The organism is Sphingopyxis sp. FD7 (assembly GCF_003609835.1).
Classification (GTDB): domain Bacteria; phylum Pseudomonadota; class Alphaproteobacteria; order Sphingomonadales; family Sphingomonadaceae; genus Sphingopyxis.
Map to the genome: position 1 here is coordinate 1529773 of NZ_AP017898.1, position 57671 is coordinate 1587443.

47 protein-coding genes (2 of these 47 only partly in view) are annotated in these 57671 nt (G+C 63.0%); 19 read left to right on the forward strand and 28 right to left on the reverse strand.

Features of this window, described 5'->3' with window-relative positions:
• The 6 genes from SPYCA_RS07180 to SPYCA_RS07205 all read right to left on the reverse strand — a co-directional run.
• Window positions 1-2569 carry the 5' portion of a translocation/assembly module TamB domain-containing protein gene (locus SPYCA_RS07180; protein WP_120219576.1) on the reverse strand. 1655 nt of this gene lie to the left of the window's left edge, so the window shows 2569 of its 4224 coding nt (coding positions 1-2569); it begins with the start codon at window positions 2567-2569; its stop codon lies off the left edge, out of view.
• Window positions 2569-4845 carry an autotransporter assembly complex protein TamA gene (locus SPYCA_RS07185; RefSeq protein ID WP_331852520.1) on the reverse strand — a complete coding sequence of 759 codons (2277 nt, stop codon included), beginning with the start codon at window positions 4843-4845 and terminating at the stop codon, window positions 2569-2571. The genes SPYCA_RS07180 and SPYCA_RS07185 overlap by 1 nt, the downstream gene beginning before the upstream one ends.
• A gap of 192 nt (window positions 4846-5037) precedes the next feature.
• Complete coding sequence (locus SPYCA_RS07190; RefSeq protein WP_120219578.1) at window positions 5038-6207, reverse strand: nucleotide sugar dehydrogenase; 1170 nt, start codon at window positions 6205-6207, stop codon at window positions 5038-5040.
• Between the two features lie 86 nt (window positions 6208-6293).
• The gene (locus SPYCA_RS07195) at window positions 6294-7757 is read right to left on the reverse strand and encodes a protein adenylyltransferase SelO (protein WP_120219579.1); all 1464 of its coding nucleotides are present in this window, start codon (window positions 7755-7757) and stop codon (window positions 6294-6296) included.
• Window positions 7758-8016: 259 nt separating this feature from the next.
• Entirely contained in the window at window positions 8017-9633 is a 1617-nt protein-coding gene (locus SPYCA_RS07200; RefSeq protein ID WP_146625096.1) for a hypothetical protein, read from the reverse strand.
• 224 nt (window positions 9634-9857) lie between these two features.
• The gene (locus tag SPYCA_RS07205) at window positions 9858-10808 is read right to left on the reverse strand and encodes a UDP-glucuronic acid decarboxylase family protein (protein ID WP_120219581.1); all 951 of its coding nucleotides are present in this window, start codon (window positions 10806-10808) and stop codon (window positions 9858-9860) included.
• A gap of 214 nt (window positions 10809-11022) precedes the next feature.
• Between SPYCA_RS07205 and SPYCA_RS07210 the strand changes: the two genes are divergently transcribed.
• From SPYCA_RS07210 to SPYCA_RS07220, 4 genes are read left to right on the forward strand one after another with little or no spacing between them, the layout of a single operon-like run.
• A complete protein-coding gene (locus tag SPYCA_RS07210; RefSeq protein WP_172594996.1) occupies window positions 11023-12432 on the forward strand; it encodes a surface carbohydrate biosynthesis protein in 1410 nt (469 codons plus the stop codon).
• Window positions 12426-13823: a DUF6418 domain-containing protein gene (locus tag SPYCA_RS19235; protein ID WP_172594997.1), complete on the forward strand. Its 1398-nt coding sequence runs from the start codon at window positions 12426-12428 to the stop codon at window positions 13821-13823. The genes SPYCA_RS07210 and SPYCA_RS19235 overlap by 7 nt, the downstream gene beginning before the upstream one ends.
• Window positions 13824-13834: 11 nt before the next feature.
• Window positions 13835-15202: a capsular polysaccharide export protein, LipB/KpsS family gene (locus tag SPYCA_RS07215; RefSeq protein ID WP_172594998.1), complete on the forward strand. Its 1368-nt coding sequence runs from the start codon at window positions 13835-13837 to the stop codon at window positions 15200-15202.
• A gap of 45 nt (window positions 15203-15247) precedes the next feature.
• A complete protein-coding gene (locus SPYCA_RS07220) occupies window positions 15248-16006 on the forward strand; it encodes a glycosyltransferase family 2 protein (RefSeq protein WP_120219583.1) in 759 nt (252 codons plus the stop codon).
• Between the two features lie 14 nt (window positions 16007-16020).
• Here SPYCA_RS07220 and SPYCA_RS07225 read toward each other — a convergent pair whose 3' ends face one another.
• The 19 genes from SPYCA_RS07225 to SPYCA_RS07315 form a co-directional block, all read right to left on the reverse strand.
• Complete coding sequence (locus SPYCA_RS07225; protein ID WP_120219584.1) at window positions 16021-16908, reverse strand: hypothetical protein; 888 nt, start codon at window positions 16906-16908, stop codon at window positions 16021-16023.
• Between the two features lie 46 nt (window positions 16909-16954).
• Window positions 16955-18463, reverse strand: coding sequence for a lipopolysaccharide biosynthesis protein (locus SPYCA_RS07230; protein WP_120219585.1), 1509 nt, complete (start codon window positions 18461-18463; stop codon window positions 16955-16957).
• A gap of 13 nt (window positions 18464-18476) precedes the next feature.
• Complete coding sequence (locus tag SPYCA_RS07235) at window positions 18477-19931, reverse strand: aminotransferase class I/II-fold pyridoxal phosphate-dependent enzyme (RefSeq protein WP_269462441.1); 1455 nt, start codon at window positions 19929-19931, stop codon at window positions 18477-18479.
• A 44-nt stretch (window positions 19932-19975) separates the two neighbouring features.
• Window positions 19976-20629: an acetyltransferase gene (locus SPYCA_RS07240; protein WP_120219586.1), complete on the reverse strand. Its 654-nt coding sequence runs from the start codon at window positions 20627-20629 to the stop codon at window positions 19976-19978.
• A gap of 10 nt (window positions 20630-20639) precedes the next feature.
• A complete protein-coding gene (neuC, locus tag SPYCA_RS07245) occupies window positions 20640-21800 on the reverse strand; it encodes a UDP-N-acetylglucosamine 2-epimerase (protein ID WP_331852521.1) in 1161 nt (386 codons plus the stop codon).
• Window positions 21779-22831: an N-acetylneuraminate synthase gene (gene neuB / locus SPYCA_RS07250; RefSeq protein ID WP_120219588.1), complete on the reverse strand. Its 1053-nt coding sequence runs from the start codon at window positions 22829-22831 to the stop codon at window positions 21779-21781. Before neuB ends, neuC begins: the two co-directional genes overlap by 22 nt.
• Window positions 22825-23619: an SDR family oxidoreductase gene (locus SPYCA_RS07255; RefSeq protein WP_172594999.1), complete on the reverse strand. Its 795-nt coding sequence runs from the start codon at window positions 23617-23619 to the stop codon at window positions 22825-22827. Before SPYCA_RS07255 ends, neuB begins: the two co-directional genes overlap by 7 nt.
• The gene (locus SPYCA_RS07260) at window positions 23619-24311 is read right to left on the reverse strand and encodes an acylneuraminate cytidylyltransferase family protein (RefSeq protein ID WP_120219590.1); all 693 of its coding nucleotides are present in this window, start codon (window positions 24309-24311) and stop codon (window positions 23619-23621) included. Before SPYCA_RS07260 ends, SPYCA_RS07255 begins: the two co-directional genes overlap by 1 nt.
• Window positions 24308-25309 (reverse strand): Gfo/Idh/MocA family protein, encoded by a 1002-nt coding sequence (locus SPYCA_RS07265; protein ID WP_120219591.1) that lies wholly within the window; start codon window positions 25307-25309, stop codon window positions 24308-24310. The genes SPYCA_RS07260 and SPYCA_RS07265 overlap by 4 nt, the downstream gene beginning before the upstream one ends.
• Window positions 25300-27549 (reverse strand): N-acetylneuraminate synthase family protein, encoded by a 2250-nt coding sequence (locus tag SPYCA_RS07270; RefSeq protein WP_120219592.1) that lies wholly within the window; start codon window positions 27547-27549, stop codon window positions 25300-25302. Before SPYCA_RS07270 ends, SPYCA_RS07265 begins: the two co-directional genes overlap by 10 nt.
• Window positions 27546-28232 carry an acylneuraminate cytidylyltransferase family protein gene (locus SPYCA_RS07275; protein WP_120219593.1) on the reverse strand — a complete coding sequence of 229 codons (687 nt, stop codon included), beginning with the start codon at window positions 28230-28232 and terminating at the stop codon, window positions 27546-27548. The genes SPYCA_RS07270 and SPYCA_RS07275 overlap by 4 nt, the downstream gene beginning before the upstream one ends.
• Window positions 28232-29485 (reverse strand): hypothetical protein, encoded by a 1254-nt coding sequence (locus tag SPYCA_RS07280; protein WP_146625098.1) that lies wholly within the window; start codon window positions 29483-29485, stop codon window positions 28232-28234. Before SPYCA_RS07280 ends, SPYCA_RS07275 begins: the two co-directional genes overlap by 1 nt.
• 43 nt (window positions 29486-29528) lie before the next feature.
• Window positions 29529-31745, reverse strand: coding sequence for a GumC family protein (locus SPYCA_RS07285; protein WP_120219595.1), 2217 nt, complete (start codon window positions 31743-31745; stop codon window positions 29529-29531).
• A gap of 186 nt (window positions 31746-31931) precedes the next feature.
• Entirely contained in the window at window positions 31932-33278 is a 1347-nt protein-coding gene (locus SPYCA_RS07290; RefSeq protein ID WP_172595000.1) for an O-antigen ligase family protein, read from the reverse strand.
• Between the two features lie 46 nt (window positions 33279-33324).
• Entirely contained in the window at window positions 33325-35124 is a 1800-nt protein-coding gene (locus SPYCA_RS07295; RefSeq protein WP_232003573.1) for a polysaccharide biosynthesis protein, read from the reverse strand.
• A 210-nt stretch (window positions 35125-35334) separates the two neighbouring features.
• Entirely contained in the window at window positions 35335-35886 is a 552-nt protein-coding gene (locus SPYCA_RS07300) for a sugar transferase (protein WP_232003575.1), read from the reverse strand.
• An 8-nt stretch (window positions 35887-35894) separates the two neighbouring features.
• Window positions 35895-36827, reverse strand: a complete 933-nt coding sequence (locus tag SPYCA_RS07305) for an NAD-dependent epimerase/dehydratase family protein (protein WP_120219598.1) — start codon at window positions 36825-36827, stop codon at window positions 35895-35897.
• Window positions 36828-36880: 53 nt separating this feature from the next.
• A complete protein-coding gene (locus tag SPYCA_RS07310) occupies window positions 36881-37654 on the reverse strand; it encodes a polysaccharide biosynthesis/export family protein (RefSeq protein WP_172595002.1) in 774 nt (257 codons plus the stop codon).
• Between the two features lie 185 nt (window positions 37655-37839).
• Window positions 37840-38547: a metallophosphoesterase gene (locus SPYCA_RS07315; protein WP_232003576.1), complete on the reverse strand. Its 708-nt coding sequence runs from the start codon at window positions 38545-38547 to the stop codon at window positions 37840-37842.
• 337 nt (window positions 38548-38884) lie between these two features.
• On the opposite strand from SPYCA_RS07315, the gene wecB reads away from it, so the two are divergent.
• From wecB to SPYCA_RS07380, 13 genes are all read left to right on the forward strand, one after another.
• Complete coding sequence (gene wecB / locus SPYCA_RS07320; RefSeq protein ID WP_232003651.1) at window positions 38885-39955, forward strand: non-hydrolyzing UDP-N-acetylglucosamine 2-epimerase; 1071 nt, start codon at window positions 38885-38887, stop codon at window positions 39953-39955.
• On the forward strand, window positions 39945-41240 hold the full coding sequence (wecC, locus tag SPYCA_RS07325) for a UDP-N-acetyl-D-mannosamine dehydrogenase (RefSeq protein ID WP_120219602.1): 1296 nt from the start codon (window positions 39945-39947) through the stop codon (window positions 41238-41240). Before wecB ends, wecC begins: the two co-directional genes overlap by 11 nt.
• 45 nt (window positions 41241-41285) lie before the next feature.
• Window positions 41286-42092: a class I mannose-6-phosphate isomerase gene (locus SPYCA_RS07330; protein WP_120219603.1), complete on the forward strand. Its 807-nt coding sequence runs from the start codon at window positions 41286-41288 to the stop codon at window positions 42090-42092.
• A gap of 22 nt (window positions 42093-42114) precedes the next feature.
• Window positions 42115-43188 carry a mannose-1-phosphate guanylyltransferase/mannose-6-phosphate isomerase gene (locus SPYCA_RS07335; protein ID WP_120219604.1) on the forward strand — a complete coding sequence of 358 codons (1074 nt, stop codon included), beginning with the start codon at window positions 42115-42117 and terminating at the stop codon, window positions 43186-43188.
• 53 nt (window positions 43189-43241) lie between these two features.
• Window positions 43242-43808, forward strand: a complete 567-nt coding sequence (hslV, locus tag SPYCA_RS07340; protein WP_120219605.1) for an ATP-dependent protease subunit HslV — start codon at window positions 43242-43244, stop codon at window positions 43806-43808.
• A gap of 18 nt (window positions 43809-43826) precedes the next feature.
• Window positions 43827-44915, forward strand: a complete 1089-nt coding sequence (locus tag SPYCA_RS07345) for an FAD-dependent oxidoreductase (RefSeq protein WP_232003578.1) — start codon at window positions 43827-43829, stop codon at window positions 44913-44915.
• Window positions 44916-44979: 64 nt separating this feature from the next.
• Window positions 44980-46281 (forward strand): ATP-dependent protease ATPase subunit HslU, encoded by a 1302-nt coding sequence (gene hslU, locus SPYCA_RS07350; RefSeq protein ID WP_120219607.1) that lies wholly within the window; start codon window positions 44980-44982, stop codon window positions 46279-46281.
• 271 nt (window positions 46282-46552) lie between these two features.
• Window positions 46553-47410 carry a helix-turn-helix domain-containing protein gene (locus SPYCA_RS07355; protein ID WP_120219608.1) on the forward strand — a complete coding sequence of 286 codons (858 nt, stop codon included), beginning with the start codon at window positions 46553-46555 and terminating at the stop codon, window positions 47408-47410.
• Between the two features lie 115 nt (window positions 47411-47525).
• Complete coding sequence (locus SPYCA_RS07360) at window positions 47526-48467, forward strand: tetratricopeptide repeat protein (RefSeq protein ID WP_120219609.1); 942 nt, start codon at window positions 47526-47528, stop codon at window positions 48465-48467.
• Complete coding sequence (gene tilS, locus SPYCA_RS07365) at window positions 48421-49437, forward strand: tRNA lysidine(34) synthetase TilS (protein ID WP_120219610.1); 1017 nt, start codon at window positions 48421-48423, stop codon at window positions 49435-49437. Before SPYCA_RS07360 ends, tilS begins: the two co-directional genes overlap by 47 nt.
• 82 nt (window positions 49438-49519) lie before the next feature.
• Entirely contained in the window at window positions 49520-51463 is a 1944-nt protein-coding gene (gene ftsH / locus SPYCA_RS07370; protein WP_120219611.1) for an ATP-dependent zinc metalloprotease FtsH, read from the forward strand.
• A 122-nt stretch (window positions 51464-51585) separates the two neighbouring features.
• Complete coding sequence (locus tag SPYCA_RS07375; protein ID WP_232003579.1) at window positions 51586-51894, forward strand: hypothetical protein; 309 nt, start codon at window positions 51586-51588, stop codon at window positions 51892-51894.
• Window positions 51895-52027: 133 nt separating this feature from the next.
• Window positions 52028-52633 (forward strand): DUF3800 domain-containing protein, encoded by a 606-nt coding sequence (locus SPYCA_RS07380; RefSeq protein WP_120219613.1) that lies wholly within the window; start codon window positions 52028-52030, stop codon window positions 52631-52633.
• A 51-nt stretch (window positions 52634-52684) separates the two neighbouring features.
• Here SPYCA_RS07380 and rpoZ read toward each other — a convergent pair whose 3' ends face one another.
• Complete coding sequence (gene rpoZ / locus SPYCA_RS07385; protein ID WP_120219614.1) at window positions 52685-53029, reverse strand: DNA-directed RNA polymerase subunit omega; 345 nt, start codon at window positions 53027-53029, stop codon at window positions 52685-52687.
• Between the two features lie 177 nt (window positions 53030-53206).
• On the opposite strand from rpoZ, the gene SPYCA_RS07390 reads away from it, so the two are divergent.
• Entirely contained in the window at window positions 53207-54355 is a 1149-nt protein-coding gene (locus SPYCA_RS07390; protein WP_232003581.1) for a phospholipase D-like domain-containing protein, read from the forward strand.
• Between the two features lie 186 nt (window positions 54356-54541).
• Here SPYCA_RS07390 and SPYCA_RS07395 read toward each other — a convergent pair whose 3' ends face one another.
• Complete coding sequence (locus SPYCA_RS07395) at window positions 54542-55180, reverse strand: class I SAM-dependent methyltransferase (protein ID WP_120219616.1); 639 nt, start codon at window positions 55178-55180, stop codon at window positions 54542-54544.
• Between the two features lie 145 nt (window positions 55181-55325).
• On the opposite strand from SPYCA_RS07395, the gene SPYCA_RS07400 reads away from it, so the two are divergent.
• Window positions 55326-56645, forward strand: coding sequence for an MFS transporter (locus SPYCA_RS07400; protein ID WP_120219617.1), 1320 nt, complete (start codon window positions 55326-55328; stop codon window positions 56643-56645).
• A gap of 57 nt (window positions 56646-56702) precedes the next feature.
• Here SPYCA_RS07400 and SPYCA_RS07405 read toward each other — a convergent pair whose 3' ends face one another.
• On the reverse strand, window positions 56703-57671 hold the end of the coding sequence (locus tag SPYCA_RS07405) for a CDC48 family AAA ATPase (protein ID WP_120219618.1). Its footprint extends 1353 nt past the window's final position; only the last 969 of its 2322 coding nucleotides appear in the window; the start codon falls outside the window, past its right edge; it ends in the stop codon at window positions 56703-56705.

The following is a 57671-nucleotide window of genomic DNA, read 5'->3' on the forward strand; positions in this document are numbered from 1 at the left end:
TCCCCTCGCCGAAGCGCCCGGCGACGCGCGCGCTGCTGCGGCGGCCGAGGTCGATGCTGGTCGGCAGCAATTCATAGCCGTCGGGGCCGGGAACGATCCGCGCGGGCGATGTGGTGCGGAAATTGATGCCCGTCGCACGCCCCTGCACCGACGCACGCCACAGGTCGGGCTTGAGATCGGCGTTGGCCGCGATGCGGAAGGGAACGCCGCTGACGCCTTCGATGAGCGCCTGCGCCTTGCCGCTGCCGGCGCGATAATCGATCTTCACGCGCGCGACGGCGATGTCATAATCGCGGATCTGCGTGTCGGCGACCTGGATGTCGGCGACGATGTGCGGCGTCTCGTACAGCGTCACATCGGCATCGACCACCGCTGACCCGACCGCGAGCCGCGCCGGGCCGGGAAGCACCACATTGTTCGCGCGCACATTGATCGCGGCGGCCTGATGCGCGCCTGCGGCGGTGAGCCGCACGAGGCCCCCCAGCCCTTGCCCCGATGCGTCGAGCTGGCCCGTGAACGGACCCGCATCGCTCTGGACAAGGCGTCCGCTGAAACCGATGCCCGACAGGTCGCCGCGCTCGACGTCGATCGTCAGCGGCCCCGCGGCCGTGAGCAGCACGACATCGGCGGCGAGCGGGCCATAATCGGTATCGCCCGTCGCGGCGAGGCGATAGCCCTTGGGGGCGCCGGTGACACGCGCGACGAGATTGGCGAGACCGATACCCAGCCCCGGCCGATCGGCGGTCACCACCGCGCGCGGATCGCTGATCGTGCCAGCCAGTTCGACACCCAGCGGGCCATAGTCCGTCGAGGTCGCCCGCGCGGCGAGGCGTATCTGGCCGCCCGGCGCATAGCTCCCCTGCCCGCCGGTGACGCGCAGGCGCGGCGCCGTCAGCCGCAAGCCCGAAAAGCGCACGACGCCGTCGGTGCCGTATCGCACATCGCTGATCACCGTGGCGTTGCCACCAAGAACGTCGCGTACCCCGGAGTTGAACAACCGCGTCGAACGCGCGCGAACGCGGCCCGCGATCTCAAAGCCGCCGCGCGGCGCGGTCTTGAGGTCGGCGTCGGTGTCGATGTCGAAGATGCCGACGCTTTCGATCCGGTAATCATTCACCCGCCCGTCGATTGCGCCGGTGTAGAAGCCGCGACCCAGATCGGCGACGACGATCGCCCTGGCATCGATCCGCGGCGAGCGGAGGCGCAGATTATCGCTCAGAATCCGCCCATCGGCATAAGCGAGGTCGCCGTCGAGCCGCACGTCGGCGAGCGTCCCGCCCGCAACGGTATCGAGCCCGCGAATGCGCGCCGCCCGGCCCGCGACGGGAATCAGGATCTGCTCGGCATCGACACGCGCCTTGCCCGCGAGACTGAGCCGGTCGATGATGATGTCGTTGACCGCAAGGTTGGCGGCATTCGCCTGATAATCGACCTTTGGACGTGCAAACGCACCGTCGAATGTCGCCGTCGCGCGCAAGCCACTGGCGCGCAGCGCGGGCGCGATCGCGCCGGGGCGACGGATGTTGACCGCGAGCGCGAGCTCTTCAAAGCGATTGGCGCCGAGATCGACGCCGCCGCTGATGCCAAGATCGGCCGCGCTGGACGTCAGCCGCCCGTCGAGCACCGCCTTGCGCCCGGCGAGGCGCGCCTTTACGTCGATGGCGGTTTCAGGCGCCAGCAGCTCGGCCATCGGGCCGCTGAGCAGCCGTGACGGCTGCGCATTGCCCTTGGCTGCAAAATTGCCGTCGCGCGCCCTCAGCGCGATGCGGGCGAGCGGCGCGGCGCCGAGGTTCGCCGTCAGATTGCCGTTCCACGCTTTCCAGTCACCGCGCCCGTCGAGCTTTGCCGTCAGCGTCTCTTCGAACCCGCCCATCGTCGCGAGCACGCCGCCCGCGGGGGCGCTCATATCGAGCGTCATCGCCAGCCGGTTCGTCTCCGGCACCGCGTCGAGGAGCAGCTTCAGCGTATCGCCCTTGCCGCCCCCGCCGATGGTTTCGGCATTGGCGCTGATCTGTGCGCGGCGGTCGGCGATCGCGACGCGGCCGTTCAGCGTCGCCACCTGACGCTCACCCGCCACCGCGGGCTCGAAGATGAAGCGATCGACGCGGAGGCGGCCGACGTCGATGTCGAGGTCGGGAAGCAGCGGCTCGCCGGTGTCGGGCACCGGCCTGAACGTCGGCAGCTTCTCCATCACCAGCGTTTCGGCGGTTGCTGAGCGGATGTCGATGTGGCTCGCCAGATAGCGCAGTGGCCGCCAGTCGATCCGCAACTCGGGCGAGCGCAGGAACACGCCCTTGGGATCGGACAGGGTGAAGTCGCGGACGATCATCCGGCTGTAGAGCGAGCCGTCGAGTCGGCCGATGCCGATCTTCATCCCGTTTTCGAACTCATATTTTTCAATCTGGGTGACGACGAAACGCCGCCCGGCGTCGCTGTTCAATCCGATGAGGAACAGCGCGAAAAGAAGGATGAGGCCCAGCAGCGCATATCCCGCGCCGCGCAGGATCGCGCGCGGCCAGTTCCGCGCCGCGACCGGCGCCGTTTCGGTCGCGGGCAGATCGTCGGCCATCAGAAGGCCTGCCCGATCGAAACATAGACGCTGACCCGCGCCTCACCCGGCTTGCGCGCGATCGGCGTCGCGATGTCAAAGCGCATCGGCCCGAAATTGGTATAATAGCGCGCGCCGATGCCCGCACCGAAGCGCAGATCCTGAAAGGTCGGCGCCGAGCTGCGATAGACCTGCCCCGCATCGACGAAGCCGACGACGCCGAAATTGCCGAAGCGATAGCGCGCCTCGACCGCGACCTCGTTGAGGCTCCGGCCACCGATCGGATCGTTGTTGGGGTCTTTGGGGCCGAGTTCCTGATAACCAAAGCCGCGCACCGACCCGCCGCCGCCGGCATAGAAGCGCCGCGACGGCGCCAGCCGTTCGCGCGCCGCCCCCAGAATCGATCCAAGGCGAAGCCGACCGGCGAGGACGATATTGTCCGTCACCGGATAATAGCCGCTGATGTCGGTACGAAGCCGCGCATAGGGCGAGAAGCGCCCCGCCAGCGACCCTTCGGGCTGGATCAGCGATGTGATACGAAATCCTCTGGTCGGGTCGAGCAGGCTGTCGGTGCGATCCATCCCGACCTGTCCGCTCAGTCCCAGGATGGTATAAAAGTCAAAGGATCGCTCGCCAGCGGCGAAATCATAATCATCCTCGCGCGTCGCGATGAGTTCGACGCCATAGGCATAGGTAAACTTCTTTTGCCAGATCGGCGTCGAATCATAGCTGATGCGCGCGCCGACGCGGCCCGTCAGCGCCTCGAACGCGTCATAGTTGCTACGCGTCGCTTCGGCGACGAGCTCGAAGGTCCGGTCGCGGCGCCCGGCGTTCGAGCGGCGAAGCGTCGCGCCGACCCCCTGTTCCTGGGTTCCGAGCACGCCGCGAAAGGTCAATGCGCCTTCGGGCGGGAACATATTGCGGTGCGTCCAGCTGCCCTCGAGCCGCAATCCCTCGCCCGTGCCATAACCTGCGCTGGCAGCAATGGTGCGCGGCGGGCCCGCCTGCTGCGTCACCAGCATCGTGACATATTCGGTGTCATCACCGGCGCTTTCGCCCGTCGCTTGCGGCTCGGCGGCGACGGTCGAGAACAGCCCGGTGGCGACGAGCGCCTGTCTCAGATCATCGACCTTGCGGCTGTCGTAAAGGTCGCCGCGCTTGAACCGCGCGAGCACCGCGACATGATCGGCGTCGAAGGCCAGGTCGCCCCTCGTCTCGATTCCGCCGAAACGCGAGCGTTTGCCGATGTCGATGGGCAGCGTATAGACGCCGTCGCCGGTCGCCGGATCGAGCAGGATGTCGCGCTGTCCTACCTCGGCGAAAGGGTAGCCCTCTTCGGGCAGTTTGAGCGCGATTGCCGCCTCGGCGCCCTGAATCCGCTGTGCGACGATGGGCTCGCCGACGCTGAGCAGGAAATTGTCGGCGATCAGGCCGGGCGGAACCGTCGGCGCGGCGTCGATGACGATGTCCGACAGCGTGTATCGCTGTCCGGGCGTCACGTCGATGATCGCGGTGATCGGACGACGGCCCTGCCCCTCCTCGCGCGGCCCGCGCTCGATGCGCGTGTCGACGATCGCGTCATAATAGCCTTCCGACGCAAGGATGCGCTGCATCAGCTCGCCGTCGGCGGACAGGCGCGCGCGGATCATCGCTGCATTGTCGGCCTTGCCGTCGCCATCGTAGAGCGCCGAGAGATCGCCGAACAGGTCGGCAAGGTCGACGCCGCTGCTGTCGTCGGCAGCCTCCAGTCCGTTGACCTGAACCTGGTATGCCAGTTCGCGATTATCCCCCTCCTCTTCGGCCTCGGCAAACTCGACGGGTTCGACGTCGAAATTGTCCAGCGAGGGGAGCGGTGCGGCCAGTTCGCGGTCGCTGATCGGCGCATCGCCGATCGCCTCGACGGCATCGCTGTCGGCCAGCGCGGGGACGGGAATGTCATCAACCGCGGGCGGCGCAGCGCCTTCGGCGGTCTCGGCATCCGCTTCGCCTTCCGCCGCGCGCTTTGCTGCTTCGACCGTCTGCCGCCGTTCGAACTCGGCAATCGATTCGAGCGGGCGGTCGAGTTCGGGATCGTCCTCGGCGCTGATCGGCGGGATCGCCTTTTCAAACTCGTCGTCGCCGATGATCGGTTCGACGTCCGGAAGCGCCGCTCCGGGCGGCGGCGGCGATGGCGATGCGATGCGATCTTCGGAAGACCGTTCGGCGGCCACCGCTTCCGAAGCGACGGCTTCGCCCTGCTGCCCGGCGGCCGGCTGTGCGACCGTCCATGCCGAAGACGCCGCCGCACCGATCAACAACCCTCGGACCACCCGTCGGCGGCACGCATGATCGCAGATTATGTCAGATTTTCGCATCTGCTGGCCACCGATGAAGACTTGTGGCCCCAGAGACTTGACCGCGCAACCCGATTCTCCCCTTCGCCATAAGGCCAACGCCCTGGTCCCAGGTCGGTTCCCGGCGCCGCGCCGGGCCGCGTCGCGCGTGCCGGATCAGCTGTCGGCGCCGAACAGGTCGCGGCTGTACACCTTGTCCACAACATCGGCGAGTTCGTCAGTGATGCGGTTCGCGATGATGACGTCGGCTTCGGCCTTGAAGGCATCGAGGTCGCGGATCACGCGCGAGTTGAACAGCCGGTCCTCCTCGATCAGCGGCTCATAGACGATCACCTCGATCCCCTTGGCCTTCACGCGCTTCATCACGCCAAGGATGCTGCTGGCGCGGAAATTGTCCGAGCCCGCCTTCATCGCAAGGCGGTGGATCCCGACGACGCGCGGGTTCCGTTTGATGACCTCCGACGCCACAAAATCCTTGCGCGTCGTGTTCGACGAAACGATCGCCTGGATCAGATTCTGCGGCACGTCCTTGTAATTGGCGAGCATCTGCTTTGTGTCCTTCGGCAGGCAATAGCCGCCATAGCCAAAGGACGGATTGTTGTAGAAACTGCCGATCCTGGGGTCGAGGCACACGCCCTCGATCACCTGCCGCGGATCGACGCCGTGCGCGGCCGCATAGGTGTCGAGCTCGTTGAAGAAGGCGACGCGCATCGCAAGATAGGTGTTCGCGAACAGCTTGATCGCCTCGGCCTCGGTATTGCCCGTCTGGAGGATCGCCGTATCGGGCTTCAGCGACCCCTCGAGCAGCAGCCGCGCGAAATCGGCGGCGCGGGGATGCGTATTGCCGACGATGATCCGCGACGGGTAAAGATTGTCATGCAGCGCGCGCCCTTCGCGCAGGAACTCGGGCGAAAAGACGATGTCGTTGCTGCCGTGCTCGGCGCGCATCCGTTCGGTGAAGCCCACCGGGACGGTCGATTTGACGACGATCAGCGCGCCGGGCGCCAGCTTCAGCGCATCGGCGACGACGCTTTCGACGCTGCTCGTGTTGAAATAATTGGTGTCGGGGTCATAGTCGGTCGGGGTCGCGACGATCACGAAGTCCGCACCGGCATAGGCCGCCTGCCTGTCGATCGTCGCGACGAGATTCAGCGGCCTGTTCGCCAGATAATCCTCGATTTCGGGATCGACGATCGGCGATCGGCGCGCGTTGATGAGCTCGACCTTGCGCGCGTCGATGTCGAGCGCGGCGACCGCATTATGCTGCGCCAGCAGCACCGCGTTCGAAATGCCGACATAGCCCGTGCCGACGACGGCGATCTTCACGGGCGACTCCTGTTCTGCTGTCAATGGCTTATCCTTTGGCCGATGCGGCGCCGTCCGTAGCAACGGCCCCGCGATCGCTCAATGCCTCATGTGCCGCAGAAGGTCGTATAGGGCGCCGCGTCGGCGGGCGCGGGTTCGGCGAAGCGTTCCAGCCCCGACCTTGGCGCGAACGGATGGCGCACGACCTCGAGCAGTTCGAGCCAGGGGGCAAGGTCGCCCCCCTCGGCCGCCTCGAGCGTCGCCTCGACAAGATGGTTGCGCGGGATATAGAGCGGGTTCACGCCATCCATCGCGTCGGCAAGCTCGAGCGGATTGGCGGCGCCTCGTTCGATGCGCCGCCACCAGGCGGCGATCCACGGCGCCATCGCATCGGGCGCTGGCAGCAGCGCCTGCATCGTCGCCCCGTCGCCGCGGAGCAGCATCGCGAGTGCACGAAAGAAGGAGGTGAAGTCGACGCTGAGCTTTTCCAGCTCGTCGAACAGGCCGTCGATGAGTTCGGCATCGTCGCCCGCGCCCTCGGCAAGACCCAGCTTCTGCCGCACATGCGCGTGCCACCGGCTCCGAAACTTTGCCGGAATCGCATCGACGAGCGCCTTCGCCGCATCGACGTCGGACGGCGAAACGCGGTGGATCGCGGGCAACAGCGCTTCGGCAAAACGCGCCATGTTCCAGTGCATGATCTGCGGCTGGCGGCCATAGGCGTAGCGGCCGTTCGCGTCGATCGAACTGAACACCGTATTCGCGGCAAAACGGTCCATGAAGGCGCAGGGGCCATAATCGATCGTCTCGCCGCTGATCGCGACATTGTCGGTGTTCATCACGCCGTGGATGAAGCCCACGCCCAGCCAGCGCGCGATGAGGTCGCATTGCAAGTCGATCACCCGGTCGAGCAGCGCGAGGTGCGGATTGGGCGCATCGGCCAGATCGGGGAAGTGCCGCCTGATGCTATAGTCCGATAGCTGGATCACATGATCGGCGCCGAAATGCGCGGCAAAGAACTGGAAGGTGCCGACGCGGATATGGCTGCTCGCGACGCGCGTGAGCACCGCGCCCGGATGCGCCCGTTCGCGCTGCACGCGCTCGCCCGTTGCCACCGCGGCGAGCGCCCGCGTCGTCGGCACCCCCATCGCCGCCATCGCCTCGGACACAAGGAACTCGCGCAGCACCGGACCGATCGCCGCCTTGCCATCGCCGTTGCGCGAGAATGCCGTCGGCCCCGATCCCTTGAGCTGGATGTCGAAGCGCGCGCCATCGGGCGCGACGATCTCGCCGAGCAGCAATGCGCGCCCGTCGCCCAGCTGCGGCGAAAAATGGCCGAACTGATGCCCAGCATAGGCGAGCGCGATGGGGGCGGCGCCCTTGGGAATATCCTGCCCCGAAAACAGCCGCGCAAGCTCGTCTGCATCGGCTCCATCTCGATCGAAACCAAGCCTTTCGGCCAGCCGATCGTTGAACGCGAGAAGCCGGGGCGCCGATGGCCTTAGGGCTTCGGCGGGCGCATAGAAGCCTTGCATGGCGGCATGAAAACTATTCTCGAACGCAAAATCCATTGCCACCGCTCCAGAATCACAGATTGAACGGCGACCATCTGTTTGCAAGCCCCTGCGGCGCAGATGGGCATGCGGATCCGCGTATCCACTTCTTGCTTTCCTGGAGTGCCCAGCCGGTTGCCGCACCAAGCTTGCCCTTATCCAAACAACGCGCCGTCCAATCTGTCGGCCACCGGGCATCAAAACCGGCTGGGCGGCGCTTCATGTGAATCCCTGCATTGCCCAGCCCGGATATCGCCCGGCTTCCGTCGACGAAGAACTATAATCTGGTCAAATCGCGACGCTGGACAAACTCGATTTTTCCGTTCTTGCCACGCGAATAAATTAGAGGTTGCTCAATGACGGCCGCCTTGGCTCCTGCGCCGATCCGAAAGGCGAATTCTTGCGTCGAATCCTTTGCAACGCCTTTCAATCCGAACTCGCCGCGAACGATACGGCAGCGCCTTGATGTTCCCAGGTGGATCCCCGCCGCATCCCTGAAGGCAGTATCTCGACCATTGCCGTATACACGAGCGCCTTCGATGACGATATCTTCCGGCGGAAAAATGGGGTGATGCACCAGAATACCCTCGTGCGCGCAATCGTAACAGGCGACATTTTCGATTCGAACACCAAACGCCCGTTCATCCACCAGAATGCCTTCGCGGAATCGCGAGAGATCGGCGTTACGAATGAAGCCGCCCCGTATCTGCAGAGCGCGGCCACCCGCACTATTCGCTCCGATTCCCGGGCCGGATCCTGATACCCCATCGAAGACGACGTCGCATTCCACCAGCGGATCGACCATATTATCATAGCCGTCAGCCATGGCCCGGCCGATATTGTCCGCATATCCACGAAGTTCAAAGACCTGACCGGTCGCGCTGCTTCCAATGCGGCAATTTTCAAACCTGATGCGCTTGCCCAGCAGATGGCGATCCCGGGGCAACACAAACTCCGCGCCGAGATCGCCAACCTCATGCACATATGCCTGATAAGTTACGCTTTCGGCATAACAATCCGCGACCGTGACCGAATGGGCGCCCGATATCCGAACACAAAAGCTGCCCCGATCGGTACCGATTGATGGCGCCGTCAATGCGCCGACCCGAATATTCTTGATGACTCCATGGCGCGAAGGGATGACATATGCCGTCCCCTCCAGATAGGCTCTCTTGTTCATCGTCTGGGTGTGCGCGCTGTCAAGCGCCGAAATCGGTCCGATATGTCCCCAATCGACATGAACGGCGCCATACATCCGGTCTGACGACGGGACCTCGATATTCTCGATCCGATAGTGGCTGCAACCAATGATCTGGATCGCCGGCGCACCAAGGTGCCCTCCGTCTCCATCCGGCACCCACTTATCGCTCTGGATCCGAAGGTCGTATACTTCAAAATCATGGGGATCATTATCGGGATTGGGACGGGCAATCTCATTGGGATCTCCCAGGCGGCATCCTGCCGACACGCCGCAATGCGCGGCTCCCTGAAGCCCGGGCTGGCCGGTCGAAACGACCTTCACCCTCCCGCCGAACAGCGCCGAACGACTTCGCATCCTGAACGCGCTATGGTTGCCGCTGTCGAAGCACCCGATGACCGACGATCCGCGCAGGTCGAGCCGAACATCTTCCTTCACGATCAGATCCGACGAGATCTTGTAAACTCTTCCCGGATCAAGACGAACCGTTCCACCGCCGATCGAGGCCGCGAAATCAATGGCGGCCTGAATTGCTGATCCGTCGTCAGACCCGCGACCGAGCCGTTCGTCCCAATCACCTGCCGCGCCAAAACGACCGGCGACGATGACTGGCGGCTCCGAACCGAACGCATGGACGAAAAGCGTCGATCCCGCACTCAGCACATTCGATAAAAAATGCCTTCTCAGGATCGTCACGCATCCGTCCCGCGTTGCCTGCATCCAAAAAAATCCGGCCAGCACGCAACCGGTCGAATATGCTATCGGGCGTCGGCGATTGCGAACGGCAACGCGCGGTCCGCACGAGCCGATTGAGCTTCGCACGGACACCACATCGGACGCCTCCCCGTTCTCAAACAGGCCATGTTCACGCCACGACGGTCACGGAAGCGCAACGCCCGATCGGTCTGCAACACCCAAGCTTAGATATCCAGTTTTTTGCGGAAATAGGCAATCGTGCGGTCAAGACCTTCATCGAGATCGACGGCAGGCTCCCAGCCCAACTGCGCCTTCGCTCGGCCAATGTCGGGTTGACGCTGCAATGGGTCATCCTGAGGCAGGGGCTGACGAACGAGCTTCGAGCTGCCGCCAACCTTGGACAATATCTTCTCCGCAAGTTCGAGAATGGTGAACTCTGCCGGATTCCCGATGTTTATCGGCCCGTGCACCTCCGGCCCCGCATCCATGAAGGCAACGAATGCCGAGATCAGATCGTCGACGTAACAGAAGGAACGGGTCTGCGAGCCGTCTCCGTAGATGGTGATTTCTTCGCCGTGCAGCGCCTGAACGATGAAATTGGACACAACGCGACCGTCGGACGCGTGCATCCGGGGACCATAAGTGTTGAATATGCGCGCGACCTTGATGTCCAGTTGATGTTGGCGATGATAATCGAAGAACAGTGTTTCGGCGCAACGCTTGCCTTCGTCGTAGCAACTGCGAATACCGATCGGGTTGACATTGCCCCAATAGCTCTCCTGCTGCGGGTGCATCGTCGGGTCACCATAGACCTCGCTCGTCGACGCCTGGAAGATCGGCACCTTCAGCCGCTTGGCCAGGCCCAGCATATTGATCGCACCGTGAACGCTCGTTTTCGTCGTCTGGACGGGATCATGCTGGTAGTGGATCGGCGAGGCGGGACATGCCAGATTGAAGATTGCGTCGACCTCCACGAACAGCGGGAAGCAAACATCGTGGCGCATGAACTCGAACAACGGATTGCCAGCCAGATGGTCAAGATTGCTCTTGTCACCCGTGAACAGATTATCGACGCAAAGCACCTCGTCACCGCGGGCCAGCAGGCGGTCGATGAGGTGTGAGCCCAGAAAGCCGGCTCCACCGGTGACCAATACGCGCCTACGTCCAAATTTCATTTTCTGCACAACAAGCTCCCAGCGAGATTGGCGGCTCTCTATGCCATGCCCCCAAACCTGTCCAGCGCAAGGGTTGCAACTTGCTGCAATGGCGCGGCGATTTGTGCGGACCACATGGACAGGTCGTCGAAACTACATTAGGGGTCACCGCCCGTCCGGCGGCGTTCCGGCGAACGAGCCTTTAACGAAACACCGATATCCTGCTGGAGCGACTGTGAGTTACGCCGACAAACGCCGCAGAATCGGCCTTATCGTCGACCATCCGACGCGCGACCTGCCTGGCATGGTATTGCTGGGCTTTCATTTGGCGCAACACGACATAGAGACAGTGCTGATTCCCATGTATCAGCAGGGCATCGACGTGCCGATCCTCGATCTCGATGCGCTGGTGATGAACTTCGCGCGCCCGGTGAACCTGCCGCTTGCGAGGCAGTATCACGCGCTGGGAACCCGGCTCTTCGTGCTGGATACGGAGGGCGGTGTGCTGTCAAGCGAAGGCAGGGCATCGCCCGAAGCAATCGCCGACTACACCGCAACGAGCGGTTTTTCGGACCTGTTGTCAGGCTATTTCTTCTGGGGTGAACGGCTTCGCGATGCCTTTGACAGGGCTGCCGTCCTGCCAACGGACCGGCTTTTCCTGACCGGCTGTCCCCGCTTCGATTTCTACACTGGCGTTCTGCGCGAATGTAGCCCGCCGAAGCGACGCGGTCACATATTGATCAACACCAACTTCCCCATGGCCAATCCGCGCTTCGTCGACGGGCGTGGCGACGATCGCGCGGCGCTCCGCGAACTCGGCTTCTCCACGAACTATATCGACGAACTGCTCTCGGAAAACCGTCGGATAATGAAGGCGATCATCACCCTTGTCGACGATCTTGCTCGCGACCTGCCGGAAACACAAATTGTCCTGCGCCCACATCCTTTCGAGAGGTTAGAGACCTATCGCTCGCATTTTTCCGGCCACGGCAATATCGTGGTCGATGGCGACGGCCCGGTTCTCGAGGCATTGAACGGCGCCCGAGCACTTGTCCACCTCAATTGCGGTACAGCTATCGAAGCACTGATGTCTCACGTTGCACCGCTGGCGCCTGACTGGATCAACAGCGATTTTATGCGTCGACACGTCGAACTTCCTACGCGCGCCAGTCATCTGGTGGGCTCCTACGCGGAAATGCTGGACATTCTTCGATCCGATGCGCCAGCCCGCGACGTCGATCTCGACGGGCTGTACCGCCGCGTTGCCCATCCTTATTTTCACCATAACGACGGCAGGGCCGCGGAGCGCGTCGCCGCAATCCTCGCCCAGAAGGTCGACGGATCGGGCGAAAGCCATCGAAGCCTGAGGATGGCGTTGAATGGTTCGCATCCGCGCCCTAGCCTCTGGCAAAAGGTCCAGGCACTTGCCGGTAATCTGGCGGGCACAGCGATCGTGCGCGATGTGCGCGCACGATCGCGGCCATCACGCAGAGCCAAGATATTCCGCGCGCAGAACGTCCAGCCGCTGATCGAGCGATTGAGCGCCCTGCTCGGCCATTCCGGACCGCGTGTTGCAAGCGCCTCCCATCCCATCACTGGGCTTCCGCTCGCCAGCATCGTCATGACTCCGAGGGCAAAGTGCTGACAACAATCGCCTTTGTTTTCGCTGCGCTGTTCCTCTTCCTGCTCTGGAAGAAGCAGCGACACGTTTTTTTCGCCGCATTCTTCATTCTTTTTGGGCTGATCTATCGCATCATCGACGTCACCTATCTCGACCTCTTTGGCCCAGTGTATGCGATCGAACTCGAACGCTATGTCGGCGGCAATGGGGCGGCGCCCGCATTCATACTTTCCTGCTTCGCGTTCCTGTTACCGCTGGCCTTGCTGCTTCGCCGGGACCGGCTGGTCCGCGACATCGCAGGGCGGCAGACAGAGACGACCTATCACATCATCATTCGCAAGGCGGCGTTTGTCGGCCTTAGCGCGCTGATTCTCTTCCTTTATGTCGATATGCTGCGGATCGGAACTATCCCGCTTTTTTCGGGTATGGACCGTCTCGAATATAGTCGGGTTGCGGGCTATCTCCACGGTCCGGCTTATGAAATGAACTTCCTGATCAGCGCGACGATCGGTGTATTTGCCTTTCTGCCACGCCTTTTCGGCAAACAATATTCCCTGAGCTGTATCGGCTTGATGATCGCCCTGCTCTGCTATTGGGCGCTGACGGGGAATCGCTTTTCGCCTTTTTTCGTCACGCTCAGTTTTTTCTTCATTCCCTATGCCGCCATAGTGGCCCTGGAAAGTGCAGGCACCATCCGCCGCGAAACGACAAAAAGCGTATGGAGCGTCCTTATATCGTCGCGCGTCCTGTTGTTGTTGGGAGGCGTCGCGGCCAGTGTCGCGATCGTCGGCCTGCTGTTCAACAGCTATTATGACGTTCGCAATTATGCCGATCCCTTCTTCCACATAAAGCAGCGCATACTTGTTCAGCCGATCCAGATATGGGCGTCGACCTGGGACACCATCCGTTTCGGCCTTACCGAACGGGTGAACTGGCTGGCGATTGATCAAGTGCTGATTAATCCGGCGCGGCCGGAAGGCAACACGACCATTTATTACCTTATGGAACGAGAACTTGGCTTTTTTCGCGCAGAAGAATTGATCGATGCGGGGCAGCAGTATGCAGGTGGCTACCCTGAGATATTTTTCTTGTTATTTGGCGTTCTTTCGGCAATTCCACTGATGCTCATTTTTGGCATAACAACGGTTCTTGCCCTGTATTGCGCGGTCAGATCATTCGGCCAGGGACGCCCTTTGACCTGCATTATGGCGCTCTATGTCTTTTATGGGTTCAGCTTATGCTACATCGGCGGCATGTTGAACTTCATCATCGCGCCGACCTTTCTGGTCAAATTCACGCTGCTGTGGGTCATCTGGGCGATGGAAAAATATTTCATCGCGCGCGAGCCGCTGTCGGTCCGCGGTTGGCCGTTGACAGGACGAACGCCCCGTCCACGACGGCCTTCTCTTTTCTAGTTGGCGATCACATGGAAACTGTTCCGATTATCACCACTCTTGCTGAGTATCAGACCCGATTCTGGCTGCTCGTCGGCGACGATCTGCGTGAGCGTGGTTTCGCGCCGCATTTCATTTCGTTCGACGACCGGTCGTGTGACATGTTGAACAACAGTGGCTTTGCAGTCACTGCGGCGAATGACGTCGCCGAGCCGCCGGTGGACCGATTGGACGCGACGCTGGACAGCGTGCAAGTCACCAACCTTGCCTATTGGACCTCGCACGAACGTTTCGCGTTCGGGCGGGCGGATGACGAGGCGATGAAAGTAAAACTCGCGCGTAGCATCATCGCGGCGCAGTCGGCCATCGCCGACGCGCAAGGACGTGGTCAGCCGGTCATGGTGCAGGAGGTCGGCGGCTTTCTTTCGGTGGTTGGATCGTGGTTTGCCGCGCGCAGCGCCGGGATTCGCCACTTTTTTATCGAGCCGAGCTTTTTTCGGGGTCGGTTGCTGTTCCGTGAGGGCGATTTCGCTGCTCCCGTAATTCCCGCTGATGCGTGCGCGCCTCATGGAGCCGATTTTTCGGAATATCTTCGGAGAACGCTGGAAGATGGGCAGATCGTCATTCCGAAGAAGGATGCTCACCATTATAGCGCGGCGTGGAAAAAGGTGGTCAACCTCAGAAACGCGAGGCGTTTCGCCGAAAAGGCGTATGACAAATATATTCTCGGAAAGCGGCAGGAGTTCGGCTTCATCGGGCAGCATGCCGCGACGCATGTGAAAGCCCTGGTGAACTCCCGCAAGCTTGCGGGCCACTACACGTCGCTCGACGTTATGGGCGATTTTCTCTATTTCCCCTTGCACGTGCCCGGTGACATCGCACTGACACTTCGGTCGCCCGAATATCTCGATCAACTGGCGCTGGTGGACTATATTTGCCGCAACCTTCCCGACGGGATGCGTCTGGCCATCAAGGAACACCCTGCAATGGTCGGCATGATGCAGCCGGACCGGCTCAAGGCCATGCTTCGGCGCTACCCGCGCCTGGCACTGATTGATCCCGGAACCAATAATTATGCGGTTATGAGGCGCGCCAGAGGGATTGTGACGATCAACAGCAAGACGGGTGCGGAAGCCGGCTTGATCGGTTTGCCCGTTATCGTGCTCGGCGACGCATTTTACCGCGAAGCGCCCTTCGCACATGCGCTGGACAACCTCGTCGAACTGCCCGGCGCGCTGCAGAAACTGGTCAATGGCGAGGATCGCCGTTCCAGCGATGCCGCCCGCCTCGACTGGTTCGCAGGCGCCTGGGAACTCAGCAAGCCTGGCGAACTCTATGTCACCGGCGCAGATGAGGTGCGCACATTTACCGACACGCTGGCGTCATATCTTCGTTGCTGAACAGGCGCGATTGCAAAGACTATTTCTGGGTGAAGCAAGGCATCAATGTCCGATAATCTCGTTTCGATCATCACACCGGCTTACAGGGCCGCACAGATTATTCCGGAGACGATTCGCTCGGTTCAGTCGCAGACCCATAGCGAGTGGGAAATGCTGATCGCCGAGGATTGCGGCCCCGATGAAACGCGCGAAGTCGTGCGCGAGTTTGCTCGCGCGGACTCCCGGGTCAAACTGCTCGAAATGCCTGCAAACGGAGGGCCCGCCGCCGCCCGCAATCTAGCCCTTTCGGCCGCCAAGGGCCGATGGCTTGCCTTTCTCGACAGCGACGACCTCTGGCTCCCCGAAAAACTGGAGCGACAACTGGCCTTTCATCGCGGCCGTGAAGATGCCGTTATCAGCTTTACTGGTTTCCGTCGCATCAGCGCGGACGGCTCCGAGACGGGTCGCTACATCGGCGTACCGCCCGTCATGGGTTATAAAGCGTTGCTGGGAAACACGGCGATCGCCACCTCGACGGTGATCGTGGACCGTCGCCAATCGGGCGAGTTCACGATGAAGAAGACCTATTATGACGATTTCGCGTGCTGGCTGGCATTGCTGCGTGAGGGGAAGTTTGCGATCGGGCTCGACCAGGATCTGATGCGCTATCGTGTCATGGCGCAGTCCGTAAGCCGGAACAAGGGCAATAGCGCCAAGCAGGTTTGGCTCGCCTATCGGAACATCGAGAAGCTGTCACTGTTCGCCGCAGCATGGTATTTTGCGCAATATTCGGCGCGCGCCTTTCTCAAGTATCGGACGTTCTGATCGGACGATCGGCGTCATGGAGTAAGGAATGCCCGTTCGATCTCGTCCGCCGCATTATCAACCCTGAAGAAGGTGCGGGTTGGCTCCGGAAAGACGCGAGGCGGAGCGAAATATGTTGCGGTATACATCAGCCGCTCATGCCCCGCAGCGACTCGGCTACCCATGTGTAGGCAGCGCGACGTTTCGACCATGAAGCACGTGAGACGCGGGCCGAGAATCTCCCGCCTCGCGTCGATGATGTTGACCGCCCTCGGCATTTGGTCGTCGCGGCGGTGACTCTTGAATGAAAAGCCGATCCTGTCTGAACAGGGACCAGGAAGGAATGAGAAGGGCCCATCTTCGACAGTGTTCACGTCGGTCAGATAAACGAACAATTTTATCACCTTCACGTCGTCATGGTCTCGGTGCCAGAGCTGTGAATAGGTCGGCTCCCCCACCATCGGCGCCGAATGGGTGACGGTGACATAATCAAGACGGGGAACCACGCCGAACAATCGTGTCACAAGACGTATTATTTCGTCCTGCAACGCAAACTGCGCGTAGAAATGGCCGGACGGCAACTGACCATTTTCCATCGCACGCTCGACAAGATGCGACCACAAGCCGCTCTTGGTGTCAGCAAAAATCCTCTCTGACGCCTTTTCCGCAGCAATGAGGTCATCGGTGACATCCCGCAAACGGGACCTCTGCACCTCGGGAATATAGTCACCCAACATCACAAAGCCGTCACGCTCAAAATCAATCGCTATCCGTTCGGTACGCTCGTCGACAGGTAATTGTCGGGCGAGGCGCATCCGACGGGGAAGATCGCCTTGTCCGGCCAGTTGCATGACCGCTTTGACGCCGTGCTTGAGCGGCGACCTATTGACATGCCAGAGCAATCTTTTCGACAGTGACGCCATAGTCCGCTCCTTCCTTCGCAATAAATTGCACATCCACCTTATGTATTCACGCAGTCCTGACCCGCAGCAGTGACCAAAGGCGCTTAAAAACCCGGACACGCTGGTCGGGCTTGATCATCAGGGCAATCAGCGCCGCCGTCCACACCGTGCTGGCGCCGCCCAGGATCAGGACCAGATCGATCAAGCCAGGCTCGGGAACAGATGCACGACATAGAAGAGCCACGCCAAGCGAGCTGACAAAGATGATCGATAGCCATCTGAACAGGCCGGAACCAATCGCCAGCTCGCGGCGGATCAGATTGATCTGGAAAGGATAAATGACGAACATGCTGGCCACCTGTCCGATCACGAAGCTCCATGGCGAAACGAACGGCAGCAGCGCCAGCGACACACCTATTTGCAGAATGATTTGTATCGTTGCCAAACGATTCAGTCGTTTAACCGCAGCATGGTTCGCAAGCAGCATCGAACCGCCAAAGCTTGTCGAAACACTCAGCAGGGGCACGAACAGCATCAGGCTCAGCCAGTACCAGTAGGGCTCGATCGCGCGTCCAAGCCAATGGTGGATGATCGGCTCGGCAAAAGCCATGGCCATGATCGTCACCGGCGCAAACAGCACAAATGCGGTCAACGTCCCCACGAGTCCGAGTTTTGATACGGCTCCAGCCTCGTCACCGGCCTGTAGGCGCGCCGCAAGCGGCACGACCGTGCTGCTGGTAAGGGCGAAGATCGACTTGGCGAACCGCGGAATCCGGACGATTGCATCGAAAAGGCCGACTGCCGCCGGTCCGACAAGCAGACCGAGCAGAGGCGAGGCCATTTGCGTCTGCACGACTCCGAGAATCTTGTTCGAGAGCATCGTCCTGGACCAGGCGAAGATGTCCTGACGCACCGATCGGTCATATTGTGCAAGCCGAAGGCTGTTTGCGCGGCAGAGGCCAAAGGCAAAAAAGGTCGCCATCGCGGCGCGTAACGTGACACTCGACAAGAAGGCCAGGCAAATGGCGTTCGCACCATAACCGCCATCCACAAGCATCAGCGTCGCACCCCCAAACGTCAGTGCGGACGCAACTTCGCAACTGCGCAACTGTCCAAAATTTTCAAAACCCTTGATGATGCCTTCTGCGATGAGCGAAAGGAACAGAAAGGGAAGCAGTGCGGCGGTAATCCTCAATACACTCGCAAAACCGTTCTGCTGAGCGGAGGGGATCGACAGCCAGCCCGAAATATGTCCGGCGGCCAGGGCGATCGCGCAGGCAGCCACAATGGAAGTCGCGAGCGAAATGATGCAGAGCACGGCGATGCCCTGACCCGCCGTCGGCCAACTCCCCTTTGCGCGGGCGGTTGCAACCAGGCGGGTGGCATTCTCGCCAACGCCAAGATCGAGGAATCCGAAGGCCGCGCTTGGAAGAAATATCCGCGCCAGAATAATCTGCCCATAGCCCGCTACACCATAGGCGGCGATCAGGACTGGCGCGAGCAGTAGCCCGACCAGGCTCACGATGAAGTAGGCGATGCCAGTCAGGGCAACGTTACGGGCCAGAGCAGCAAACATTGTCCGATGAGCGTCAAGCGACCCGAGGGGCCAGACTTGCCCGCGCGACCGCCGCACGAAGCGCCTCGGCGACCCTGTCGACCTGTGTCGCCGTCATATTGGAGCCGGAGGGCAGGCACAAACCACGCGCAAAAATATCGGCTGCAACATCGCGATTGCCCCCGGCTGTCACATAACGACAACCAGCGAAGATCGGTTGCATGTGCATGGGCTTCCAAACATGTCGCGCCTCGATGTCGAGCCTAGCAAGCTCTGCGATCAGGTCGCCTGGATTCAATCCGTCAGCCAGCGTTGCCGTGGTCAACCATCGATTGGATCGACTTCCTTCAAACTCGGGCATCCAGACAAGACTCTCAACATCCGCCAAGGCCTCGCGGTAGCGATCGAAAACGGCGCGGCGCGCGGCAACACGTTCTTCCAGTCGCACAATCTGACCCCGGCCGATTCCTGCCAGGACATTGCTCATCCGGTAATTGAAGCCCAGTTCGACATGCTCGTACCAGGGAACATTCTCGCGTGCCTGCGTCGCCAGCTTGCGCGCGTGCTCCGTGATCGCCGGATCATCGGCGACCAACATTCCGCCGCCCGATGTCGTGATGATCTTGTTGCCGTTGAAACTGAAAATGCCGATACGGCCGAAGCTGCCGCACGACCGTCCCCGAAGGCTCGATCCGAGTGACTCAGCGGCATCCTCGATCACCGGCACAGCGTATCGATCGCAAATTGGCAGGAGGCGGTCATAATCAGCCGGCTGACCATACAGGTCGACGATGATGACGGCCTTGGGCATATGGCCTTCGCGCCGACATTGATCGAGCGCTTTCTCCAGCGCAACCGGACACATGTTCCAGCTGCCATCTTCGGCGTCGACAAAAATGGGTTCGGCTGCTTGATAGAGGATAGGGTTGGCGCTTGCTGCAAAGGTCAGCGACGAGCAAATTACCCGGTCTCCGGGCCCAACTCCGAGCAGAATGAGCGCCAAATGGATCGCCGCGGTTCCCGACGACAAAGCCGCCGCGCTCGCAACGCCAGTGACAGCTGCAACCTCGCGCTCGAACGCATCGACATTGGGTCCCAACGGCGCAATCCAGTTGGATTCAAAGGCTTCACGAACAAAGTCCATTTCATCGCCGCTCATATGCGGGGCAGACAGAAAAATCCGCGCGGCGAGGTCACGGCGCAGATACAGTCCGGCAACCTGTCCGGCCTCGTCCAGCAGCGGAAGTTGGTCGATTGAATGCCGGTCCATCAGCGCAAGCGCGGCTTCGCCGCCGAGGCCGTCGGGGGCGGTGATTGATGGAGAGTCGCGCACATCGTCAATCGGTGAATCGAGCGTCCGGCCAGCAATCAGCAGTCGCCGGACGTCGCCGTCGGTCACGGTCTGGAGGAACCGTCCGGACGCATCGACATGAAACAGAACGCCAAAACCCGTTTCATTCAGACGACCCAGCGCGTCGCGCAGGGTCATGCCGCTTTGCAGAAGCAGATTGGCGACTTCTCGGCGAGGAACACTCACAACAGGAACTCGTCAAGCCGTCGGCGTTCGGTCGCGGGGTTGCCGAGCCACAGACTGTTAGCAGGGACATCCTTGGTCAGCGTGCTCCCCATCCCGATCATGCACCCCTGCCCCAGCGTCAACCCCTGCCTTATGCTGGTCCCCGTTCCGATCTCGACCCCGGCACCTGCCGTGACGCCGCCCGAGCAGGCAACGAGCGGCGCGAGGGTACTGAAATCGCCCAGGTCTGTATCGTGCCCGACAGTGGTGTTCAGGTTGACGATCACATGCCGCCCGATGCGTATCTGCGTCGTGATCGACACATTCGCGCAGATGAGACTGCCGTCGCCGATCGACACATAGTCGGACAATGCTGCACTGCGGTGCACCACGGTACCGAACCGGGGATTTCCGGTCTCCATCATGCGGCGCACGACGGCCTGTCTTGAACGCGGAGCGCCGATGGCCACAAGGAAATGATGATCGGCGAAGCGGTGCCAGTCATCGACTCGGCCAAGCACCGGAACGTCGCAGACCGACCGCCCCTGCAAGGCATCATCATCGTCCAGAAAACCCGTCACATCCCATCCCTCGCGCGATTCGCGCGCGGCCCAGAGCGCCTCGCGCCCAAGGCCTCCTGTTGCGACTATGATGATTTTCGATTCAGCCATTGATGGCCCCCTAATATGAATTGATCTTCATCCGCAGAGCGGGATCGGAAAAGTCGGTCTTTTCCAGTATTTCGCAAATCCTGACGTCGGCATGCGGTTCGCCATAAACATTGCGCAACCCTTGCGGATCAAAAGTGATCGCCTTCCTTATCGCTCGACCGATCGCATCGCTTTCGGGTGGGGCGTCGAAGACATTCGCGCTGCGTAACCTGCCAGCCTGCCTTTCGCCAACGTTGACGACGGGCGTTCCGAATGTCGCTGCCTCAACGATACCGCTGGACGAATTGCCGATCAGGAAGCGGCATTCGGCAAGCAGTGCCAGATAATCCGCCCTCGGCACATGATCGATCATCGTGAGCCGCCCCGCATCCTGCATCGACTCAATCTCGTTGCGAATTGCCGTAGTGCCATGATCGGCGTTCGGCATCAGCGCCACGCATCTGAACGGATGTTCCGCCAGCGCGTCAAAAATGGCTCGCCATTGCACTCCCGCTTCGGCGGCTTGCTGAACGACAGGGTGAAAAAGGAGCAGAACAAACGGCTCGTCGTCCTTGACGCCATAACGATTCCGAACCGTCACGGCAGTCGCACGATCCGGCGCCACCAGACCGACAAGCCCTGGGGCGCCGACATCGAATATCCGGTCGGGATCCTCGCCCATGCGAATCAGACGCTGGCGCGAATCGTCGTTCGACACACAATGGATATGCGCCAGTTTGGAAATGGAGTGACGGATGGATTCGTCGACCGAGCCCGATCTGTCACCCCCCGCAACATGAACGATCGGCACATCTGCAAAGAGCGCAGCCGTCGCCGCGCCGAGCATCTCGCCACGGTCGCCCAGCAACAAAAGCGCTTCGCAACAATTTTCCGCCAGATAATCGGCAACGCCGCAGGTGATGAGGCCGGTCGACAGGCCCATGCCGTGACCGCTGTCATCGTCGATCGGGACCGGAATCGTCCGTTCGACTGCGAGACCGGAAGCTCTGACCTCCCGCTCGGTGCGACCGAACCGGTCCGACAGATGCATTCCCGTGACGATCAGTCGCAGCTCCAGGCGCGGCGATTGGTCGATCGCCCGGAGTGTGGGCAGCATCAGGCCAAAATCGGCCCGCGTCCCGGTCAGATAGACGATGCGTTTCGATCCGGTCACCCGACGTCGTCCTGACACAGCTTGCTGCCCCGCGGGATGTCGCGCGTCGCCGTGCGCTCGAAAAGCCAGTCCGCTCGTTCAGGGCCGATACCGTCACCGGGACGCAGGAAGGCGATGGTCGCAGCGGTCAGCCTGTCCCCCTTTTTGATATCGATCAGTGCGAAAGCACTGCGGCGAACCAGGGTGCGCGTCGGAATCTCGATCGGCACGGGGCGCTTAACGCCGTCGCCGAGCGCAAGTTCGACATTACGAATGGCGTCGATCATCGCGCGCAACTGCGGGGGTTCCAGCGACGCCGCATGATCGGGGCCGTGATCTCGGCTGTTTTCCGTAAAATGCTTTTCAATCACCGTTGCGCCGCGCGCGACCGCTGCAACCGCAATCTCTGTTCCCAGGCTATGATCCGAATAGCCGACCGGCAGGTCGAGTTCCGCGGCCAGTGTGTCCATTGCGCGCAGGTTCACACTCGCCGCCGGAGCCGGATATTCGGATGTGCAGTGCAGAACAACCAGGTCTCCCGGCGAAGCTGACACACCCGCCGCGCCTTGCGCCGCGCGAATCCAGTCCACGGCCCGGACGACCTCGGCGAGCTCGGCCATGCCCGTCGACAGGATGATCGGACAGCCGACGCTTGCGACCTTGTCGATCAGCGGCTTGTTCACAATCTCGCCGGAGGCGATCTTGATCCTCTGCATCCCTAGGCCGAGCAGCATGTCGACCGCCCAAGGCGCGAAGGGCGTCGACATGAACTCGATCCCCCGCTCGGCGCAATGACGCGCGATCCGTTCATGCGCGGCATCGTCCAGTTCGAGTGCCCGGATCATCTCATATTGCGTGCCCGCACCGGTTTGACGCTGTTGATACGCCGCCTTCTGCGCATCGGGGGTGACGACTTCATCGGTTCGAAATGTCTGGAACTTGACCGCATCGGCTCCTGCGTCGGCGGCGATGTCGACCAGGCGCAACGCCTTGTCGAGCGATCCGTCGTGGTTTACGCCAGCCTCCCCGATAACGAATGTCCGCCCGCCGGAACCTTCGCCGCTCACCATGCCGTCAATCCTCCATCAACCACGATATTCTGGCCATTGATATAAGAGGCACCGTCGCTGGCGAGAAACAGCATGGCGTCCGCGATCTCTTCGGCTTTCGCCATGCGCCCCATCGGCACACGCGCCGAATAGCGACCCACGAACGTCTCATTCTGACCGCTGAACACGCCACCGGGTGTCACGGCATTCACCCGCACGCCCTTTGAACCCCAATAAGTGGCGAGATATTTGGTGAGGCCCCAAAGACCCGCCTTCGCCGCGCTATAGACCGCAGGTGAATTGATCGCACGCCCCTCATACTCCGCGCCTTCGTAAATGCGCTGGTCGGGCGCAACGATGCCGTAAATCGAAAGCGTATTGACGATTGTTCCCCGGCCTCGCGCCGCCATGAGCGAGCCGAAATGCTGACAGCATAGCATTGCCGTCGTCAGGTTTGTCGCCATCACTTCATTCCACTCGTCCAGCGGGAAATGCTCGAAGGGCGCAAAGATGTTCTTCGATTTGCCGGCGACATTGTTGAACAACGCGTCGACCGGGCCATGTCTAGCCTCGACACTCGCAGCCAGCTCGGCCACCTGGATGGGGTCGGTCAAATCGCAGGGCATGGCGAATGCGGCGGCCTTGTCCTCCTGCAGCGCGTCTCGCGCGGCCCCCAAGGCCCGCTCGCAGCGGTCGACCATCACCAGGCGCGCGCCACCGCGGACGAACCGTTCCGCCGCGACACGCCCGATGATGCCGCCCGCGCCAGTCAGCACGACGAGTTTTCCCGACAACGGACGATCCTTCATCACTGGCCCGCCCTTTCCCGCATCAAAAGTTCGACGAGTTTGAAGTCCAGCTCGGAATCGATGTCGATAGACCTTTCGCGCGGCATGACATGAAGCCTTGGCTCGCTGTCCCAAAGGACGGTGCCGAGCGCATGACGTTTCCACACATAGATCGACGCATTCATCGCATAAACCGGCGGCGCCGCCTGACGTGCGACCACATGGCCCGATTCCGACCGCTTCGAAAGCCGGGCAATCCCGGCTTCGTCAACCTCAACCATATTGAAATAAGGGTTTTTTTCAGCCTCGAAAGCCGTAATCACCGCTTCGGCGCCCGCATCGACGAGATCGAGACAAGCGTCAATATCGCAGGACAGCCGCAGGGGCGACGTCGGGTCCAGATCGACAATCTGGTTCACGCCATACCCACCCGCCTCGACATGTTCGACAAGATGCCGGATGACCGGAATCTTTCCGGCCGTATCGGTCGCCAACTCAGCCGGACGCAGATAAGGAACGGTGGCCCCCGCCGCCCGAGCAATATCGGCAATCGCTTCGCTGTCGGTCGACACAAAAACATGATCGATGCGCGAATGCGCCAACGCCATTTCGATCGTATGGACAATCAACGGCTTGCCTAGCAGCGGGCGGATATTCTTTCCCGGCACGCCGCGCGACCCTCCGCGCGCACAAATCGTACAGATGGTGCTCAATTCCCGTCCCCGCCCTGATCGACAAATGCGTGCGCTGCGATAGCGAGCCGGGTGGCCTTCAAACCCTCGTGCAGCGGCAACCGCGTCATGCCCCGCCCATGCGCCGCATCGAGCAGTTCCGCAAGCTCAAGCCGATAGGCCGCATCAGCCGACACGGTGCCGACAACCCTCTGCTCTTCGCCGCTGGGACCGTGCAAGGCGAGCGTGGCAGTACGGAAATCGAGAATCGCCGTCGCTTCCTCGCCAATGACGCGGATCTCGCGCCGCGGCGTGCGCGACACATAGTCAAGCGCGACCTCGATCGGCAATCCGTCGGCCGCGCGCAGATGGAGCAGCGCGACGTCCTCGCTTGTGATGTGAAGCGAGCTTCGCTGGTCCCGCACGGCGTGCAACAACGTGCAATCTCCGAAGAACATCACCGCCAGGTCGATTTCGTGGACAAGATCAAAAATCACACCGCCCCCACGCTTCCGCGAGGCCGAATAGGATGTGCGATAATCGCTGCCGGGGCGCCAGTCGGGTAGATATTGGCCGCATTCGAAGCGGGCACGGATCAGCCTTCCGAGCTGACCTTCATCGAGCCAGCTTTTGAGGCGGGCCACCAGGTCGGTGAACCGCAGAACACAGCCCACCTGCGTTGGAGGCAGATCAACGCGTCGCAATCCTTCCAGATAGGCGCAATCCTCCGCGCGGATCACGACCGGCTTTTCGACGAACGTCGGAATCCCCGCGGCAAGGAGTCCCGGCAGCGTATCGAAATGGCGGTCCGACGGCGACGCGACGATCGCCATGGTAGGGCGCCATTCGATTGCCCGGTCCAGCGCCCCGAACACATGAGCGTGCATCATCGACGAGAAATCGTCGACCCTGGCCTCGTGACGAAGAAACGCCAGCCTCCCACCCGGGACCAGGCCTTTCAGGTTTGCGACATGCCGCCGACCGATCGATCCTGTCCCGATGACAAGAAATCGCGGGGAATCGGCGTCCTTCAAAACCATTGTTCGAGGCGGTCCAGCGCCTGCCAGAACCCCGCGCCGTCATCCTTGTGCCCTTGCCAAATCTCTGGAATAAAGCCGGCATCGGGCGCCGTTTCGCGCAGGACGTCGGCGACCATGGCGAAATCGACGGTGCCGTCGCCGATCTGAAGGCCTTCGCCGTCGATACCCGCAGCGTCGACGATATGAATGTGGCGCGTGTACGGTCCGACTTGCCGCAGCAGTTCCTGAAAACTGGTCTTGAGATGGGTTGCCGCCAGAGCCGAGTGCGATACGTCAAGGCAGACCCGATACCCATGTTTCGAGCAGAAGCCGACAATGTCCTCGGCCGACAGGAACAGGTTGTGATACCGTTGCCCGCCAAAATGCCAGGGATAGGGCGGCATCGTCTGGGGTATGATCTCCACCCCGTTGCTGTCCAGCCGCGACAGCGCATCGGCGATACGGTCATACATCGCCGGTCGCTTCTCCGCGGCGATCGGACCGTCTGCGGAGAAGCCGCCTGCGTTGATAATGATCGGCGGACGGCCGGATTTTGTGAAATGAGATTTCAGCGCCCGCGTGATGTCGATCACGCGCTGCAACTCATCCATCGAACGCTGGCGATAGACTTGATCCTCCGAGCAGAGATCCATGATATGGTCGCCGGCAAACAGTTCGGGGCTATGCACGACGAGCGCGACAGCGAATTGCTGGCCATCTAGAATCTTGCCGGGGTCAAGCTCCATATCCTTGTAGCTCAGATGAAACTCGACAAGGTCGAGATTGGTGGCGTCAACCAGCTTGCGCAGGTCGTGGTATCGCACGGGAACACCGAAAGGACGATCGAACCGATATTCGCGCGCCTTGGCCACCGCATCCACCAGGTCGCTCTGAAAGAAAAAATCGCCCTCGATCATGTCGCGCTTCGCCGTTCGCCCGACCAGTTCGCTGCGGAAATATGGTTGCAACCCCTGCCCAGGACTACGGATCTGGACATCCTCGTCGGCAATGAGCTGACCGGCCCTGATCGGCCGCGAGGCAACCAGGCTTTTGGCCAGAACTTCGCGGTTCATCATCTCGCCCTGCGTGATTCCGCGCGCGCCGCCATAGCCCATGGCTTCCTCGACCTCCCGGATGGCGCGCACCATCGCCGCGAATTCGTCGGGCAGCAGGCTGACCCGATGATCATTCCCTTCCATTCCCCGATCGACGGTGAAATGCTTCTCGATGACCTTTGCCCCCATCGCCACGGCTGCGACGGGAACGGAATAGCCGCGCTCGTGCCCCGAATAGCCGACAACCCCGCCCGAAAGTTTCTGCAGTCGTTGAATATAGGCCAGGTTGATATCCTTGAACGGCGCCGGATAGGTCGAGTTGCAGTGCAGCAGCACATAGGGTGCGGTGTGACGCTTCAACACGGCAATCGCACTTTCGATCTCGCCCTGCGTCGACATGCCGGTCGAACAGATCAGCGTCTTCCCGGTCCGGGCCATGGCGCTCAACAATGGGTGGTTGGTCAAATCAGCCGACGCCAGTTTATAGGCCGGCATGCCATAAGCCTCCAGCCGGGCCAGGCTCGCTTCGTCCCAGGGGGTGCAGAGCGGCTGGATGCCCAGTTCCCGGCAATAGTCGAACACTTGCAACAATTCATCGACAGGCAGTTGAAAGCGCGACAGCAGGTCCAGCGTATATTGGGCGCCCAGGTCCGCGCTTGCGTCATCGGAATCGCCCTCGTTGCGGTAAAGGCTCGACATGTCACGCATCTGAAACTTTGCGCAGTCGGCCCCCGCCTCGACCGCAAGCTCGACCAGACGCTTCGCCAGTTCGATGCTGCCGTTGTGATTATTGCCGATTTCGGCGATGATATAGGACGGACTGTCCGGGCCGATTGACCGGTCGCCGATCCGGACAACAGGCCGCCCCTTGAACGCGACGGCGCGCAGATGGTGCTGTCCATCGACGATGGGAACGAAGGTCACCCTTTCGGAAAATAGGTCGTTCACCTCATCATCGCTGGCTCCGTCGCGCGCCGCGACAAACTGTTTGTTCGCCACCATCGCCGCGCTGACGCTGAAATCGAACCGGCCGCCATCGACGAGCCAGCGGCGCACGTCGCCGTCCGTCAACACCGCTTCGAGCTTTCCCGACGCCGAAACGCACAGGACGAATCCGCGCTGGTTGACGCTGATCTTGCGAAGAGCCGATACAATATCTTCTTCGGCAAAGATGATCAGCGGCGCAATATTCCGTTCGATAATCACTTGGAGAGTTCCTGTTTCATCAGCGCTTCGACGATCTCGAAGTCGATTTCGGAGTCGATTTCCCAGCCTTCGCATTCACGCATGCGGTAGAGGGCGATACGCCCCGCCAAGCGGTTGCGTTTTTCCAGGAGAATGTCCCTTTTTGTCAAATATAAGGAGCCAGTTTCGCGATAATGACGATCTGATTCGACAATATCCTGACGTCGTGGGCGATTTGTGTAGTCATAGGATGCACGGACCGGATCTGCCTGCCAAAAAAAGGCGTGGCTTTCGACGACGCCAAGCAGACTGTCGGCATTATCCGCCGCGAAGGCACGGAGCGCCCCGTCGATCGTTCCCGGCAAACGAAGTGGCGACGTCGGCTGCAGCAACAGGATCGTTTCGTACCGCCTCCTCCTGATCGCCTCCATCCGCTCAACCGCATGCAGCATGACGGGTTCGGTCGGGGCCGTGTCGGTCGCCAGTTCGGCCGGACGCAGAAATGGCACGTCGGCGCCAAAGGACCGCGCAACATCGGCTATGTCCTCGGCGTCGGTCGACACAAGGACGTCGGACACACCCTTCGCCGCCAGCGCCTGCTCGATGCTCCAGGCAATCAGCGGCTTTCCGGCCAGCAACCGCAGATTCTTTCCCGGGACGCCCTTTGAACCGCCGCGGGCCGGAATGATCGCCAGGACCGACATCAGTTTCCGGGAGCGGCGGCCGACGCCGGTTCGCGCGACAATGAGAAGGAGTCGAGCAACGCCGTGGCCGAGTCAAGCTCGGCCCCGACACCAAGAATGAGCCACTGGTAACTGCACCCCGTCGTCGGCACGCGGTAATCGAAACGCATCCTGCCCTGCCGCAATGGCAGGCTGAGCGACGCGCCCTGGCTTTCCTGATTGCCCTGGAGACACAGCATATTGAACGTCAATCGCCCTTCGGTCGATTCGACTTCACGGACACGCAGGGCAAAGCGGTAGCTGCCGGGAGGCGACCGCATCAGAATCCGCGCGACCTCTCCCTGGCGCCCCGGGCTCGCAAAAATATCCACTTCGCGTTCGGCGAGTTCACGGCCACCGGCGTCATAATTTTCGGTCAACTGCCAATCAATCGGCCTGAAGGTACCCCGGCCGATGTGCGCAACGGTCTGACGGGCGGGAGAATAGACGTCATAGACCTCGAACGCGGCGGGATATTCGCGCGCGCCTACGAGAATGTCGATCAACTGCTGCCCATAGCCTGGCGCGCGCGCCGTCGAACGCGCCGGGATCGCCGAAACGATGTCGGCAACACGCGGTGCAAAGGCTGGATTGTCGATACCGTAGCGAACCAGACGCTCGATCCACAGCGGATTCCTCGCCACACGACGCTTGATCTGCGCACGTGCATCGGGATCGCTCGACGCTTGCAGAATGATCGGCAGGACAAGATCGTCGGCCTTCACGGAAACGGTGAGCGCACGATCAAGATCGGCAAGTCCGGCGTCGGGTCTATTGTCGAGAAACTTCATCTCGGCCGACTGCACGCCGGCGAGCACGTCGCGGCGCGACACCTGCAAGGCAAGGTCGAGCAGGCGTCTCCGCTTCATCCGGTCCTTTTCAAGAAAAGCCAGTTGGCGGAGCGCCGCGCTGTTGAGTGCCGATTGCGACAGCCCGTCGAGCGCAAGTTTTCGTATCGGCGCCGCTTTTTCCGCAGGCAGGGATGGCCCGACGCGACTCAGCAGAGCGGTCATCCGCGTAGCCAGTTCGGCATCGCGCCCTCCGGCCTCGCGAAACTTTTCCTGGGCCACCGCCGCTATCAGCTTGTCGGCGACATCGGTTGGAGCCGTACTGTGCCAGGGCACGATGGCCATTGTGACGAAAGGCCGCTGGCCCGAAAAAATGAGCGCGAACGAGAAAGCCGCTGCATAAAGGGCGAGCAGCCCCCCCGCCGCCAGCACGACCAGTCGACCCACGCCAAGCGATCTCCATGAAACAGCGCGCAGTCCGGCCATCGGGTCAGCCCCTGGCCGGTTCGGCGTCGACGCCCCGGCTCGCATACTCATAGGAATAGGCATAACCATAGCCATATTCCGAATCGCGCTTGTCGAGCTTGGTCAAGATGACACCGATCAGCGGTGCGCCCGCCGAGCGCAGTCGCGATAGCGCCGAATTGATGCCGCGGAGCGGAACGCGGCCGGCTTCGATCACCACCACCACCGCTTCCACCGTCCGGCTGAGCAGCGGCGCATCGGCCAGTCCGATGATCGGCGCCGAATCGACGATCACATGATCATAATGTTTCTCGAGGGTGCGCACGAAGTCAGCCATCCGATCGCCGCTCAGCAACTCCGCCGCACTCGGCACCGATGGCCCTGCGGGAATGAAGTCGAAATTCGGCATCACTTCCCTGATGAGCGGACGATAATCATCCTCGCCCGCAAGATAGTTGCTGACACCCCGATCGCGCTTCACCCCGATATGCTTGTGCAGCGATGGTTTGCGCATGTCCACGTCGATCAGGATTACCTTCTTGCCGATCCGCGCGAGCACGGTGGCGAGCGACAACGACGATATGCTCTTGCCCTCCGCCGGCTGCGAACTGACGACCATCAGCGACCGCGGGATACCGTGCGAGGTCGAGAAGGCGAGGCTCGACTTGATCGCAAAATAGGCTTCCAACACGTTCGATTTCGGATCGCGGATCGCTTCGGTGATCACCACATCCTCTTCGATCTTGGGCACGCTGCCCAGCAACGGCAGTCCCAACTGGTCGGGGATACGCGACGGGTCGCTGACGCCTTCCTGCGACTGTTCCAGGATGAAAACCAGCACAAGCGCCGCAATCGATCCCAGCACAAGCGCGATGAACAGGTTGACGAGCAATTTTGGCGACGACGGCAGACGCGGCGGTTCGGCGCGGTCGATGACGGCGATATTGTTCGCCGACACGCCCGCCACCCCGATTTCCTTATAGCGTTGCAGCAATGCGTCATAAAGCTGCCGGTTGGTGTCGGCCTCGCGCTGATAGATGTTGTATTGGATGGCGTCGCGGCGCTGATCGAGCACCTGGCTCGACAGTGTGGCCACGCGCGCTTTCAGATTGTCCTCGCGTTCCACCGCTGCGCGATAATCCTCGCGGGCCTCACGCGCGATGCGCTGTTCCTCGCGCGCGATCGACTGGTCCAACTCATCGATGCGTCGCTGCAGCGCCAAGGCTACGGGATAGCCTGGATCGAACTGTTGCATCAGTTGCGCATATTCGGCGGCATCCTTCGCACGCTGTTCGCGCAGTCGCGAAAGCGTGTCGTTGGTCCGCACCGCGCCGACTGCCCGGGTTCGCGATTCCATAAGGACACGATCGGCCGTCGCCTTCACCAATTCGCTGTTCAGCGAACTCAGGCTGTCGGCCGCGAGCGTCCGTTCGCGAATCTGCGCCGTTCCGCTTCCGCCGCCATTTTCGTTGCTCCCGATCGTGACGATGTTGCGGCTCGACGCAAAATCGACCAGCGCACGTTCCGAATCTTCGACGCGCTGCCGCAGTTCGGCAAGGCGGCGCTCAAGGAAACTGCGCGCCTCGGCCGTCGAATCGAACTTTCGGGCGATACTTTGCGCGATGAACTCATTGGCCCAGGCGTTGGCGATCTGCGCGGAGATTTCCGGATCATAGGACGAATAGCTGACGTCGACGAGCGCCGACCCCCTGGTCGGGCTGATCACAACATTCTCAAGGAGCGTATCGACGGTAATGCGCAATCGCTCGCTCGATCCGCGCGACGGCCGAGCCGCCCCGGCCTCGGCGCCCGGAAAATCGGACATGTCAATGCCATGCGCAGCCCAGAAATTCTCGTTCGTCTCAAGGCGCAGACGCTTGGCAACACGCTCCGCCAGCGAACGCGCTTCCATCAGCGAATATTGCGTCTGATAAAACTCAAGATTGCGGCCCGTCGCTTCAGAATCGACGCCGGCAACATTCGTGATATTCTTCTGCTCGCGGCTGATTTCGATCTCTGTCGTCGCCGTATAGACGGGGCGCATCAGCAGCGTCACGACGAGCGCGAGAATCAGCGCACTGCAAATCGTCGACGCGATCCACCATTTCCGCCGCTTGAAAATATGCAGATATTCGATGACGATCGGCTTGAGGGAGCCTTGCGGCTGACCGGCGACCGGCTCCTCTCCGGCAAGGGTTGTCAGCGGTCGCGGCGAGGGACGCGAAGTTTCGATATGGTTCATAATACCTGATCTGCATGAAACGAAAGAAATGAAACGCGCCCCGCATCGCGCCATCGGGCGGTCGTTCGGCACCCTGTATGCGGACCCGCTCGTCGCGGGAGCCGGATCGCGTTTAACAGTCGTTCTTTTGATTGCCAACGAAAAGACTGTGCCGCGGGGGCGTCGCCGGACGGATTTGCCATTGCATCAAGTCCCTTCATTCAGGGATCGATCGGCGCCGGCGCGGCCCGCGGTCCACACCAGAGAAAGCGCGAAAATCGCTGCCATAAGCGGCGTCCGCAGCGGATAATCGTAGCTGCTCGCCAGAAACAGAAGCAGCAGGATGACGGCGCCGAGCCGCCGGAACATCAGCGAGACCTCCGAGCGATCCTCGGCCGACCCACGAAAATAGTTGCGCACAACGACGGCCAAGCTAGCGGCCAGAAGCAGCACAAAAGGCAAACCGCCGGTCAGAAAAAGTTCGACGAAGTCATTGTGGGCATGGTTCATATATTGCGGCCGTAACATGAAATCGGGTTCGACGACGCGATAAGCCTCAACGAACGTTCCCATGCCCGTTCCGAACGGCAGATTTTCAAAGGCAAGCCTGACCGCCACGGGCCAGGTGTTGAAGCGGAGCGACGTTTCCGTGCCGACACCGGACGCAAACAGCCGATCGAATGAATTGGACGCGGTCATCTGGACGGTGAGGATAGCGACGGCGACAAGCATAACGAGAGCGAGCGCGGTTTTCCACGTCGCGGTCCGGCCGCCGCTTCCCGCAATCCGGAACGGCGAGATTTTCAGAACGAACAGCACGGACGCCAGCCCGACCAGACCGACCAGAATCCCCGCTCGCGACTGGGCGACCAGCAGGGACGGCAGAAGCAGCGCGGCAAAGGAAAGCCCGCCCCATTGCAACGCGCCCGATCGCTCCTCGGCCATCCGCGACGCCAGCGCGACGAGCGCGGCCGTCAAAGGAAAAGCCATCGCGAGCGCGACCGCGTGGTGATTGCGGTTGGCGAACAGGCCAACCGCCGACCCGTCATTGGTAATCCGATACAGATAGAAGGCATTGCCTTCGCCGCCGATGATCTGAAGGAGACCGAACAAGGTGGACGCGAACAGGCCCGCTAGAAGCAGCAGTGCAATACGGAACTGACGTTCGCGCTCGATTGTCAGCGCGAGCAAAAGAACGGCGAGCGGCAGCGCCATCGCCATCAGCGCGTTGACGGTGCGATAAGGAACCAGACTGATCGGTCGCCAGACGTCGGCCATCCCCGCCGCCCGGTCGATCTCGACCACAAGGTCGCGCCCGGGCAGCGCTTGCCAGATTGCCGGAGGAAGCGGCACCAGCTGAAGGGCGACGAGCAACACCGACGCGAAAGCACAGGCAAGCAACGCCTTGTTCCGTTGCCACACGTCGCTGGGCAATAGGCAAAGGGCGACTGCGAGCGCCAGAATCGCAATCGGACGCAGAACGACCAGCGAGGTGACGTCGTCGCGCCCGCTGCCGCCGAGTAGCAGCGCCATGAGCAGGATGGCGGCAAGCACCAATTCGGAGGCCGAACTCGAACGAAAGATATTCTTTTTCATCTGGTTAAAGTTCCGGCGCAGGGGCGGTTACGGGGGGCTGCTCGTGCAGGGTGGGCACTAGCCGTTTCAATGCGGCTCGGCAACCGCCCGTATCGGCGGCCGAAATCGCCGCCTCGATCGCGGCGATGTTCGCATGGAGGCATTCATGGCTGACGCATTCCTCGCGCGCCTGCATGATCCGTGGATGCGCGGTCTGCTGCGATTCCTCGCCGACAAGAAGTTCCTCGTAGAGCTTCTCACCCTTGCGCAGTCCGCGTTCGACGATCTCGATGCTTCCGTCGGGATTAGCGGGCGTGCGGATCGTGAGGCCGGACAATCGCACCATGGTTTCGGCAAGATCCCAGATGCGCACCGGTTCGCCCATGTCGAGCAGAAAGACCTCGCCGCCGACAGCCATGCTGCCTGCCTGGATCACCAGTTCGGCCGCCTCTGGGATCGTCATGAAATAGCGTGTCACATCGCGGTGGGTCACCGTCACCGGACCGCCGCGCTCAATCTGCTGCCGAAAGGTCGGAACGACCGATCCGCTCGATCCGAGCACGTTGCCGAAGCGAACCATCGAGAAAATCGTGCCGTCAGCCTTTTGCGACCGGCTCATGTCCTGAAGCAGCATTTCGCAAACGCGTTTGCTGGCCCCCATGACGTTGGGGGGGCGCACCGCCTTGTCGGTGCTGACGAGGATGAATCGCTCGACCCCCTTGACCACCGCCATCTCGGCGACGTTACGCGTTCCCCGGATATTGTTGGCGACGCCATCAAGCGGATTTTCCTCCAGAAGCGGAACATGCTTATACGCCGCTGCGTGATAGATGGTGTCAGGCGCCTCATCGGCGAACAGGCGCTCGACCGCCCCAGCATCGGCCACGTTCGACAATCTGGCCCTAAGAGCGGGCCGGGCGCCATCGGGCAAACGGACGAGGATCGCTTCAAGTTCATTCTGAAGCCGGAAGAGCGAAAATTCGCTGGATTCGACGAGGGTGAGCGAATGCGGAGCCAGCCGCAGAATCTGTCGACACAATTCGCTGCCGATCGAACCGCCGGCGCCTGTCACCATCACCCGCTTGCCCTTCACCGATCGCGACAGCAGTTCGCGATCGGCCGTCACCGGTGGACGACCGAGCAGATCCTCCACCTCTATCGGCCGGATCGAGCTCGCCGAAATCTTGCCTTCCAGAATATCCCGAACCGGCGGGAGCGTCTGGACATTGATGCTGAACTGCGCGAGATTTCGGATGATCTCCTTGCGTCGGGCGTCGCCGACCTGCGTCATCGCCAAAATGATGTCGGTGATGTCGAACTGGTTCAGCACGTTGGCGATATCGTCGGTGTGAAAGATGCGGACGCCGTCGATCCGCTTGCCCCGCTTGGTCCGGTCATCGTCGAGAAAGCCGACAAGCCGCAGGCCGCCTTCAGAACTCAATGACGCTGCCAGTCGCTGACCGGTCGTGCCGGCTCCGTAGATCAGGACGTTTCGTTCCCGCCCTACAAAGTCGCGCGAATGGAAAAGATCGACGAGCACATATCGACCGACGATACGCGCGACACCGATCAGCATGAGAAACAGGATCGGGCCGAGAATGGCGATCGTCCGCGGCACGCCAGGATAGCCGACATACATATAGACGACGACCAGCGGCACCGCCATCATCGCGACAGCCACCGCCAGCGAAATCAATACGCCGCGACCTGCGTAGCGAAATATGGCCGAATAAACGCCGCGCCAATAAGCGATCGGGAACCATAGCAGCAACATGGAGAGGCCAAAGCGCAGCACCGGCCAGTCATCGGAGCTCCATTCGCCCATCCGAATGGAAAAAGCCATCGCGGACGCAACCAATCCCAAGAGCGCGTCGCAAATGAGAACAAGCAGGAGTTTCGCCCACCGCGGCCAGAAAAGCATGCGCGCAGCAGAGGTGATCAGATAGGTCGAAATATCGGTGAAGAAACGCTCAAACACGGCTGGGCCTCAAACGGGGGTGAGAATATCGGAAATCCAGACCTCTAGATGCGGCCATTAATGCGAAATGCTGCGGCGATCCAGAACCCGCAGCACAGTCAGGATCAGGATGTTGAGGTCGAAGACGAAGTTCATCCGGTTCAGATATTCGCGCTCCAACACCACTTTCTCGTCGATCGTCAGTTCATCGCGACCGTTAATCTGAGCCCATCCGGTTATACCCGGCCTAAGCGCGGCAACCCCGGATTCCGTCCTCAAACGCATCAAATCGTCCTGATTGAACAGCGCCGGTCGCGGTCCGACCAGGCTCATGTCGCCAACGATCACACTGAAGAACTGCGGCAGTTCATCGAGGCTCGTTCGCCGCAGGAAACGTCCGATCCGCGTCACCCGGCTTTGCCCGTCCTGCAGCAAATGCGTCGGCAGCAGCGGCGTGTCGACGCGCATCGTGCGAAACTTGGGCATCAGGAACAGTCGGCTGTCACGGCCAAAGCGCTGCGACCAGAACACCGCAGGCCCCGGCGAGTCCAGACGGATCGCGAGCGCCACGCAAAGCATCAACGGAGCCAGAAGAAGAACGGCAAGCGAAGCGAAGATCAGGTCGAACATTCGCTTTATCATTTGTTCGTTCCCGCTATCATGCCAATCGCCCCGTCAAGCGTAACATCAGGTTCCCACGCGAAAAGACGCGCGAACCGCTTGCCATCGTACGCCGCGTTGCCAAGCAGGCTTTGTGCACGCTCGCCCAGAACAATATGCGCGCATCCGCTCACCAGTTCCGGCGACCAGTTCCACACAAGATCCGGGTGCCCGAAGCGGTTCAGCAATTTGCGGTAAAGCGCGGCCGTTGACAGCGGCTCGCTGTCAGTGACGATGAAGCATCCCGACCGATCCTGTCCAACGGCGATCGCAACGGCATCCGCCACATTACCCACGAAAGCAAAACTGCGGCGATTGTCTATCCGTCCGACCGGGAGCGGCACGGCGAAGCGAGCTGCCTTTGCAAGAGCGGCGAACCAGGCCGTCACACCCGGCCCGATCAGCGCCGGCGGCCGAAGCGATATGGTCCGAAACCCCTCGCGGTCGCGTTCGGCGAGCCCGATGTCGGCCAACAGCTTGCTTATTCCATAAGGGGTCGTCGGCTCGGGCGACCAGTCATCGTCGACAACGCTGCCGGCCGGGGTCAGTGATCTGACAGCTGCAACGGAACTCAGCTGAACAAAACGCGTCGCTCCTGCGCGCCGCGCGACGTCTGCAAGGCGAAGGGGAAACTCACCATTGACCAGCCGATATCGCCGCTCGGCGAGCACCGGATCCTCGCGCCGCAGAATATGGACACGCGCCATACAGTTCACCACGACGTCGCAGCCATCGACGAGACGCATGAGATCCGCCCCGATAATATCGCCTGTCGCAAGCGACTCGGTGGCCGAAGCAAGCTTTGTTCCCGATCGGGTCAGCGCGCGAACCCGATATCCCGACGCGGCAAGCCTTCCGACGACATGCCGCCCCAGAAAGCCTGCTGCGCCGGTGACGGCAACCGTCATCATGGCTGAGTGCTCCGGCCCACCTTGCCAGCGATCAACGCCGAAACAGCACCGGATCAGTTGTTCTGCAGCGCAACGACGATCGGCGTCGTCAACAGGGGCACGACCTGCAAGACATCACGGAAAAGACGGCGCGATGCGGAATCACCAACAACCACAACGTCGTTGGCATGAATGTCGGGGTCGGCGTAGGCGCCGCGACGAATGGCCTTCAGATTGAACAGTGCAGCATATTTCTGGCCTTCAACCGTCCTGAACACGACAACCTCGTCCAGACGCGCAAACTCCGCCGTTCCCTCGGCCGTGGCGATCGCCCGCAGCAAGGTCATCCGACCCACCACCGGATAGAGTCCGGGCTTGCGGACCTGCCCTTCGACGGTCACAAACTGGCTGCCTGTTTCTTTGAGATTCACGGTGACCTGCGGATCGCGAATATGAGCCAGCATCAGCTTGGACCGAAGATCCTGCTCCACTTCGGCCGGAGTTTTTCCTGCAGCCTGGATCACCCCGGCCAACGGGAAGGAGAAACGCCCGCTCGCGTCCGTCTGCACTTCGCGCTTGCTGAGTTCAAGAATGCCGAACACATCGATCGTAAGCCGGTCGAAAGGCCCGATCAGATAAGGTCGCTCGTCGGACAGCGTGTCACCACCGCCGGGTTCGGGCAGGCTGTCTGCCGGAATGACGCGGACATGCGGCGAACCGCCCAATTGCGGTGCGGCACATCCGGACGTGATCGCCACCAGCGGCAGCGCGGCCAGCAGGGCCGCCCAGGTCGCCGGACGCAGGCTCCGAACTCGCACGGAACGTCGCGGAGATGCGTGATCCGGCATATATTTTCCTTCAGATTACATATTCCAAACAAATCCATCCGGCACGAACTGGCTTGCGGATTCGTGTCCCGGACGCGTTCGGCCGGGTGATTAGTCACATTCGGATTCAAGCACAAGTTGCTTCCCGATGAATGCGCCGAAACGTTGCCTTGCGGCGAGTGACGGTCCTGCCTCGGACGCGCTGCCTAAATGGTCTGCAGATACCAGCGATCGGTGCCCAACAGGCCAATGGCAGTCAGGCGGCCGCTGCGATAGGCACCCGTATCGATACCGATGCGGTTTGGGCGCTCTTCTATGTCCGCGGTGATCGTGTGTCCGTGCACGATCATCGCACCATGGTCCAGGCGGCTGGAAAGAAACTCCTCCCGAATCCATCTGAGATCGGTCAGCTTCTGACGTTCAAGCGGCACCGAATCCCTTACCCCCGCATGCACGAAGACATAGTCGCCGTAACGGACCATGTCCTCCCCCCGGGCAAGGAAATCAACATGCGACCGGGGAACGGCATCGGCGAAAACGCCCGCAAGTTCCTCGAACGTCAGTCGATCATAGAGTCCGTCGTCGCGCAAATAGCTCCTGACCGTCGCATCACCGCCGATACGCACAAAAAAACGAAGCGCGCGAACATCGTTCGCAAGCGCTGCGAGCATGGATTCCTCGTGGTTACCGATCAGATGATGGACGCGATCGAATTGGGCAGGAAGCGAAAGCGCTCGTTCGATGACCCGATCGGAATCGGGACCGCGATCCACAAGATCGCCTAGCAGTACCAGCACACAAAGCTCATGCGGCCGGCTTCGACGGTCGGCTGCGATCCGGTCCAGCAGATCGGCAAACAGATCGTCGCGACCATGAATATCGCCGATCGCATAGAGCAATATACCATCGGCCATCGAGCGCTGGTCTGAAACGGATGCGCGCCCACCCCGCCTGAACCTGGAAAGAAAAGTCATCGGCCCGCAAAAAACCTTGCCATGAACGAACGCGAGTATCGGGAAACGCCGCCCTTAGCGAAGTCGCCGATGGTTGGCCAGCCAAAGGAGCCGGGCCGTTCGCCGACGGCTGTTGGCCTGTGGAGCACGATGTTCACGCCCCGATCAAAGGTTAAGACAACGACAACCCTTTGCGTGTAGAGGCCCGACACTTGCCTTTTCGACCGGCTTTCAGGATCGTACCGACGTGGCCGACCATATCATCACCACCTTCGGCACCCGCCCGGAAGCGATAAAAATGTTTCCGGTCGTTCACGCGCTCGCGGCTCGCGACGACGTCCGGGTCAGCGTCTGCGTGACCGCCCAGCATCGCGAGATGCTCGACCAGGTGCTTGAAATCGCGCGAATCGTGCCCGATATCGACCTGGACGTCATGACGCCAAACCAGTCGCTCGACGCGCTGCTTGCCCGGCTCGTCACTGGCCTTGGCGAAACTTTCGACGCCGAAAAGCCCGACCGCATCCTGGTGCACGGCGACACGCTGACGACGATGGCCGCGACGCTTGCCGCCTATTTCCGCAAGATCCCGGTGGGGCATGTCGAGGCGGGGCTGCGCAGCGGCAATATCTATCATCCCTGGCCCGAAGAGGTGAACCGCAAGGTCACGGGCGCGGTCGCCGACCTGCATTTCGCGCCAACCGAAACCGCCGCCGCGGCACTGCGCGCCGAAAATGTGCCGGCGAATCAGATTCATGTTACGGGCAACACCGTGATCGACGCGCTGCTCGCGACGCGGGCGCGGATCGAGGATGAGCCGTCGCTGGCGGGGGGGCTCGACCCGCTCGCCGATCGTTTTGCGGGCAAGCGCATCATCGCCGTCACATCGCACCGGCGCGAAAACTTCGGCGACGGCATGAACGCCATTGCCGAAGCCATCGCCGGGATCGCCGCGCGCCCCGACGTGGCGGTGATCTTTCCCGTTCATCCCAATCCGCATGTTCGCAGCGCGATGGAGCCGATCCTCGGCGCGCTCCCCAATGTCGCGCTGATCGACCCGCTCGACTATCCGCATTTTGTGCGGCTGCTCGCGCTCAGCACGCTGGTGCTCACCGACAGCGGCGGCGTGCAGGAGGAGGCGCCTTCGCTCGGCAAGCCGGTGCTCGTGATGCGCGAGACGACCGAGCGGCCGGAAGGGATCGAAGCAGGGACCGCGCGCCTCGTCGGCACCGACAAAAATCGCATCGTTTCGGAAATTTTCAGCCTTTTGGACGATGAAGGCGCCTATAACGCCATGGCGCGCGCGCATAATCCCTTCGGAGACGGCCGCGCCGCGCAGCGAATTGCGGAGATTGTAGCGCGTGCCCATTGACAGCGACCAGAATGTTACCGTCCTCGGCCTGGGCTATATCGGCCTGCCCACCGCCGCGCTGATCGCGCGTTCGGGGAGCAAGGTCACCGGCGTCGACGTCAGCGAGCATGTCGTCGAGACGGTCAACGGCGGCAAGGTGCATATCGAGGAGGTCGATCTCGACGGTCTGGTCCAGGGCGTCGTTGCGCGTGGCGCGCTTGTTGCATCGACCGAAGTGGCCCCCGCCGACGTGTTCGTGATTGCGGTGCCGACCCCGCATGATGACGAGCATCGCCCCGACATCGGCCATGTCCTGTCGGCGGCGCGCGCCATCGCGCCGAAACTGGAAGAGGGCAACCTTGTCATCCTCGAATCCACCTCGCCCGTCGGCACGACCGAAACGGTCGCGGCGCTGCTCGCCGAGCTGCGTCCCGACCTGAAAGTTCCCGGCGCCTGCACCGGCGCCGCCGACATCTTTGTCGCCTATTGTCCCGAGCGCGTGCTGCCGGGGCGCATCCTTGTCGAGCTGGTCGACAACGACCGCTGCATCGGCGGCATCACCCCGCGCTGCGCGCGCCGCGCGATGACCTTTTACCGCCAGTTCGTCCGCGGTGCCTGCGTCACAACCTCGGCGCGCGCCGCCGAAATGGTGAAACTGGTCGAGAACAGCTACCGCGACGTCAACATCGCCTTTGCCAACGAGCTGTCGATGATGGCGGAGCATCTGGGCGTCGATGTGTGGGAGGTGATCCGCCTCGCCAATCGCCACCCGCGCGTCAACATCCTCCAGCCCGGCCCCGGCGTCGGCGGCCATTGCATCGCCGTCGATCCCTGGTTCCTCGTCCATGGCGCGCCCGATCACAGCCGCCTGATCCGCACCGCGCGCGAGGTCAATCTCGCGAAGACCGCGCATGTCATCGGCGCCGCCGAAATGCTCGTGTCGCAGCATCCCGAAGCGCGCGTCGCCTGCCTCGGCCTCGCCTTCAAGCCCAATATCGACGATTTCCGCGAAAGCCCCGCGGTCGAGGTCGCCGCCGCGCTCGCCCGGCGTTTCGGCCAGCAGATCCGCATCGTCGAGCCTTATGCGCGCGGACTGCCCATGGACTTCGCGGGCACGGGCGCCGAGCTGATCGACCTCGACAACGCGCTCGCAAGCTGCGACCTGCTCATCGTCCTTGTCGATCACGAGTTGTTCAAGTCGATCCCGATCGAGGAGCGCGGCGACAAGATCGTTTACGACACGCGCGGGCTGTGGCCCGATCAGCCAAGTGTCGAAAACGGCAACCGTTTCAACCGCGCCGCCTGACCGATCGCCCTTGACGCCCGGCGAGCGGCCCAACAAGGTGGAGCGATGTGGACTCGCCTCGAAACGATCGTCGTCGACAAGCCGTGGGGACGCACCGACATTCCGCGCGCCTTCGGCGATTTCGGCGGTCGCCGCGTCGGCGAGATATGGTTTCTGCACCCCGACGGCGATGATGCGCCGATCATGGTCAAATTTCTGTTTACTTCCGAGCGACTGTCGATTCAGGTCCATCCCGGTGATGAGGCTGCGGCTGCCGCAGGCTACCCCCGCGGCAAGGAAGAGTGCTGGCTTGTTCTCGATGCCGAACCGGATGCCGAGCTGGGCGTGGGCCTCACCGGCGCGACGACATGCAGGGCGCTGCACGCCGCGGCCCTTGACGGCTCCATCGTCGACATGGTCGACTGGCGCGCCGCACATGTCGGCGATTTCGTCTACAATCGGGCGGGCACAATTCATGCCATTGGCGCCGGGCTGACCGTCGTAGAGGTGCAGCAGAATGTCGACTGCACCTATCGTCTTTATGACTATGGCCGGCCGCGCGAGTTGCATCTCGACGCTGGCCTGGCGGTCTCGATGACCGCTCCGTGCCCCGACCCGCGCGACCGCAAGGTCGCAGCGACCGACAATCATCTGCTCGTCGATGGTCCGCATTTCCGCCTGCTTCACCTCGCAGGGATCGATGCTACCGCATATCTGCCCAAGGGTAGCGGCGACTATATCTTCACGCCGCTGTCACAAGGCTGCACCATTGGCGGCGAGGTGGTAAAGCTTGGCGAATGTGTGGCAACCGAAAGCGCCAACGACATCGTGCTGGCGCCCGGCGCTCGCGCGTTGCTGAGCTGGCCCGCCTGATTTCGTCTTCCAAGGGTCTTTTATGAACATCATCGCCCCCGTCATCCTGTCCGGCGGCTCCGGCACGCGCCTCTGGCCCGTATCGACCGCCGAAACCCCCAAACAGTTCCAGCCGCTAACAGGCGGCGGCAGCATGTTCCTGCAAACGCTGGCGCGTGCGAGCGACCGCACCCGCTTCGCCGCGCCACTGGTCGTGTGCGGCCCGGCGCATGTCGCGCATGTCGAGGCCGATCTGGCGACGGCGCGCATCGACGACGCGCGGATCATCGTCGAGCCCGCCGCGCGCAACACCGCTCCGGCGATTGCCCTCGCCGCACTGGCCGCGCTGGCCGATGATCCCGCCGCGACGATCCTCGCCATGCCCGCCGATCATGTGATGACCGAGGTGCCGGCCTTCCTCGCGGCGATCGAAGCCGCGCGTCCGGCGGTCGAGGTCGGTGCGCTAGCGACCTTCGGCATCGCGCCGTCGCATCCCGAAACCGGCTATGGCTACATCGCCGCGGGCGACCCTTTGGCGGACGTTCCCGGCGTCCGCGCGGTGCGGCGCTTCGTCGAAAAACCGCCGCGCGAAAAAGCCGAAGCGATGCTGTCCGAAGGCGGCCACTATTGGAACGCCGGCATCTTCCTGATGCGCGCCGACCGCTTTATGGCCGAACTGGCGCGGCAGCAGCCCGCGATGGCGTCCGCCTGTACCGCGGCGATGGACGGTGCGCGGGCGGACGGCGCAAAGCTCCATCCGCGTGCCGAGGCCTTCCTCGCCAGCCCGTCGGACTCGATCGACTATGCGGTGATGGAGGGCGCCAGCGATGTCGTCGTCGTCCCCGTCGATCCCGGCTGGTCCGACGTCGGCGGCTGGGCCGCGCTCCACGCGCTTGGCGACAAGGATGCGGCGGGCAATGTCCGCGTTGGCGACGTTATCGCGCTGGACGCGAACGATAATTATCTGCGCGCGGGGGATGGCAAGCGGATCGCCGTCGTCGGCGTTTCGGACCTGGTGGTCGTCGCGCACGGCGATGACGTCCTCGTCATTCCGCGCGAACGCGCGCAGGAGGTCAAGGCGATCGTCGAGGCGCTCGCGAAGCATCCGCCGCGCTGAGCGCACGCCCCCTCCCCTTGCACCCCCCGCAGCCATCGCCCATATCGCGCGGCATGACCCATCCCCACGCGCAAAGTGCCGCGCCCTGGCACGGAACCACCATCCTTTCGGCCCGCAACGAAGCCAAGGTCGTCGTTATCGGCGACGGACAGGTCTCGATGGGCCAGACGGTGATGAAGCCCAATGCCCGCAAGGTCCGCCGCCTGCACGATGGCAGCGTGATCGGCGGCTTCGCAGGCGCGACCGCCGACGCCTTCACCCTGTTCGAGCGGCTCGAGGCCAAGCTCGAACGCCACAATGGCCAGTTGCTCCGCGCCGCGGTCGAGCTGGCGAAGGACTGGCGCACCGACAAATATCTGCGCAACCTGGAAGCGATGATGATCGTCGCCGACAAGGAAGTCACGCTGGTCATCACCGGCAACGGCGACGTGCTCGAACCCACGGGCGGCATCGCCGCGATCGGTTCGGGCGGCAATTTCGCGCTGTCGGCGGCGCGCGCGCTCGCCGATTATGAAAAAGACCCCGAAGTGCTGGCGAAAAAGGCGATGGCCGTCGCCGCCGAGATCTGCGTCTATACCAACGACCAGTTCACGCTCGAAACCATCGACACAACGGGTTGACGCTTTATGGTCGGCGGGGTGATCGATACCCTTCCCCGCCGCCATTTTGTCGCCGCTTCGGCGGCGCTCGCCCTCCCCGGCTGCGCCGCGACGACACCGCGCATTGCCCCGGTCGCGCTCGCCTGCCTGCCGCGCGTCAACGTGTCGGCCGACCGCGTCATCCGCACGGTCGCGGGCCTGCGCCCCTATCGCGCGCAGGGATTCGTCGTTCGCGCCGAAGCGCTCGGCGACAAAAGGCTGGTCCATAATTACGGCCATGGCGGCGCGGGCATCACGCTGAGCTGGGGCACCGCGCGGCTCGCGGCCGATCTGGGCCTGCCGGGGCACAGCGGCGCGGTCGCGGTGATCGGATCCGGGGTGATGGGCCTGTCGACCGCGCGGCTGGTGCAGGAGGCGGGCTTTCCCGTCACCATCTACACCGCCGCGCTGCCGCCCGATACGACATCGAACATCGCCGGGGGCGAATGGTCGCCCTATGGCCATTTCGAGCGCGACGCAGTGACGCCCGAATGGCGCGCGCAATATCGGGCGGCGCGCGATTACAGCTGGCGGCGCTTTCAGATCATGGTGGGCGAGGATTATGGCGTCCGCTGGCTGCCCGTCTATGCCGAGGGCGCACCGCGCGCCGCCAGCCCCTATCGCCCCGGCGAACAGGCGCTCGCGCCGGGCGACCATCCCTTCCCGGTCGAACGGGTCAACCGCTTCGAGACGATGTTCATCGAAACGGGTCGCTATCTGCGCCAGCTCATCCGTGACGTGCAGATGGCGGGCGGCGCGGTCCGCATCCGCAAGCTCGCGGACCGCGCCGAGCTGGCGACGCTCCCCGAAACGCTGATCTTCAATTGCACCGGGCTCGGGTCGCGCGCCATGCTGGGCGACATGGATCTCCGCCCCGCGCGCGGCCAGCTCGCGGTGCTCGCGCCGCAGCCCGATGTCCGCTACGCCTTCACGGGCAATGCGGGCTATATGTTCCCGCGCCCCGACGGCATCATTCTTGGCGGCACATTCGAGCTCGACCAATGGTCGACGGCGCCCGTGGAGGCCGACATCGCACGCATCCTCGCGTCGCATCGCGCGCTGTTCGGCGGTTTCCATTGCCCGGCTTGATCTCGGCCAAGCCGATCCCATCTAGCGGCCTCATCGATTTCTCTTTGCTGGAACCCTCCGACATATGAACAAGGATTTGACCCCGAAGGCGATCGTCGCCGCACTGGACACGCATATCATCGGCCAGGATGCGGCGAAGCGCGCGGTCGCGGTGGCGCTGCGCAATCGCTGGCGCCGCCAGCAGCTGCCCGCCGAGCTGCGCGACGAGGTGACGCCCAAGAATATCCTGATGATTGGCCCCACCGGCTGCGGCAAGACCGAGATTTCGCGCCGCCTCGCCAGGCTTGCCGACGCGCCCTTCATCAAGGTCGAGGCGACCAAGTTCACCGAGGTCGGCTATGTCGGCCGCGACGTCGAACAGATTGCGCGCGATCTTGTCGAGGAGGCCGTGCGGCTGGAAAAGGACCGCCGCCGCGATGCCGTGCGCGCCGCCGCCGAAGAGGCCGCGATGGAACGGCTGCTCGACGCGCTCACCGGCAAGGGCGCAAGCGAGGCGACGCGCCAGAGCTTTCGCCAGCGCATCCGCGAAGGCCATCTCGACGACAGCGAAGTCGAAATCGAGGTCGCCGAAGCGCCCGGCCTGAACTTTGAACTGCCCGGCCAGCCGGGGCAGATGAGCATGATCAACCTGTCCGACATGCTCGGCAAGGCGATGGGCGGCCTCCCCAGGAAGCGCCGCAAGATGAAGGTGATCGACGCCGCGACGCGGCTGATCGAGGAAGAGCAGGACAAAAGGCTCGACCAGGACGATGTCGCGCGCGTCGCGCTCGCCGATGCCGAGGCGAACGGCATCGTCTTTCTCGACGAAATCGACAAGATCGCGGTCAGCGACGTGCGCGGCGGCTCGGTCAGCCGCGAGGGGGTGCAGCGCGACCTCTTGCCGCTGATCGAGGGCACGACGGTCGCGACCAAATATGGCCCGATGAAGACCGACCATATCCTCTTCATCGCCAGCGGCGCCTTTCACGTCGCCAAGCCCAGCGACCTGCTCCCCGAACTCCAGGGCCGCCTGCCGATCCGCGTCGAGCTCGGCGCGCTCACCGAAGCGGATTTCGTCCGCATCCTGAGCGAGACGAAGGCGGGCCTGCCCGAACAATATGCGGCGCTGCTCGGCACCGAGGGCGTGACGCTGAACTTCACCGACGACGCGATCGCGCGCGTCGCCAAACTCGCGGCCGAGGTGAATGAAAAGGTCGAGAATATCGGCGCGCGTCGACTTCAGACGATCATGGAACGGCTGGTCGAGGAGATCAGCTTCACCGCCGAGGATGCGCACGGCACGACGCTCGACATCGACGCCGCCTATGTCGACAAGCAGCTCGCCGATGTCGTGGGCGACACCGACCTCAGCAAATATGTGCTTTAAGGGGTAACGGCAGCTTTCGGCCGAAACCAAATCCTTATTCCATCGTCATCCCGGCGAAGTCCGGGATGACGGATAAGCTAATGGTGGGAAGCCACCCGACTCCGCCTTTCCCACACCTCTTCTCCAACCACCCGGGCCCCGCATCAACAAACCCAAACCGGCATCTTTTCCCCCGTCCATTTACCGAACTCCATTTGACTTTCGCGCGCCCGCAATGCGATGAACGGATGACACGGCCGATCTGGGTCAAACGGCCGGCACGGAGACAGCAATGACGGATGAGGACGTCGCCCCGCAGCAGGGCGAGCTGGCGATCACGCGCACTGGCGATCGGCTTCGGCTGGCGCGCGAGGCCGCGGGATTGTCGCTGGCCGACGTGGCGACGCGCACGCGCATCACCCAGCGCCATCTGGCGGCAATCGAAAAAAGCGATTTTTCGGAGCTTCCCGGCCGCACCTATGTCACCGGCTTCGCGCGCGCCTATGCCCGCGCGGTCGATCTGCCCGAGGCCGAAATCGGCGCGGCGATCCGCCAGGAACTCGAAGAGGATGAATATGGCGCGCGGCCGCTTTACGAGGCCTATGAGCCGACCGATCCCGCGCGCCTGCCGACCGCGCGGCTGACCTGGACGCTCGTGATCGTCACGCTGCTGCTCGCGTCGGCCTATGGCGTCTGGCGCTTTCTGTCGGTCGAACCCGACGAGGCGCTCATCGCCGCGCAGAACCGCGACGCCGACGCATCCGAAGCTCCCGAAAGCGCGGCGAGCACGGCGCCCGCGGCCAAGGCCGGCGGCTCGTCCGCCGACGTTGCAGCGAATGCCCCCGTCGTGCTGACCGGCCTCTCCGAAGTCTGGATCGGTTTCGATGATGCCGAGGGCAAGACCGAAAACTGGCGCACGCTCGACCCCGGCGAAACCTATGAAGTCCCACCCGCCTATATCGAGCAGTTCACGTTGCGCACCAGCATACCGCAAGCGCTGAAAGTCACCGTCGGCGGCCGCGACGTCGGCCCCGTCGGCCCCGCCGACACGCTGGTCAAGAATATCTCGCTGAAACCCGCCGACCTGATCGCGCGCGCCGGGGGAACGGGCGCACCGGGCAGCGCCGCGCCGACCCGCCCGCAGGGCTGATCGACCGGTCGGCCGGGCCGGTCGCCGCGGCAGCGCACCGAAATGGGTTTGCGCTGGCGCGGCTTCGCGCGTTATGGACGGGAAAACTGGTTAACGAGTGGGGACCGAAAAGCAGATGAGGATGCGTCACATCTCTATCCTGGGAACGGCAGCGATCGCGCTGGTCGCGCCAGTTCCGGCCGCGACCCAGGACGCAGCGCTCGGCAAGCGCATCGAGCGGCTCGAAAAGGAAATGCGGGCGGTCCAGCGCACCGTCTTCCCCGGTGGCAGCCCGACCTTTTTCGAGGGCGAGATCGCACCCGACAACACGCCTGGCGAGCGCGCGCGCGCCAATGCCCCCGTGATCGACCTGACCGCGCGCGTCGATGCGCTGGAGAGCCAGTTACAGACCTTGACGGGGCAGACCGAGCAAAACGCCTTTCAGCTGCGCGAGCTCGAAAAGAAGGTCGCCGCCTATAAGGCGGAGATGGACAAGCGTTTTGCCGACCCGGCGGCGACCGAAGACACGGCAACCCCCGCCAGCCTTGCACCCACGGTCAAGGCGCCCGCGGCTGCCACCGCGGCCGCGACTCCGGCCACCAGGCCGGTCAGCAAACCCGCGGCCAGGCCCGCCGGCCCCGACGCCGCCCGGCTCGCGCTCGTCAAGGCGGTCGAGGTTCCGGCGACGGGCAACGAGACCAAGGACGCCTATGACTATGGCTATCGCCTGTGGGACGCCAAACTCTATCCCGAGGCGCAGGCGCAATTGAAAAGCGTCGTCACCAAATGGCCGCAAAGCAGTTATGCAAGCTTTGCGCAGAACCTCCTCGGCCGCGCCTATCTCGACGAAGGCAAACCCAGCCTTGCGGCGGTCGCCTTCTACAATAATTACAAGGACCGCCCCAGCGGGCCGCGCGCGCCGCACAGCCTGATGTACATGGGCGTGGCACTCGACCGGCTCGGCCGCAAGGCCGACGCCTGCAAGGCGTTCCGCGAGCTTGACGAAGTCTATGGCGACAAGGCGCCGCAGGATGTCCGCACCGATGCTGCCGCCGCAAAAGCAAAAGCAGGCTGCTGAGCGCGACGTCGCGGGGCGCCTTGCCGGCGACCTCGCCGCCCTGCTCGGCGCCGACTGGCATCGGCTTCATTATGGCGTCGCGGTGTCGGGCGGACCCGACAGCATGGCGCTGCTGTGGATGATGGTGTCGCTGCTGCCCGGCCAGGTCTGGGCAGCGACGGTCGATCACGGCCTGCGCAAGGGGTCCGACGACGAAGCGCGCATGGTCGCCGCCTTCTGCGCGCGCGAACATATCCCGCATTCGACGCTGAAACCGCCCACCCCGATCCGCGGATCCTTGCAGGCAGCAGCGCGCACCGAACGCTATCGCCTGCTCGAACAATGGCGCGAGGTGCATGCGCTCGACCATATCGCCACGGCGCATCACGCCGACGACCAGCTGGAAACGATCGTCATGCGGCTCAACCGCGCGAGCGGAGTCGGCGGGCTAGCGGCCATCCGCGCGACCAACGGCGCGGTTCTGCGTCCGCTTCTCGGCTGGCGGCGCGGCGAACTGGTCGAAGTCGCGCTCGACAATGATCTGCCCTTCATCGACGATCCCTCGAACAGCGACGACCGTTTCGATCGCGCACGGCTGCGCCATGCGCTGCGTTCGCAGACCGTGCTGGATCCCGTGGCGGCGGCGAAATCGGCGGCCTGTCTCGCCGAAGCCGACGAGGCGCTCGATTGGGCGGTTAAGCGACTGATCGCGGGCTGGCCCGACGCTTCGGACCTTGCCGTGATCCGCGACGAAGCCTATCCGCCCGAGCTGTTTCGCCGCGTCGTCGCGCAGCGGCTGCGCGCCAATGCGCCGCAACTGGCGCTGCGCGGCGCCGCGCTCGACGGGGTGATCGCCGCGATGCGCGCCGGGCGGCGCGCGATGGTCGGCGCGCTGCTGATCGATGCCGTACGCGGGCCCGATGGGACGATCTGGCGCATTTCCGCGGCGCCGCGCCGGAAAACTGGGGCCATGGCTCCGAAAAAGACCTGATTGCCTCATTGTCATTTAACCCGATTATCCTATCTTGTTCGGATAGGAGCGCAGCGCTTGCGCCGTTGAGGAAAGAATCCGAATGCAGGACGACAAGGAACCACAGGGCAACCCCTGGATGAAGAGCGTGATGATCTGGAGCGGCATCCTGCTCGCCATGCTCCTCGTCGCCTCGATGTTCGGCGGTGCCGCACAACCGGTCGGCAACCCGCTCGCCTATTCGGAGTTCCGCCAGAAGGTCGAGGAAGGCAGCGTCAAGGAGGTGATCCTGTCCGAGGACAAGGTGACCGGCACGCTCGCGAACGGCGACCGCTTCACCGCCAATGTCGTGCGCGACCCCGACCTGCTCAAGATGCTCAACGACAACGGCGTCAAATATGACGGACAGCCGGCTGAAACCCCCAACTTCTGGATGTATATGCTCGTCCAGTCGCTGCCTTTCCTGCTGATCCTCGGCATCGCCTTTTTCGTCTTTCGCCAGGTGCAGAAGAACAACGGCTCGGGCGCGATGGGCTTTGGCAAGTCGCGCGCCAAGATGCTCACCGAAAAGCAGGGCCGCGTGACCTTCGACGATGTCGCGGGCATCGACGAAGCGCGCGAGGAGCTCGAGGAAATCGTCGAGTTCCTGAAAGACCCCAGCAAATTTTCCAAGCTCGGCGGCCAGATTCCGAAGGGTGCATTGCTCGTCGGTTCGCCCGGCACGGGGAAGACCTTGCTCGCCCGCGCCATCGCGGGCGAGGCGGGCGTTCCCTTTTTCACCATTTCGGGGTCGGACTTCGTCGAAATGTTCGTCGGCGTCGGCGCGAGCCGGGTCCGCGACATGTTCGAGCAAGCCAAGCGCAACGCGCCGTGCATCGTCTTCATCGACGAAATCGACGCGGTCGGGCGCCATCGCGGCGCGGGCCTTGGCAATGGCAATGACGAGCGCGAACAGACGCTGAACCAGCTCCTCGTCGAAATGGACGGGTTCGAGGCGAACGAAGGCATCATCATCGTCGCGGCGACCAACCGTCCCGACGTGCTCGATCCCGCGCTGCTGCGCCCCGGTCGCTTCGACCGTCAGGTCGTCGTGCCGCGTCCCGACATCGAAGGCCGCCAGAAGATACTGGAGGTTCACACGCGCAAGAAGCCGCTGGCGCCTGACGTCGACCTGCGCCGCATCGCGCGCGGAACACCGGGCTTTTCGGGCGCCGATCTTGCCAATCTCTGCAACGAGGCGGCGCTGCTCGCGGCGCGCAAGGGCAAACGCCTGATCGCGTCGGACGAGTTTGAGGAAGCCAAGGACAAGGTCATGATGGGCGCCGAGCGCCGGTCGATGGTGATGACCGAGGACGAGAAGAAGGCAACCGCCTATCACGAGGCCGGCCACGCGCTGGTTTCGCTGCATGTCGAGGGCAATGACCCGCTTCACAAGGTCACGATCATTCCGCGCGGCCGCGCGCTGGGCGTGACGTGGAACCTGCCCGAACGCGACCGTTATTCGCAGAATATGAAGCAGATGAAGGCGCGTCTCGCGCTCTGCTTTGGCGGTCGCATCGCCGAACAGCTCATCTATGGCGAAGACGAGCTCAACACGGGCGCGTCGAACGACATTCAGCAGGCGACCGACATGGCGCGCGCGATGGTCATGGAATATGGCATGTCGGAAAAGCTCGGCTGGCTGCGCTACCGCGACAATCAGGACGAGGTGTTCCTCGGCCACAGCGTCTCGCGCGCGCAGAATATGTCGGAAGAGACCGCCAAGCTGATCGACGCCGAAGTCCGCCGCCTTGTCGAAGAGGGCGAAGCCGTCGCGCGCAAGGTGCTCACCGAGCATATCGACGAGCTGCACCTGCTCGCCGCCGCGCTGCTCGAATATGAAACGCTCTCGGGCGAGGAAGCGAAGCGCGCGATCAAGGGCGAGGACATCGGCCGCGAGGACGACGCCGACAAGCGCGGCGCACCCGTCAAGGGCCATGCGGGCGGCCTGCCGCAGATCAAGCGCAAGCCGCGCCCCTTCGGCGACGCCAACCCGCAGGGCGTATAGCTTTTAGGCCTGTCCGGTTCGATCCGATTGGCGGGGACCAGTTTCGGCACATGACCCTTCATGCGCGACTCCTGCTCCTCGGTCTTTGCGCGCCTCTTCTGTGCGCCATGGCGCCGGGCGACATGAGCGTCGCCGCCTTCCTGGCGCGTGCAGGATCGCTCGAGCGGCTGGGACCGCTGGCGCTTGCGACGCCGCAGGGTCTTCAGCTCAAGAATGAGGTGATCGCGGCCGGCAGGCGCTACAAGGCCCGCATCGACGCCGAGCGCCGCGCCGGCCGGAGGACGACCAGCTGTCCGCCCGAGTCGGGCAGCCTCTCTCCCGAACAATGGCTGGCGCATCTGCGCAGCTATCCGGCGCGCGTGCGTGGGCGGGTCAGCATCTACGCCGCATTCGACGCGCTGATGAAGAAACGCTATCCCTGCCCCGCCTGATCCGCCAGGGAGGCGGCAACGGACGAAGGAGCGATCATGCGATCCGGTAAAGCGTTGAACGGCCGCCTGGCACTGGTCCGATGCGAGCGCGCCGCGGCAGCGCTGCGCCCCGGCTTCATCAGAGCTTGATGACATGACGATCTATTGCGACGAATCGGGCGGGCTGAACGCCGGCGCGATGACCTTTTCGGCGGTGATGCTGACGGCTGAGGCCGCCGCCGACATCCACGCGCGCTTTCGCAGCGTCACCGGGCTGCGCGGCGAGCTCAAGGGCAGCCGCATCAGCCTCGTCGAACGCGCCTGGTTGCTCGAACTCTTCGACCGCGCGGGCGGCCGCGCATGGGTCGCGGTGGCCGAACGCGACCGGCTTGCGCAGAGCCCCGGTGGCACGCTGCCGAGCGACCTCGATCTTTATGCCGCGCTGCTCGACCTCGCGATCGGCCGCTGGCTGCCCGAAACGGGCGGCGTCTGCACCGACGTCGTGATCGACGACGGGCGCTACGATCCCGATATCCTCGGCCGTGTCCGCGCCGAGATCCAGGCGGGGCTGGGCCAGTGGGGCCGCGCCTCGCTCGCCGACAGTCGGCGAAGCGAAGGCGTCCAGATCGCCGACGTCATCGCCAACAGCCTGTTCAACATCGCCGTCAAATCGCCGCGCGCCCGCCGCATACGGACGATCCTGAATCCGCTGCTGGACACAAGGGCGATCCGCATCGCCAACCTCACCGCCATGCCATAGCAAAAGGGCCGCAGTTTCCTGCGGCCCCCTTGGCGATCCCTTCGCTTCGATCTATTCGAAGTCGCCACCGCCGCCGGCGGGGCTGCGCGGCGGCGCCGCCGCGGTCAGGCGCAGCGCCTCGGCCGAGCGGCTGATCGAGCTGATTTCATCGGGCGTATCGTCGTCGTCGACGACAACCTTCTGCATCGACCCGACGAGCGCTTCCTGCAAATCCTTCGGACGGATCGTCTGCTCGGCGATTTCGCGCAGCGCGACGACGGGATTCTTGTCGCGGTCGCGATCGACGGTCAGCTCCGAGCCGCCCGAGATTTCGCGGGCGCGATGCGCGGAGAGCAGGACCAGGTCGAAACGGTTGGGAACTTTGTCGACGCAATCCTCGACGGTAACGCGGGCCATGATATTTCCTTAAACGGGAGAGGCCAGCCCTGTGCGGGGCATGGCGGCAAGCGCTGCGCGCTAGCAGGCCCGGCTTCGTCTGTCAACGAACGCGCCGCCCTTGCGGCACGTGGCGATGCCGGCCTATGAGCGGACATGGCCGCCCCCTGCCCCACCGCCGATCCGATGCAAGGGCTGATGGCAGAGGTCGCGGAGCACCGGATCGAACTGATCTTCGACGGCGGCGAACGGCTGGCGCGGCTGATCGCGCTGATCGACGGCGCCGCACGCAGCATCGACCTGATCATGTATATCTTCGAGAATGACGCGGCGGGCCTCAGCATCCTGCGCGCGCTGACGGCGGCCGCGCGCCGCGGGGTGCGCGTGCGCGCGCTGATCGACAGCTTCGGGTCGGGCGACACCCCCGACGCCATGTTCAGCCCGCTGCGCGAAGCAGGCGGCAGCGCGACCTTCTTCTCGCGCCGCTGGCGCTCGACCTATCTCATCCGCAATCACCAGAAGCTGATCCTGATCGACGACGCCATCGCCATCACCGGCGGCTTCAACATCGCCGACGATTATCTGAGCCCGCCGCGCAGCGGTTGCTGGTTCGACATCGGCATGGTGATTGAGGGACCAAGTGTCGCGCGCGCGGCCGACTGGTTCGCCAAAATCCACGATTATACGGTCCGTCACGATGGCAAGCTCCTGATTCTGCGCCGCCTGATCCGCGAATGGCCGGTCGATGGCGGTCCGGTCTCCTGGCTCGTCGGCGGGCCGACACAGCGGCTGTCCCCATGGGCGCGCGCGGTGCGTGCCGATCTGGATGGCGCGCGCCAGCTCGACATGGCGATGGCCTATTTTTCGCCGGGACAAGGCCTGCTTCGCCGCCTCGGCCGCGTCGCGCAGCGGGGCCGTGCGCGCCTTGTCATGGCGGGCAAGTCCGACAATGGCGCGACGATCGGCGCCTCGCGCCTGCTCTATGGCTATCTGCTCCGCAAGGGAGCCGAGGTGTGGGAATATCGGCCGTGCAAGCTGCACATGAAGCTGATCGTCGTCGACGATGTCGTCTATATCGGCTCGGCCAATTTCGACGTGCGCAGCCTGTTCGTCAATGTCGAGCTGATGGTGCGGATCGCCGATGCGGGCTTTGCGGCGCAGATGCGGCGCTTCGTCGCGGACCTCCAGCCCGATTGCGAGCTTATCACGCCCGAGGCGCACAAGGCGCGCGCAGGCTGGTGGACGCGGCTGCGCTGGACGCTCGCCTGGTTCGTCGTCGGCGTCGCCGATTACACCGTGTCGCGCAAACTCAACTTCGGCCTCGGCGATCCCGACCCGGATGTTTAGACCCTGTTTCAGTGAGATTTAAGCGACGAGATCGTCCTTGACTGAACAGGCTGTGTGCTGCCGCGAAGGCGTGAGCCCCTCTCCGGCTGGCGCCATTTGGAACCGGCGGGAGATGGGCCCCCGCCTTAGCGGGGACACGGCAAGCTTATGACGCTTCGGTCACCGATTAGTCTTTTCGGTCACCGATTAGTCTTTCCAGCCCCAGAAGAGGAAACAGGGCGGGACATTCACCCACTCGAACGCATCGTCGATGCGCGCGAAATGCGCGGCCAGGAAATCACGCGCGCGGGCGCGGAACTGATAGACGAGGAAGGCGCCGCCGGGGCGCAAAATGCGGTGCGTCGCCGCGGCGATCGCTGGCCCGACCCCCGCGGGCAGCGTCGAAAAGGGCAGGCCCGACAGCACATAATCGGCGTGATCGAACCCGTGCGCGCGAACGATTGCCTCGACGTCCGCGGCCGAGCCGTGAACGGCGATAAAGCGGCTGTCGCGGATATCCTTCCGCAAATAATCGATGAAATCCTCGTTCGTGTCGATCGCGATCAAGGTTGCGTCGCCCGCCATCCGCTCGAGCACCGGGCGGCAGAAGGTGCCGACGCCGGGGCCATATTCGACGAACAATCTGGTATTCTTCCAGTCGACGGGTTTCAGCATGTGGCCGATCAGCGTCGGCGACGACGGCACGATCGATCCGACCATCACCGGATGCTTGATGAACCCGCGCACGAACATGCCCCACGGTCCGAAAAAGCGCTTCATCCCCTCGCGCAGTCGGCGGACCAGCGGGGCCTTGGTTTGTTGGGCCTGCGCCCGCGGATTGGTCATATTGGCTTTCGCGTTGTTGGGTCGGTCAATTGCGTGGCAAAATCAGGGGCGTCGCGCAAGGAAAGAGTCTGTCTTGACTCTGGACAGCGGGGCTTTGGCGTGTAGGGAGAAGCGGCACTATCGACCGGAAAACCAGGGGGCGGACATGGCGACGGCATCGCATTCCATTCCCCCCGACCGTATGGCGGTGCTGTTTGCGGTGATGCTGGTGGCGGCGGCGGGCAACACCGCGATGCAGTCGATCCTGCCCGCGATCGGCGCCAAATTGCACATCCCCGACGTGTGGGTCAGCCTGGCGTTCAGCTGGTCGGCGCTGCTCTGGGTGCTCACCGCGCCGCACTGGGCGCGCCAGTCGGACAGGCGCGGACGCAAGGCGCTGATGGCGCTGGGCGTGATCGGTTTCCTGTCGTCGATGGCGCTCTGCGGCCTCGTCCTGTGGTCGGGGCTTCAGGGCTGGCTCGCGGCGGGCATGACCTTCATCCTCTTCGCGCTGTTCCGCAGTCTCTACGGCGGGCTGGGCTCCGCCGCGCCGCCGGCGGTACAGGCCTATGTCGCCGCGCGCACCGATCCCGAACAGCGCACGCAGGCGCTTTCGCTCGTCTCCTCCTCCTTCGGCCTCGGCACGGTGATCGGCCCCGCGGTCGCGCCCTTCTTCATCCTTCCTATCGTCGGTCTCGCGGGGCCGCTGCTCATCTTTGCGCTCATCGGGCTCGCCGTGCTCATCGCGCTGCGCTGGCGCCTTCCCAACGACGTCCCGCGCTTTGCCGCGCGCGGCTCGATCATGTCCTATCCGACCACTGGCGCCGCCTCGCAAGCCGCCACGGACGAGGAGGAGGTCGAAGAAGCGCAATCCCCCGACGGAGGCACGCCGTTGTCCGAGCCGTTGCGCTGGACCGACCGGCGCGTCCGGCCCTGGCTGCTCGCGGGCTTCCTCGGCGGGCAGGCGCAGGCGATGGTGCTCGGCGTGATCGGCTTTCTGATCCTCGACCGGCTCAACCTGCGGATGCGTCCCGACGAGGGCGCGGCGATGACCGGAATCGTGCTGATGGCGGGCGCCTTCGCAACCTTGCTCTCGCAATGGGGGCTGATCCCGCTGCTCAAAATGTCGCCGCGCACCGCGGTGCTCGGCGGCGCAGCGCTCGGCGGCGCGGGGACGCTGCTCACCGGCTTTTCCTACGATTTTCACGGCATCATCATCGGCTTCGCGCTCGCCTCGCTCGGCTTCGGGCTGTTCCGTCCGGGGTTCACCGCCGGCGCGTCGCTCGCCGTGCCGCGCCGCGACCAGGGCGGGATCGCGGGGATGACCGCCTCGATCAACGGATCGGCCTATATCGTGTCCCCCGCGATCGGCGTGCTCGTCTATAACTGGCACCCCATCGTGGCCTATGGCCTGATGGCGAGCTTCTGCGGCTGGCTCGTGCTCTGGGGCTGGTCGGCGCTGCGGCTCGACCGGCCTGATACATAGCGAACGACGCCAGCATATAATTCGTCATCCCGGCGCAGGCCGGGATGACATGCGCGCTCAATCGCGCGGCTCCTCATGCTTATGGTCGCGGACGGGCTTCAGCATCCCCGGCGCGAAAAAGCCGATGGGGTCGACGCTCATCGCCTTCTGCTTGATCTCGCCCTGGATTTTTTCATAATCCTTCTCCATCGCCTCGGTGACCGAGGCGCGCGTATCCTTGAGCGCGCTCTCGAAATCGGCCATCGTCACGACCTCGCTCGTCATCGACCGCTTGAGCGCGGCCAGTCCCGCGCGACGCACCAGATCCTCCAGGTCCGCGCCGGTGAAACGGTCCGCGCGTGCCGCCAGCGCACCCAGATCGACATCCTCCGCCAGCGGCATCTTCGCCGTGTGGATTTCCAGTATCCGTCTGCGACCGCCCGCATCGGGCACCGAAACATAGATCAGCTCGTCGAGCCGTCCGGGGCGCAGCAAAGCGGGGTCGATCAAGTTCGGGCGATTGGTCGCGCCGATCACGACGACCGATTGCATCTCCTCGATCCCGTCCATTTCGGCCAGGATCGTGTTGACGACGCGCTCGGTCACCTGCGGCTCGCCCGACGTCCCGCTGCCGCGCGCCGGAACCAGGCTGTCGAGTTCGTCGATGAAGATGATCGTCGGCGCGACCGCGCGCGCGCGCGCGAACAGCCGCGCGATCTGCTGCTCGCTCTCGCCATACCATTTGGACAGCAGGTCCGACGATTTGATCGCGATGAAATTGGCGTCCGATTCGCGTGCCGCCGCCTTGGCGAGCAGGGTCTTGCCGGTGCCCGGCGGGCCATAGAGCAGGAAACCCTTGGCCGGGCGAATGCCCAGCCGCCGGAAGGCTTCGGGATGCTTCAGCGGCAATTCGATGCCCTCGATCATCTTGTCGCGCGCGGCGTCCAGCCCGCCGATGTCGCTCCAGCGCGTCTTGGGCGCCTGCACCATCACCTCGCGCATCGCCGACGGCTGGACGCGCTTCAGCGCATTGTTGAAATCGGCGCG

Excerpts from the sequence above, each read along its gene's own strand:
- SPYCA_RS07285 (WP_120219595.1), bottom strand. The coding sequence starts at position 31,745 with ATGAACCATATCGAAACTTCGCGTCCCTCGCCGCGACCGCTGACAACC.
- SPYCA_RS07390 (WP_232003581.1), top strand. The coding sequence starts at position 53,207 with ATGGCAGAGGTCGCGGAGCACCGGATCGAACTGATCTTCGACGGCGGC.
- SPYCA_RS07355 (WP_120219608.1), top strand. The coding sequence starts at position 46,553 with ATGACGGATGAGGACGTCGCCCCGCAGCAGGGCGAGCTGGCGATCACG.
- SPYCA_RS07230 (WP_120219585.1), bottom strand. The coding sequence starts at position 18,463 with ATGTTTGCTGCTCTGGCCCGTAACGTTGCCCTGACTGGCATCGCCTAC.
- SPYCA_RS07335 (WP_120219604.1), top strand. The coding sequence starts at position 42,115 with ATGAACATCATCGCCCCCGTCATCCTGTCCGGCGGCTCCGGCACGCGC.
- SPYCA_RS07235 (WP_269462441.1), bottom strand. The coding sequence starts at position 19,931 with ATGACCCTGCGCGACGCGCTGGGTCGTCTGAATGAAACGGGTTTTGGC.
- SPYCA_RS07310 (WP_172595002.1), bottom strand. The coding sequence starts at position 37,654 with ATGCCGGATCACGCATCTCCGCGACGTTCCGTGCGAGTTCGGAGCCTG.
- SPYCA_RS07295 (WP_232003573.1), bottom strand. The coding sequence starts at position 35,124 with ATGGGCGAATGGAGCTCCGATGACTGGCCGGTGCTGCGCTTTGGCCTC.
- SPYCA_RS07360 (WP_120219609.1), top strand. The coding sequence starts at position 47,526 with ATGAGGATGCGTCACATCTCTATCCTGGGAACGGCAGCGATCGCGCTG.
- hslV (WP_120219605.1), top strand. The coding sequence starts at position 43,242 with ATGACCCATCCCCACGCGCAAAGTGCCGCGCCCTGGCACGGAACCACC.
- wecB (WP_232003651.1), top strand. The coding sequence starts at position 38,885 with ATGTTTCCGGTCGTTCACGCGCTCGCGGCTCGCGACGACGTCCGGGTC.
- SPYCA_RS07330 (WP_120219603.1), top strand. The coding sequence starts at position 41,286 with ATGTGGACTCGCCTCGAAACGATCGTCGTCGACAAGCCGTGGGGACGC.
- SPYCA_RS07395 (WP_120219616.1), bottom strand. The coding sequence starts at position 55,180 with ATGACCAATCCGCGGGCGCAGGCCCAACAAACCAAGGCCCCGCTGGTC.
- SPYCA_RS07375 (WP_232003579.1), top strand. The coding sequence starts at position 51,586 with ATGAGCGTCGCCGCCTTCCTGGCGCGTGCAGGATCGCTCGAGCGGCTG.
- tilS (WP_120219610.1), top strand. The coding sequence starts at position 48,421 with ATGTCCGCACCGATGCTGCCGCCGCAAAAGCAAAAGCAGGCTGCTGAG.
- neuB (WP_120219588.1), bottom strand. The coding sequence starts at position 22,831 with ATGGTGAGCGGCGAAGGTTCCGGCGGGCGGACATTCGTTATCGGGGAG.
- SPYCA_RS07240 (WP_120219586.1), bottom strand. The coding sequence starts at position 20,629 with ATGGCTGAATCGAAAATCATCATAGTCGCAACAGGAGGCCTTGGGCGC.
- rpoZ (WP_120219614.1), bottom strand. The coding sequence starts at position 53,029 with ATGGCCCGCGTTACCGTCGAGGATTGCGTCGACAAAGTTCCCAACCGT.
- SPYCA_RS07255 (WP_172594999.1), bottom strand. The coding sequence starts at position 23,619 with ATGAAGGATCGTCCGTTGTCGGGAAAACTCGTCGTGCTGACTGGCGCG.
- SPYCA_RS07220 (WP_120219583.1), top strand. The coding sequence starts at position 15,248 with ATGTCCGATAATCTCGTTTCGATCATCACACCGGCTTACAGGGCCGCA.
- SPYCA_RS07265 (WP_120219591.1), bottom strand. The coding sequence starts at position 25,309 with ATGGTTTTGAAGGACGCCGATTCCCCGCGATTTCTTGTCATCGGGACA.
- SPYCA_RS07215 (WP_172594998.1), top strand. The coding sequence starts at position 13,835 with ATGGAAACTGTTCCGATTATCACCACTCTTGCTGAGTATCAGACCCGA.
- SPYCA_RS07400 (WP_120219617.1), top strand. The coding sequence starts at position 55,326 with ATGGCGACGGCATCGCATTCCATTCCCCCCGACCGTATGGCGGTGCTG.
- SPYCA_RS07300 (WP_232003575.1), bottom strand. The coding sequence starts at position 35,886 with ATGTTCGACCTGATCTTCGCTTCGCTTGCCGTTCTTCTTCTGGCTCCG.
- ftsH (WP_120219611.1), top strand. The coding sequence starts at position 49,520 with ATGCAGGACGACAAGGAACCACAGGGCAACCCCTGGATGAAGAGCGTG.
- SPYCA_RS07305 (WP_120219598.1), bottom strand. The coding sequence starts at position 36,827 with ATGATGACGGTTGCCGTCACCGGCGCAGCAGGCTTTCTGGGGCGGCAT.
- SPYCA_RS07315 (WP_232003576.1), bottom strand. The coding sequence starts at position 38,547 with ATGGCCGATGGTATATTGCTCTATGCGATCGGCGATATTCATGGTCGC.
- SPYCA_RS07380 (WP_120219613.1), top strand. The coding sequence starts at position 52,028 with ATGACGATCTATTGCGACGAATCGGGCGGGCTGAACGCCGGCGCGATG.
- SPYCA_RS07275 (WP_120219593.1), bottom strand. The coding sequence starts at position 28,232 with ATGTCGGTCCTGGCGATCATTCCGGCCCGCGGCGGTTCAAAGGGCGTC.
- SPYCA_RS07195 (WP_120219579.1), bottom strand. The coding sequence starts at position 7,757 with ATGGATTTTGCGTTCGAGAATAGTTTTCATGCCGCCATGCAAGGCTTC.
- SPYCA_RS07205 (WP_120219581.1), bottom strand. The coding sequence starts at position 10,808 with ATGAAATTTGGACGTAGGCGCGTATTGGTCACCGGTGGAGCCGGCTTT.
- hslU (WP_120219607.1), top strand. The coding sequence starts at position 44,980 with ATGAACAAGGATTTGACCCCGAAGGCGATCGTCGCCGCACTGGACACG.
- SPYCA_RS07225 (WP_120219584.1), bottom strand. The coding sequence starts at position 16,908 with ATGGCGTCACTGTCGAAAAGATTGCTCTGGCATGTCAATAGGTCGCCG.